Raw genomic sequence first — 55,749 nt, forward strand, 5'->3', positions numbered from 1 at the left:
CCCCCTGGCGCGCCGCCGCCCTCCGCCGCGTCGTCGACGCCTCGCTCGCCGCGTTCGGCGCCGTCGGCGCGCCCTCCACCTGGGTGCTCTCGAACCACGACGTCGTACGCCACCCCACCCGCCTCGCCCTCACCGTCGGCAACCTGCAGGGCCACGGCGTCGGCCCCCGCACCCCCGGCATCGGCGACCCCGCCACCGGGCTCCGCCGGGCCCGCGCCGCGACCGCGCTCATGCTCGCCCTCCCCGGCTCCGCGTACCTCTACCAGGGCGAGGAGCTCGGCCTGCCCGAAGCCATCGACCTCCCCGACGACGCCCGGCAGGACCCGACCTGGTTCCGCACGAACGGCGAACGCTACGGCCGCGACGGATGCCGCGTCCCCATCCCCTGGGAGGCCGGCTCGCCCTCCTACGGATTCGGACCGACGGATGCCTCCTGGCTCCCCCAACCCGCCGAGTGGGCCGACTACGCCCGCGACCGCCAACACGACGTACCCGGATCCACCCTCTCGATGTACCGCGCCGCCCTCCGCCTGCGCCGCGAGCACGCCCTCGCGAGCGGCACCCTCGAATGGGTCGAAACCCCCGGCGCCCCCGACGTCGTCGCCTTCACGAACGGGCCGCTCCTCGTCGTCGCGAACACCGGCGACACCACGGTCGCGCTCGACGAGGTCCTCCCCGACGAGCTCCGCACCGCAGCCGCAGCCCAGCCGCTCCTCGCCACGGGCGACGTCGCCCCTGGCATCCTGCCCGCAGACACCACCGTCTGGCTCGCCCGCTGAACACGCACCGATCCCTCGACGTGTCATCCGTCAGCGCCGCGTCGGATGACGAGTCGAGCGAAACAAACTCACAAATGGCCATGTAGATCGAAACGCTGTCAACGAACTCGATACAGATGACAACGAGATCGGTGTTTCACACAGAGCCCGGAAACGCAGAACGGCCCCCGAAGACGCAGAGCCCGGAAACGCAGAACGGCCCCAGCCGAAGCTGGGGCCGTTCTCATTCCGTGCGCCCGGAGGGACTCGAACCCCCAACCTTCTGATCCGTAGTCAGATGCTCTATCCATTGAGCTACGGGCGCATCAGATGCTGCCCACCGCACTCACTGCGATCAGGCAACCACGCCACTCTATCCCACGCCGCTCGCGATTGCGAATCGAGCGCCGTGCCGGACGAGGCATCCGCGGTCCGGCCCGGACCCGGGCCGACGCGGCCCGCGCCGCACGCCTCACCCCGCCCCGAGTTGCCCGACTTCCATGAAAGTCGGGCAACTCGGGAACCGGGCCCGAGAGCCGGGCTCGGAGCGCGAACGCACGAACGCGCGAACGTCGGCTACCCCTTGACCGCGCCGCCGAGCCCCGCGCCGCTCAGGAAGAGCCGCTGGAACACGAGGAACAGCACGATCGGGATGAGCGTCGAGATCGCGAGGGCCGCGAGGAACACGTCGAGCTCCGTCTGCGACTGCACCGCGGGCAGGCGCACCGACAGCGGCTGCACCGCCGGGTCGGGCAGCACGAGCAGCGGCCAGAGGAAGTCCTTCCACGCCGCGATCACGGCGAACACCGAGACCACGCCGAGGATCGGCTTCGACATCGGCAGCACGATCGACCAGAACACCCGGAACGGTCCCGCACCGTCCGTGCGCGCCGCCTCGAACACCTCGCGCGGCAACCCGTCGAAGAAACGCTTCACGAGCAGGATGTTGAACGCGTTCGCCGCGGCGGGCAGCCACACCGCCCAGTACGTGTTCAGCAGCGAGGTGTCGATGAGCGGCGGATGCAGCACCGTGAGGTAGAGCGGCACGAGCAGCACCACCGCCGGCACGAACAGGGTCGCAAGCACGAGCCCGTTCAGGATCGGCGCGTACTTCGGCCGCAGCACCGAGAGCGCGTAGCCCGCGGTCGTCGCGATGAGCAGCTGGAAGAACCAGGAGCCCGCCGCGACCCAGATCGTGTTCAGGAAGTACTGGTCGATGTGGATGTCGTTCCACGCCGTCTCGAGGTTCGCCCAGTCGATCCCGTTCGGCCAGAGCTCGAAGGGATGGCTGAGCGTGTCCTGCGTCGGCGTGACGGCCGCCTTCGCGAGCCAGAGCAGCGGCCCGAGCCCGGCGACGACGAGTCCGACGAAGAGCACCACGTGCACGCCGGCCATCGAGACGCGCACGCCCCGCTTCCGCCGGTCGTGCCCACTCAGGATGCCGCGGTCGGCGTCGCCGTCGGCACGGTCGCGGCGGCGCGTGCCGAGGCCGGCGAGCTTCTGCCGCAGGGCCACGGAGGGCTGGGCCGAGGAGGGGGCGGGGGCGGTCAATTCGTGCTCCAGCGGTCGGTGAGCTTGAAGTACAGCCAGCTGAGCAGCCCGAGGAACACGGCCAGCATCAGGCTGAGCGCGGTGGCCTCGCCGTAGGCGCCGCCGAGGCTGTTCTGGAAGGCGTAGCGGTAGATCAGCAGGAGCACCGTGAGGGTCGCGTTGTTCGGCCCGCCGCCGGTGAACAGGTACGGCTCGAGGAACACCTGCGCCGTGCCGATCACCTGCAGGATCAGCATGATGAAGAGGATGCCGCGCAGCTGCGGCAGCGTCACGTGCCAGATCTTGCGCCAGATGCCGGCGCCGTCGACCTCGGCCGCGTCGTAGAGCTCCGGCGGCACCGCGATGAGCGCGGCGAGGTAGATGATGATCGAGCCGCCGGCCGCGGCCCAGGTCGCCTCGATCACGAGGGAGGGCATGGCGGTCGCCTGGGATTGCAGCCAGGGCTGCGGCGGGATGCCGACCCAGCCGAGGATCGTGTTGAAGACGCCGTCGGGGCTCGCGTTGTAGAAGACCTTCCACAGCAGCACCGCGACGACGGGCGGCACCACGACGGGCAGGTACGCGAGGGCGCTGTACAGTCCCTTGCCGCGGCGCACCTCGCTCATCAGCACGGCCATGATGATCGGCAGCGGGAAGCCGAAGACGAGCGCGAGGCCCGCGAAGTAGAGCGTGTTGACGACCGCGGTGCCGAGGTTCGGGTCGGCGAGCACCCGGGCGAAGTTGTCGAGGCCGACCCACACCGGCTCGCTGATGAGGTTCGTCTTCTGGAAGCTCATGATCACCGAGCGGGCGATCGGCCCCCAGCTGAAGACCCCGAACACGATGAGCATGGGCGCGAGGAAGGCCAGGTTCCACAGGCCTCCCCCGCGCAGCCACGTGAGCGGGGTGCGACGGCGGCGGCGCGATGGGGTGCGCGCCGCCGCCTCGGGCGACGGATGCCCCGCGCCGGCCTCGGCCGGGGCATCCGTCTGATCGATCGCGGTGGTGCTCACTGGTCGAGCAGCGCCTGCGCGTCGGTGTCGAGCTGCGTGAGCAGCGCGTCGATGTCGGCGTTCCGGTCGGTGAGGACCGCCTGCACGACGTTGTCCATCAGGGCGTAGATCGGCTGGGTCTGGCCCTTGAACTCGCCGACCGGGCTCTGGTCGAAGATGCCCTCGGTGAAGCCGGTCATCTGGTCGAGCGGAACGTTGATGTAGTCCTTGATCCACTCGCGCGACTCGAGGTAGGTGTCCTGGTCGAGCACCGGCAGCACCGGGGTGCCGACGGCCTGGTCGCTCGCGGCCAGCGCCTTCGCGTCGGCGACCGCGGCATCCTGATTCATCAGCTTCTGCATGTAGTACCAGTCGATCCAGGTGACCGCGGCCTTCTTCGTGTCCTCGTCGATCGTGGGCGCCACGACCGCGATGTCGCCGCCGCCGAGCACGCCGCCGCCGTCCTCGAGCGGGATGACGGTGAGGCCGTACTTGCCCGAGTCCATGCCGTAGTCGCGCACGAGCGCCGTGTAGACGTCCGAGCCGCTCGTGTACATGCCGATGTTGCCGGCCGCGAACTCCTGGTTGATGCTGCCCCAGTCGAGGTCGAAGTTCGCGCCCATCGAGTTGTCTTCCCAGCGCAGGTCGTGCAGGTACTGCAGCGTCGCCTTCGTGGCCGGGTTGTTGATCGTCGAGGTGAAGGTGCCGTCGTCGTTCGCGGTCTGCAGCTGGGCGCCGCGCGAGTCGGCCTGCGCCGACAGCTGCCAGCCGCCGGTGCCGTTGCTCGTCATCGTCGCGTAGCCGGCCTTGCCGGTCTTCTCGGCGATGGTCTTCGCCGCGGCCCGCACCTCGTCCCAGGTGGTCGGCGGCTGGTCGGGGTCGAGGCCCGCCTGCTCGAACAGGTCCCGGTTGTACTGGAGGCCGTTGGCGTAGGCCTGGCGGGGGAAGCCGTAGATCTTGCCGTCGCTGCCGGTGACCTCCTCGAGGAGGATCGGGTTGAACTTGTCGGTGTAGCCGAGCTCGTCGATCTCCTTCGTGAGGTCCATCAGCTGGCCGTTCTCAAGCAGCGTCTTGGAGTCGGTGAAGGGCACGGTGAACACGTCGGGCAGGCTGCCGCCGGCGAGCTGGGCGGCGAAGGTCGGGGCGGTCCACTCGTACTCGACGCCGACGATGTCGATGTCGGGGTGCTCCTTCTCGAACTGCTTCTCCTGCTCGGCGAAGGCGTCGTAGGCCGCCTGGTCGGCGCCGGGCGGGAAGGTGGCGACGCGGAGCTCGAGCTTGCCGTCGCCGTCGCCGCCCCCGGAGGAGCAGGCGGCGAGGGCGCCGACCATGGCGAGCGCGGCGATGCCGGCCGCAACGGTGCGTGTTGACTTCATTGTCGGTCCTTTCGGTGCTGTGTGGTGCGGTGGATGGTGCGTGGGTCGTGCGGGTGGTGCGCTCGGTGATGCAGGCGGATGGAGCGGGTCAGGGCGCCGCCGGCACGGCCCGCGGCGCGGTGCGCAGCCAGGCGGTGGCGTCGGCGGCGAGCCGTCCCTCGTCGAGCGGGGCGCTCGCGAGGAGGATCGACTCGTGCGGCGGCAGCTCGATCGGAGCAGTGCCGAGGTTCGTGATGCTGAGGAATCCATCGCCGCGGCGGAAGGCGATCGCTTCGGGACCTGCGTCGACCCACTCGAGCGCGCCGGAGCGCAGCGCGGGTTCCGCACGACGGATGCCGAGGGCTCGGCGGTAGAGCGAGAGCATGGAGGCGGGGTCGGCCTCCTGCGCCTCCACGGTGAGGCCGGACCAGTCGGCCGGCTGCGGCAGCCACGGGGCCGCCGCGGCGCTCGCGGGGCTGAAGCCGTACGGCTCCGCGAGCCCGCGCCAGGGCAGCGGCACCCGGCAGCCGTCGCGGCCGGGGTCGATGCCGCCGGAGCGGAAGTGCATGGGGTCCTGCAGCACCGCGACGGGCAGCTCCGCCTCGGGCAGGCCGAGCTCGTCGCCCTGGTAGAGGTAGAGCGAACCGGGCAGCGCGGCGGTGAGGAGTGCGGCGGCGCGGGCGCGGCGGGTGCCGAGGGCGAGGTCGCTCGGCGTGCCGAAGCGCTTCTTGCGGAAGGCGAAGCTCGAGTCCTCGCGGCCGTAGCGGGTGACCGGGCGGGTGATGTCGTGGTTCGAGAGCACCCAGGTGCTCGGGGCGCCGACGGGGGCGTGCACCCGCAGCATGAGCTCGATCGAGGCGCGCAGCTCGGCGGCGCTCCACGGCCGGGTCATGAAGTCGAAGTTGAAGGCCGTGTGCATCTCGTCGGGGCGGAGGTAGGCGGCGAAGCGCTGGGCGTCGGGCAGCCAGATCTCGCCGACGAGCACGCGGGGGTCGTCGTAGCTCTCCGCGATGCGCCGCCAGGAGCGGTAGAGCTCGTGCAGCTCGTCGCGGTCGATGTGCGGGTGCTCGCCGGGGCCGGGCTCGGCGGGGTAGTCGGGCAGCTCGGGGTGCTTCATGAGCTGGGCGGCGGAGTCGATGCGGACGCCCGCGACACCGCGGTCGAACCAGAAGCGCAGGATCTCCTCGTGCTCGCGGCGCACGTCGGGGTGGTTCCAGTTGAGGTCGGGCTGCTCGGGCGTGAAGAGGTGCAGGTACCAGTCGCCGGGCGTGCCGTCGGGGTTCGTGGTGCGGGTCCACGGCTCGCCGGTGAACTCGGAGACCCAGTCGTTGGGCTTCTCGTCGCCCGCCGGGCCGCGTCCGGGGCGGAACCAGAACCGCTCGCGCTCGGGGCTGCCCGGCCCGGCGGCGAGGGCCTCCTGGAACCACACGTGCTCGTGCGAGACGTGGTTCGGGACGATGTCGATGATGGTGCGGATGCCTCGCGCCGCGGCGTCCTCGATGAGCTGCTCGGCGTCGGCGAGGGTGCCGAAGGCGGGGTGGATGTCGCGGTAGTCGGCGACGTCGTAGCCGCCGTCTGCGAGCGGCGAGGGGTACCAGGGGGTGAACCAGAGCGCGTCGACGCCGAGTTCGGCGAGGTAGTCGAGCCGGCTGCGGACGCCCTGCAGGTCGCCGATGCCATCGCCGTTCGAATCGGCGAAGCTGCGCACGTACACCTGGTAGATGACGGCGCTGCGCCACCAGTCGGCGTCGCCCGCGGGGGCGCCGGGGCCGGCCGTGGTGGCGGTGAGTGGCATGGTCACGCGGTGGTGCTCCTCGTCGTTCGGCGCGCCGTCGCGTCCGTGACGACGGCGTCTTGTCGGTCAACGTAATGAGAGCAACAGGATGATGCAACTATTCAACAAATCGACAAAATGTTTCGACGACTTGCGTGGAATTGCGTCAGCGGCTTGCGGCTGGAGCGCAAGCGGCATCCCCGTCCCAACCTTCCCGAGTTGCCCGACTCTCATGAAATTCGGGCAAGTCGACAGGGTGGGCGATCCGAGTTGCCCGACTCTCATGAAAATCGGGCAAGTCGAGATCAGGGGGCGGTGAGGGAGTCGACGGGGGCCGGGGCGGGGGCCGGGGCGGGGCCTGTCGAGCCGCGGACGACGAGCTCGGGCGCGAAGAGCACCTCGTCGCCGAGGGCGCGCTCGCTCGTCATCTGGCGGAGCAGCAGCTCGATCACCATCTTGCCCATCGCCTCGATCGGCTGCCGCACGGTCGTGAGCGGCGGCTCGGTGCAGTTCATCAGGGCGGAGTCGTCGTAGCCGATGACCGACACGTCCTCCGGCACCCGGAGCCCCGCCCGGCGCACCGCCCGCACGGCGCCGAGGGCGATCGGGTCGCTCGCGCAGACGATCGCGGTGACGCCGGCCTGCAGCAGCTTCGCCGCGGCCGCCTGCCCGGACTCGAGGGAGTACAGCGAGTGCACGATGAGCTCGTCGTCGAGGGCGAGGCCGTGACGTTCCGCCATCCGCCTGGCCGCGGCGAGCTTGCGTCGGGACGGCACGTGGTCGCGCGGCCCGAGCAGGATGCCGATGCGCCGGTGACCGAGCTGCACGAGGTGCCCGTAGCCCTGCTCGATCGACATGGCGTCGTCGCACGAGACGGTCGCGAAGCCGAGCCCGTCGACGGGCGCGTTCAGGAGCACCGTGGGCAGCTTCAGCTCGACGAGCCGCTCGTAGTGCTCGTGGGAGGCATCCGCCTGCGAGTACGCACCACCGGCGAACACGACGCCCGAGACCTGCTGGTGCAGGAGCAGCTCGACGTAGTCCGACTCCGAGACCCCGCCCGCGCTCTGGATGCAGAGCACCGGGGTGAAGCCGTTCTGCGCGAGCCCGCCGCCGATCGACTCGGCGAGCGCGGGGAAGATCGGGTTCTGCAGCTCGGGCATGACGAGGCCGACGAGCCGGGCGCGCTCGCCGCGGAGCTTCGTCGGCCGCTCGTAGCCGAGCACGTCGAGCGCGGTGAGCACCGCGTCGCGCGTGGAGGCGGAGACGCCGGGCTTGCCGTTCAGCACACGGCTCACCGTGGCCTCGCTGACCCCGACCTTGCGTGCGACATCCGCCAGCCGTCTCGACATGCGAGCAATCGTATGCGAACTCCGCGCAAGAACTCGACCATCCTGGCGGGCATCCCGGCGCGTAGGCTGACGGCATGGGCAAGCTGGTCTACGGCGCCTCGTTGCGCGAGTTCGACATCGACGACCGGACCCTCGCCCACCTGCGGGTGGCGGTCCTGAACAAGCTGCGGCGCTCGGAGTCGTTCGCACTCACCTGGGAGCACGGAGTCGACCGCGGCTCGGGGCGAACCACGGTCTGGCTGAACGAGTCGATCCCGGTGCAGTTCGTGTTCAGCGGCAATCGGCCGCCGAAGCTCAACCGGCTGTGGATCGAGCAGCTGCTGCTTTCGGCGAACAGCGCCGGCGGCCTGCAGCACGTGCCGGAACCCGACGAGTCGGAGCCGTTCGAGTCCGAATAGCGCGACCCGGATCGCACGACGGCGCGCGACCGCGCGCGGCGGATCAGTCGCCGGACTTCGCCTCGTCGACGCTGTGCTCGACCTCCTGCACGTCGACGCCGACGTGCACGGGCTGGTCCGGGTCGGTGGGGATGGGGTCGGTGTCGAGGTGCTCCGGCACGAGCTCGATCCCGCCGGTGCTGTTCGCCGAGCGCATCAGCTCCTCGATCCAGCGCATGCTGAGGTCGGGGCGCTCGGGTTCGTCGAAGACGAAGCGCAGCGGGATCGACGGATGCATCCACAGCGTGCTCCGGCCCCGCTCCTGCTCCTCGGCGTGCTGCCAGGAGAAGGTGAAGCTCTCGTTGCGGCGCAGCTTCGTCGTGATCGCGACCTTGAGGTGCGCGAGCGCGCGGTCCTCGATGCCGATCGGCGTGCCGGAGTCGCCGTAGTAGAGCGTGCCCATGCCCCGATAGTACGCCGATCCGACCGGCAGGAAGACGACCGGGGACGCCCTGTCAATCCCCTGCCGGGCCGCGGGCGACGGGAGCTACCGTGGGCCCGAACCGGGAACGAAGGGAGCACCCACATGCCTGGACGACGGAACGCCTCGCTGAAGGACCCGGAGCTCTACGAGAAGCTCCGCGACGACGGCGCATCCAAGGAGAAGGCCGCGCGCATCTCGAACGCCGCGGCGAACGAGGGCCGGAGCGCCATCGGACGCAAGGGCGGTTCGCACGGCGACTACGAGGACTGGACGGTCCCCGAGCTGAAGAAGCGCGCCAAGGAGCTCGGCCTCTCCGGCTATAGCGGCAAGCGCAAGGCCGAGCTCGTGCGGGCGCTGCGGAACCACTGAGCCGCGGAACCACTGAGCCACCCCGCTCACGGCCGCGCCGGTGGCGGCTGAGCCGCGCCGCGGCATCCGGCGACCGAGCCCCTGCTCAGCCGCCCTCGCGGCGCACGCCCGCCGGGTCGAGATCGGGGCGGAGCCCGCGCCACCTGGCGTGGCGCACGACGCCCGTGCGCGTCCACGCCCCGAACTCGATCTCCCCGACGAGCTCCGGGCGCACCCAGACGGCGTCGGCCGCGTCGGCCGCCGGCACGTCGAGGAGCGGCGAACGGTCGACGGCGAGCGCATCGAGCCGCTCCAGCAGCCGATCGAGCTCCCGCTCGCGGAAGCCGCTGCCGACCCGGCCGACGTACTCGAGCCCGCGCTCGCCCGGCACGCCGAGGAGGAGCGAACGGATCCGCCCGGTGCGCGTGCCGACGCCGCGCCGGTAGCCGCCGATGACGACCTCCTGCGTGCGCGCGAGCTTCAGCTTCAGCCAGTCGTCGCTGCGCTCCCCCGAGCGGTACGGCGAGTCCCAGCGTTTCGCCATCGCGCCCTCGAGGCCGAGCCGTTCGGCCTCGGCGAGCGCGTCCGCGAGCGGCATCCCGGCGAGCGCGGGGACCTCGACCGGGACGCGGGCGGTCCCCGGCCGCAGGAGCCGTTCGAGCCGCTCGCGACGTCGCCGGTACGGTTCGTCGACCGTCGGCGAGCCGGCGAGTTCGAGCACGTCGAAGAGCAGCAGGCGCACCGGGATGCGCGGCGCGGTCTTCGCGATCTCGCGCGGGTCGGCGAGGTTCATCCGGTGCTGCAGCAGCCCGAAGTCGGGCCGGCCGTCCTCGTCGAGGGCGACGATCTCGCCGTCGACGACGGCGTCGGCGCGGAGGGCGCCCGCGAGTCCGGCGAGCTCCGGGTAGACGTCGGTGACGTCGCGACCGGTGCGGCTCGCGAGCCGGGTCGCGCCGTCCTCGGCCCGGGCGAGCACGCGGATGCCGTCCCACTTCCACTCGATCGCCCGGTCGTCTCCCACGAGTCCGGGCGCCCCGGCCACGGCGAGCATCGGCGCGTACGGGATGCGCGGCGGGCGGGCGGCGCGCGGCGCGGCCGGGGCGAGCGGCCCGGCCGGGGCGAGCGGCGACGCGGATGCCTCCAGCGGAGCCGGGGTCTCGGATGCCTCCAGCGGAGCCGGGATTCCGGATGCCTCGGGCGCCGCGGCCGGGGCCGGCTGCCGCGGCCCGGCGCGCTGGTCCTTCATCCGGTGCAGCAGCCAGCTGCTCTTCTCCCCCTCGCCGTCGGTGCGGATGAGCGCGAGCCGCACCCGGCCGAGCGGCCCGCCGACGCTCCCGTCGAGGGTGAAGATGAGCTCGTCGTCGCGCCACTTCTCGAGCTCGTACACACCCGAGTCCCACACCGTCATCGACCCGGCGCCGTACTCGCCCGCCGGGATCGTGCCCTCGAAGGCGAGGTACTCGATCGGGTGGTCCTCGGTCTGCACGGCGAGATGGTTCACCCCGGTCGTCTCGGGCACGCCCTTCGGCACCGCCCAGCTCCGCAGCACGCCATCGCGCTCGAGCCGCAGGTCGAAGTGCAGCCGGCGGGCGTGGTGCTCCTGGATCGTGAACCGCCGGCCCGCGGCATCCGCCCCGCCCGAGGCGTCCGCCCCGCCCGCGGCATCCGCCCCCGCCCCCGCGATGCGCTCGCGGGCCTCGGGGATGGGCTCGGGCGTCGCCCCGGCCGTGCGCTTGGCCCGGTACGCGTCGAGCGCGTCGCCGCCGGATGCCGCGGCGGACCGTCCGAGCGGCGCCATCGGGTCGCCCGACGCCGCGACCCGCGCGAGCACCTCGTGGAACTCGAGCTGCCCGAGCCCCGGCGCCTCGAGCTCGGCCCAGTCGCGCGGCGCCGCCACGGTCGGCCGTGCGCGGCCCCGGAGCGAGTACGGCGCGATCGTCGTCTTCTTGCCGTTGTTCTGGCTCCAGTCGATGAGCACCTTGCCGGTGCGGAGCGTCTTGCGCATGCTCGACACGACGAGCTCCGGATGGTCGGCCTCGAGCGCCCGGGCGAGCTCGTGGGCGACCGCCGACACCTGCTCCGAGCTCTGCGCGCCGTCGAGGCCGGCGTAGAGGTGCAGCCCCTTGCTGCCGCTCGTGACCGGGACCGCCTCGAGCCCCATGCCGCCGATCAGGTCGCGGACGAGCCGCGCCACCTCGGCGCACTCGGCGAGGCCGACGCCGTCGCCCGGGTCGAGGTCGAAGACCATCCGGTCCGGGTTCGCGGCGGAGCCGTCCGGCGCGAAACGCCACTGCGGCACGTGCAGCTCGAGCGCGGCCTGCTGCGCCAGCCAGACGAGGCTGGCCCGGTCGCCGGCGATCGGGTACGTCTTCGGCCCCTCGGAGTGCTGGATGACCCCGCGGCGCAGCCACTCGGGCGCGTGCTCGGCGAGGTTCTTCTCGAAGAACGGCGTCTGCGGATCGGCCGCGGTGCCGACGCCGTGCACCCAGCGCTTGCGGGTGACGGGACGCCCGGCGACGTGCGGCACCATGACCGGGGCGATCTCGGCGTAGTACGAGATCACCTCCCCCTTGGTGGTGCCCGTCTCGGGGTACATGACCTTGTCGAGGTTCGTCAGCCGCAGCCGGCGACCGTCGACCTCGACGAGGTGGCGCTCCGCTTCCGCCATGCCCCCATCCTGCCCGCTGGCGCCCGTCGGGGCGAGGGCGGCGGGGCAAGGGGGTTCCGGTGGGGCGGCCCTGGGTGTTCACTGGGGGGATGCGAGCCGTCTGGAAGGGCGCGGTCACGTTCGGTCTGGTGAACGTGCCCGTGAAGCTGTACAGCGCGACCGAGGACCACGACGTGAGCCTGCACCAGGTGCACGCCGAGGACGGCGGCCGCATCAGATACCAGCGCAAGTGCGAGGTGTGCGGCAAGGTCGTCGCCTACCAGGACATCGACAAGGCGTACGACGACGGCGAACGCACCGTCGTCGTCACCGACGCCGATCTGAAGGCGCTGCCGGCCGAGCGCAGCCGCGAGATCGAGGTCGTCGAGTTCGTGCCGAGCGCGCAGATCGACCCGATCATGTTCGACCGCTCGTACTACCTCGAGCCCGACTCCGCGTCGAGCAAGGCGTACGTGCTGCTGCGGGAGACGCTGGAGTCCACAGACCGGACCGCGATCGTGCGTCTCGCGCTGCGGCAGAAGACCCGGCTCGCGGCGCTCCGCGTGCACGACGACGTGCTCGTCGTGCAGACGCTGCTCTGGGCCGACGAGGTGCGCGAGGCCGCGTTCCCGGCGCTCGACGAGCCGGTGAAGATCAGCGACACGGAGCTCGCCCTCTCGAAGCAGCTCGTCGAGAGCCTCGTCTCCGACTTCGATCCGACGCAGTACGTCGACGAGTACCAGCAGGAGCTGCGCACGCTCATCGCCGCGAAGCTCGAGCAGGGCGACGCCCTCGACACGGCGGCCACCTTCGGCGAGGAGCCGGAGGAGGAGGGCGCCGAGGTCATCGACCTGATGGAGGCGCTGCGGCGCTCGCTCGCGGCGAAGCGCGGCGACGGCGCGGATGCCTCGGACGAGGCGGATGCCGGAGACGGGGCCGAGGGGTCGGACGAGGCGGATGCCGCGGACGACGGCACGGCGAAGCGGAAGACCGCCGCGAAGGCCGCGCCGAAGAAGCCGGGCGCGGCGAAGGCCGGGGCGAAGAAGGCGCCCGCGAAGAAGCCGGCCGCCAAGAAGCGCGCCTCCTAGCCGGAGGTCGCGGGGCGGTGAACGCAGAACGTTCACACCTGAACACAAGTTCCAGATGTCCGACGAACGGATGACTTGCTCCACATCGGATACCCGATGAGGCTGGGCAGGACGGCCGACGAACGGACTGAACCAGCAAGATGCAATTGGACCTGAAGCTCCTCGCAGCTCCCGTGCTGACCGTCTCCGTGATGTTCGGGCTGACGGGATGCTTCTCGGATGCTCAGAGCCGAGCACAGATCGACTTGGTCGAAGCATTCGTCGATCAACCGGTCGATCCCGACTGGCCCTACCTGGATGCGGTTGACGTCACCGCGTCGACGTGCACAGGCAACGTCGCCTGTCAGCAGGCGGTTCAGAGCGAGTACGTCACCATACTCAAGTTCGCGGACCTCGACGACGCCTCCGACTATGCGGCCGCGCTCGGCGGAGATGGTGTGCAGATCGACCCGCTCGTCATTGCCTTTCACGACGATTCCCTCACAACCGAGCAGCGGCTGGCGATCATCCAGAGCGTTTCCGGAATCAACGCGAGCAGCCCCGACTGATCCGCTCGGGCTCACGCTCCAGGGCGGCATGCGCGCCCTGGGAGAGCGCGGCTACGCCGCCGCCTCCCAGCGCGGCCGCGGCACCGAGTCCACCAGCAGCCGCGTGTACGGATGCTCCGGATCGCGCAGCAGCCGATCGGTCGGGCCCTGCTCGACGATCTCGCCGCGTCGCATCACGACCGCCCGCTCGCACACCCGCCGGACGACGCCCAGGTCGTGGCTGATGAACAGCACGGTGAGCCCGCGCTCCTCGCGGAGGCGTGCGACGAGATCGAGCACCTGCGCCTGCACCGACACGTCGAGCGCGCTCGTCGCCTCGTCCATGACGAGCAGGTCGGGCTCGATCGCGAGCGCGCGGGCGATCGCGACCCGCTGGCGCTGCCCGCCGGAGAGGGTCTTCGGGCGGGCGCGGGCGTGCCGCTCGCCGAGGCCGACGGCGTCGAGCAGTTCGCGCGCCCGCACCTCGGCGGCCGCGCGGCCCAGCCCGGTGTGCAGACGCAGCACGTCCTGGATGGCCCGGCCCGCGGGGATGCGCGGATCGAGGGACAGATAGGGGTCCTGGAACACCATCTGCACGCTCTTCGCGTGCGCGAGCCGTTCCTCGCGGCTGCGCGGCGTGGCGGTGCGCTCGCGGCCCGCGATGCGGAGCTCGCCGCGGTCGGCCCGCTCGAGCCCCACGATCATGCGGGCGAGGGTCGACTTGCCCGAGCCGGACTCGCCGACGACGCCGAGCGCGCCGCCGCGCGGGATCGCGAGCTCCGCGCCGACGACCGCGTGCACGGGCGGGCGGCCGCGGAGCTGGTACGTCTTCGCGAGGCCGTGCACCTCCAGCATCGGCTCGGCACGGTCGGCGGGCGAGGCGCCGGCGGGCGTGACAGCGGCTGACGGGGCATCCACGGGCGAGGCATCCGCCGCCGAGGCATCCGCCTCGCCGTTCGCGCCGCGCACCGCGATGCTCGGCGTCGCCAGGATGAGCCGCTTCGTGTACTCCGCCTCCGGCTCGGTGAAGACGCGGCGGGCGCCGCCGGCCTCCTCCACCCGGCCCGCGCTCATCACGACGACGCGGTCGCAGAGCGACGCGGCGAGGTTCAGGTCGTGGGTGATGAACAGCATCCCCATCCCGCGCCGCTCGCGGAGCTCGACGAGGACCCGCACGATCTCCGCCTGGGTCGTCACGTCGAGCGCCGTGGTCGGCTCGTCGCAGATGAGCAGCTTCGGCGAGCTTGTGAGCGCACCGGCGATCATCACGCGCTGCAGCATGCCCCCGGAGAACTCGTGCGGGTACTGCCCGAAGTGCTCCTCGGGGCGGGGCAGCTGCACGTCGGCGAGGAGCTCGATCGCCCGCGCCCGCGCCTCGGCGGCGGACTTGCCCTCGCAGCGCCGCAGGGTCTCCGTCATGTGGTCGCCGATCGTGCGCATCGGGTTGATGCCCGCGCGCGGATCCTGGAAGATCATCGCGGCCGAGTGCCGGCGCAGGTCCAGGATGTCGCGGGCCGGAGCCCCGATCACCTCACGCCCGTCGAGGCGGACGTGCCCGCCGAGACGGGAGCGGTCCGGCACGAGGCCGAGCACGGTGCGCGCCGTCAGCGACTTGCCCGAGCCGGACTCTCCGACGAGCCCGACGGTCTCGCCCGCGGCGACCTGCAGCGAGATGCCGTCGAGCAGGCGCGTCCCGTCGTGGAGCTCGAGCGTCAGCCCGTCGATGTCGAGCAGCTGGCTCATGCGGGAACCCCTCCCCCGATGCGGTCGGAGAGCTCTTCTCCGATGATGTTCACGGCGACGACGACGAGCACGACGGCGACGGCCGGCACGATCGCCGGGAGGAAGTACCCGCCCGCGACGCCGGACTGCGCCTCGTTGATCATGGCGCCCCAGTCGGGCGTCGGCGGCTGCACCCCGAGTCCGAGGAACGAGAGGCCGGCGAGCTCGGCGAGCACGTAGCCGAAGTTCAGCGTCGACTGCGCGCCGACGATCGGCGTGACGTTCGGCAGCACCCGGCGCAGCGCGATCCACGCACCGCCGAAGCCCTGCACCCGATACGCCGAGACGTAGGGGCGGGTGCGCTCCGCCTTCACGAGCGCGCGGGTCAGCCGGGCGACGAACGGCGCGTAGGCGATGCTCATCGCGATCACCGGCGCCACGAGCCCTTTCCCGAACAGCGCGACCGCCATGATCGCGAGGAGCAGCGAGGGGAAGGCGAACAGCACGTCGAAGACCCGGCCGAGCACCGCGTCGATCCAGCCGCTGCGCCAGCCGGCGAGGAGGCCGAGCAGCATGCCGATGATCGTCGAGCCGATGACGACGAGGAGCGGGCCGAGGAGGGCCGTGCGCGCACCGTAGACGAGCCGGCTCAGCAGGTCGCGGCCGAGGCCGTCGGTGCCGAGCCAGTGCGCGGCGCTCGGCCCGGCGTTCACGGCGGTGAAGTCGACCGCGTCGGGCGGGTACGGCGCGACGAACGGGGCGAAGACGGCGGCGAGCGTCATCACCGCGACGACGCCGCACGCGATGCCGAAGACGAGGCGGGTGCGGTGGGCGCGGGGTGCGCGGAGCACCTTGACGGCGAGAGTGGGGGTCGGGGTCGTCATCTGGCACTGGCTCCTGCGGCGGACCGGGGATCGATCCAGGGTTCGGCGAGGTCGACGATGGCGTTCACGACGACGAAGGCGGTGACGACGAGCATGACGATGGCCTGCACCACCGGGAAGTCGAGGCGGTCGACGGACTGCACGAGCAGCGAGCCGATGCCGGCGAGGCCGAAGGCCGCCTCGACGATCGTCGAGGCGACGAGGAGGCCCGCGACGAGCACGCCGCTGACGGTGAGGATCGGCCCGAGCGCGTTGCGGAAGACGTGCCGCCGGATGACGGTGGCGCGCTTCAGCCCGCGGCTCGTCGCGACCTCGACGTGCTCGCGGCCGAGCTGCTCGACCATCGAGGAGCGGGTGACCTTGCCGACGAGCACGACGAACACGATCGCGAGCGCGATCGAGGGCAGCACCAGGTGATAGACCATGTCGCCGAAGCCCTGCCCGGAGCCGAAGGTCGGGAACCAGCCGAGCTGCACCGCGAAGACCGCGATGAGCACGATCGAACCGACGAAGGAGGGGATGGCGCTCAGCACCGTCAGGCCGATCAGCGTCAGCCGGTCGAGCGGGCGTCCCTTGTTCAGCGCAGCGACGACGCCTGCGGAGAGGCCCACGATCGCGATCAGGAGGCCCGACATGACGACGAGCATCAGGGTCACGGGCAGCCGCTCGCCGATCACCGTCGAGACGTCCTGGCGGTACTGCAGCGATCGGCCGAAGTCGCCCGTGAGCGCGCCGCCCAGCCAGTTCAGGTACTGCTGCCACGGCGGCAGGTCGAGCCCGAACTGGGCGGTGACCTGCGCGATCGCCTCCGGGCTCGGCTTGCGGCCGCGGAGGAGGAACCGCACCGGGTCGCCCGGCACGAGGAAGCGCGAGAAGAAGACGAGCAGCGAGGCGAGGAAGAGGGTGAGCGCGAGCCCGCCGAGCTTGCCGGCGACCCGGCGGACGCCCGCCGCCGACCATCGGCCCCGCCGCGGGGTCCCGGCCGCCGCCTCGCGGGCGGCGACCGAGACCGTGCTGCTATCGAGCGCCAATGGTGGCCGCCCACGGGTAGTAGAGGAAGGCGATCGAGGGCGCGACGCCCGTGATGCGCTCACCCACGAAGACCGGCATGGGGCCGGCGAAGAGCGGCAGCCACGGCAGTTCCTCGTTCGCGATGTGCTGCAGCTCGCTCGTGAGCTTCGCGCGCTCCTCGGCGTCCATCGTGCCGACCGCCTGGGTCGCGAGCTCGTCGAACTCGGGGTTCGACCAGTTGCCGTAGTTGCTGAACTCGCCGGTGCGGAGCACGCCGTACATCTCCAGGGGGTCCGGGCTCGAGAGGTACCAGACGGTATAGAAGAGGTCGACGCCCTCGCGCGCGCTCGGGTCGGAGAATAGGGCCGTGTACGCGTTCGGCGTCACCGTCCGGATCTCGGCCTCGAGGCCGATCGACTGCGCCGCGGCGGCCGTGGCCTGCGAGACCACGTTGAAGTCGTTGCCGATCGGCGCCGTGACGAAGACGATCTTCTCGCCCGCGACGCCGGCCTCCTCCACGAGGGCCTTCGCCTGCTCGAGGTCCTTCGGGTACTCCTCGAGCCCGGTGAACGCCTCGTCGCGCGTGGCCTCGGACGCCGCTCCCCAGACGGACTCCTGCGTGAGGGCGTTCGACACCTCGCCGTAGCCCTTCGCCGCGGCATCCAGGATGCCCTGCCGGTCGAGCGCGAACATGAGCGCCTTGCGCACCCGGAGGTCGCCGAGCGGCCCCTCGAGGTTCGAGACGATGAGGTTCGAGGTCGCGGTGCTGAGGCCGAAGTACACGTCGCCGGCGCCGGAGGCCTGCAGCTGCGGGATGCCGTCGACGGGGAGCATCCAGCTGCCGTCGACGTCGCCCGACTTCAGCGCGTTGATGCGGGCGGTGGCGTCGTTCATGAAGACGAAGCGCACCTCGCCCGACTTCGCCCGGAGCGACTCGTCCCAGTAGTCGTCGAAGCGGGTGAGCGTGATCGACTCGCCCGACTTCCACTCGCTGAGCTCGAACGGCCCGGTGCAGTTCACGAGCCCGGTCGAGTTGCCGTAGTCGGCGCCGTCGGCGGCGAGCGTCGCCGCGGACTCGACCACGCCGGCCGACCCGCCCATGCCGAGGTTGAACTGGGAGTCGGGGATCGTGGTGGTCACCGTCACCTGGCGGTCGCCGGTCTGCTCGATCGACGCCACGTTCTGGTAGACGGAGTACCAGGAGGAGCCCACCGCCGGGTCGAGGTGGCGGCGCATCGAGGCGACGACGTCGGCGGCGGTGAGCGGGGTGCCGTCGTGGAAGACGACCCCCTCCCGGATCGTGTAGACCCAGGTCGTCGGGCTCGTCTGCTCGTACGACTCGGCGAGCCCCGGGCTCAGCGTGTAGTCGGGGTTCAGCCGCAGCAGCGATTCGCAGACGTTCGACAGCACCATGTTGTCGGCGTAGTCGAACGCGTAGGCGTAGTCGAGCGAGTAGGGCTCGGCGTAGTTCGCCCAGGTGAACGAGTCGATGTCGCCGGACGGCTCCGGCGTCTGCGCGGTGAGCTCCCAGTCGGGGGCGGTGGGCGTCTCCGCGGCGGGGCTGCAGGCGCTGAGCGCGAGCGCGGCGGCCGCGGCGCCGGCCGTGAGCGCGACGATGCGCCGGCCGGTGCGGGGTCGGAGGACTGGCACGCCGGAAGTGAGCGCGACGATGCGCCGGCCGGTGCGGGGTCGGAGGACTGGCATGGGGGCTCCTCTGGTCGTGGGTGCTGGACGGTGGGTGCTGGTCGTGGGTGCTGGTCGTGGATGCTGGTCGGGGCGGTGGATGCCGGGCGGTGCTCGTTCGCTGCCGGAAGCCGCCGCGGCTCAGTCCGCGTCGAGGGCGACGAAGACGCGCTCGCCCTCGATCCAGGTCGAGCGGACGGCGGCGCGATGGAGCTCCTCCGGCGGGAGGCCGAAGGGGTCGGGGGCGATGACCACGAGGTTCGCGAGGTATCCCTCGCGCACGTGGCCCGTGTCGTGGTCGCGGTGGTTCACCCAGGCGCTGCCCGAGGTGTACGCGGCGAGCGCGGTCTCGAGCGCGAGCCGCTGGTGCGCGCCGCCGAGCGGCTCGGCGTCGAGGCCGGGGGCGACGCGGGTGACGGCGATGTGCACGGCGGCGAGCGGGTCGGCCGAGGAGACCGGCCAGTCGCTGCCGCCGGCGAGGCGCGCGCCGTCGCGCACGAGGTCGCCGAAGGGGTACTGGCGCGCCTCGGCGCCGTCCTGCAGGAACGGCAGGGTGAGCTCGTCGATCTGGTCCTCGTGGGTGGCCCAGAGCATCTGCAGGTTCGCGACGGCATCCAGCTCGGCGAAGCGCGCGGTGTCGCCCTCGTCGATCACCTGGAGGTGCGCGAGGTGGTGGCGGCCGTCGCTCGGGCCGTTCGCGGCCCTGGCCGTCTCGACCGCGTCGAGCGCCTCGCGCACGGCGCGGTCGCCGAGGGCGTGGAAGTGCACCTGCATCCCCTCGGCGTCGAGCCGGGCGACGGCGTCGCGCAGCAGCTCCGGGTCGATGAAGGAGAGGCCGCGGTTGTCGGTGTCGTGCCCGTGGTGGTCGCGGTAGGGGGCGAGCATCGCGGCGGTCTGGTTCTCGGCGACGCCGTCGACCATCATCTTCACGGTGCCGAGCGAGAGCCGGTGCTCCGCGCCGAGGGCGGCGATCTCGTCGCGGAGGGCGAGGATGCCGTCGATCTGCTCGAGCCCGGCGTCGCGGCGCCACCACTGGGAGCCGACGACGTGCACCTTGAGCTCGCCCTCGTCGAGCGCGCGCCGGTAGGCGACGACGGGGTCGTGCACGGCGCCGCCCTGGCCGACCATCGCGTCCTGCCAGCCGGTCACGCCGAGCGCGAGCAGCTCCTGCTGGGCGCGGAGCAGGCCGCGGTAGGCGAGCTCCTCGCTCGTGGCCGGGCGCACCTCGGCGAAGAGCTCCATGGCGCCCTCGTGGAAGGTGCCGGCGGGCGACCCGTCGGCCTCGCGTTCGATGCGGCCGTCGGCCGGGTCGGGGGTGGTCGCGTCGAGGCCGGCCGCGCGGATGGCGGCGGTGTTCGCCCAGGCGCTGTGGTGGTCGCGGCTCATGAGGAGCACGGGGCGGTCGGCGACGACGGCGTCGAGGAGGCCGCGCGCGGGCGCCCCGCCGGGGTAGTGGTCCATGGACCAGCCGCCGCCGAGGATCCACGGCTCCTCGGGGTTCGCCGCGGCGTAGTCGGCGACGATCGCGAGGGCCTCCTCGGCGTTCGCGCCGGCGCTGAGCTCGCACTGGAGCAGCTCGACCCCGCCGCCGACGGGGTGGATGTGCGCGTCCTGGAAGCCCGGGGCGAGGAGCGCTCCGTCGAGCTCGACGACACGGGTGCCGGGTCCGCGGAGCGCGGCGGCGTCGGCGTCGGGGACGACCGCGGTGATGCGGCCGCCGGCGACGGCGACCGTGTGGTCTCGGAGGGGGGACCCGGTTCCGGTGAACACGGACCCGCCGGTGAACAGGACGTCGGCAGTCACGTCGCCTCGCTTCCTCATCGAACGGACGAGGCGAGCGTAGCCACAGCGCAACACTGATGTCAACAGTGTTGACAGAACCGTTGCGCGGCTTGCTACGCTTCCCGAGCCGAGCGAGGTGCACGCCGCACGATCCGCGCGGCGCGAGCGGCGTGGCAGCATGGGAAGCCACGTGGAGCGAAGGAGCCCGATGACGACAGCGACCGGTGCTCGCGGCGGCCCGTCCGCGCGCGGCAAGGCGAGACTCGACCACGACACGATCGTCGCGGCGGGGCTCGAGCTCGCCGCCGAGACCGGGGGCATCACCCTGTCCGTGCGGGAGCTCGGCGCCAGACTCGGCGCCGACCCCACGGCGATCTACCGGCACTTCCGCAACAAGGAGGAGCTGATGCAGGCGCTCCTCGACGCGCTCAACGCGCGCTCCGTCGCCACGGTCACGGCGCCGCGCGAGGACTGGCGCGCCCGGCTGCGGCAGCTCTCCGGTGCGACGCTCGAACTGTTCAGCGCCCACCCGGCGATCGCCGCGGAGGCCGTCGTGCTCACCACCCACGGCCGGGGCGAACTCGACGCGGTCGAGCTCATGCTCGACGCCTTCGCGCAGGCCGGGCTCGCCGACGAGGAGCTCGTGCGCCACTACGCGCTGCTGGCCTCGCACGTGCTCTCGACGGCGTCGGGCATCGCCCGGAGCCGCAGCGAACGGGGCGCGAACGCCGACGGGACGAGCCCGTGGTTCGACGGCCCGGTGCTCGCGGACCCGCGGAGCCACCCGCGGGTCGCCGAGTTCGGGCCGCGGCTCGTCGAGCTCGAGGACCGGGACCTCTTCCAGCACGGCGTCGAGGTCATCATCGCCTCGGCGGAGCGGGCGGCCGCGGGGCGCTGAGCCGACGAGGCCCCGCCGCACCCCGGGAAACGGCGGAGCGCGCGGCATCCGGGGAGGGATGCCGCGCGCTCTCGGATGGAGGCGGGCGCCGTCAGGCGGCGCAGGCCTTCGTGACCTCGGAGGCGGCGGTCTGGATGGCCGTCTGCTGCGCAGCGAGCGCGTCGGCGTCCTGCGTGCCGTCGGCCGGGATGGTCGCGGCGTAGTCCGCGGCATCGCCCAGCGCGCTCTTCAGGCCCTCGAGCGCGTCTTCGACCTTGGTGTCGTCGCCGGCCTGCTCGTCGAGCGCGTCGACCCGGTCCTCGAGGCCCTCGAGGTAGGTCTTCGTCGCGGCGCCGTCGGTCGCGGTGGCGAGCGTGTTCTGCGCGCCGTTCGAGACGTTGCGGACCTCGCTGCGGATGGTGTCGCAGCCGCTCGGCGCCGCCGAGGCGTCGCCCGAGCCGGACGTGGCGCAGCCCGAGAGCAGCAGTGCACCCGCGAACACGAGTGCCGTCGTCGTCATGAATCGTTGCATTGTGTGCAACCTCCCCTGTTCTGTTGTGACCACGGGAGTCTACGCCGCACCGCCGACGCCGGCGTGCCAGCCCCAGTCCGGGTGCCGTTCCGGCGGGCGGGCCGGGGCGCCCGGGACGCGTCGGGGCGTCGCGCCTGGATGCGCCGGGCCGATCAGGCCGTCGCGAGCCCGATCCAGAGGGCCGCGACGCCGAGCAGCGGCGGACCGAGCTGGATGAGCGCGGCCCGCGCCTTCGACGGGCTCGACAGCAGCAGCACGAGCCCGGCGGCGACCATCATGCCCGCACCGGCGAACACGAGCGTCGCCCCGACGGCGGGGGCGCCGGCGAGGAACGCGACGACGCCGGCGAACACCGCGATCGCGAGGAAGAGGTTGTAGAAGCCCTGGTTGAACGCGAGGGCGCGGGTGAGCTGCGCCTCCTCGTCGCTACGGATGCCGAAGGTGGCCCGGGCGCGCGGCCCCGTCCAGACGAGCGACTCGAGGACCCAGATGTAGACGTGGATCAGCCCGCCGATCGCGGCGAGCACGAGCCCCGCGGCGATCATGCCGCCGCCTCCGCGACGCGCTGCAGGTGCAGGAGCGGGAACGGGCGGCCCTCGCCGTCGAGCTCGGAGCGGCCGACCTCGACGAAGCCTCGGCCGAGGTAGAAGCGCCGGGCGACGGGATTCTGCTCGTTCACGTCGACGCGGAGCTCGCCGCCGTCGGCGCCGACGTCTTCCAGGAGGAGCGTGCCGATGCCCTGGCCGTGGAGCGCCGGGTCGACGAAGAGCATGTGGATCTCGCCGTCGTCCTGCGCGATGAAGCCCGCGACGACGCCCTCGGCCTCCCCGTCGCCGAGGACCGCGACCCGCAGGTCGCCGAGCTGGGGCAGGTAGCCCGCGACGACCTCCTCGTACCAGTCGATGTCGGCGGGCGCGAGGAAGTGATGGGTCGCCTCCACGCTCGCGCGCCAGAGCTCGAGCAGGCGCGGATGGTCGCTCGGCGCGGCGGATCGGATCGAGGATGCCATGCAAGCACGATACGCGACGCCGCCGACGGCGTCTCCCGTTCACCCGAGTGCGCGAGGATGGCTGCATGTCCGTGTCCGCCGGCGATCCCCTGCTGCAGTCGATCGAGATCGTGACGCCCGCGGGCGATCCCGCCGGCGAGGCGTGGGAGTCGCACGCGCACGAGCGGCACGAGCTGCTCTCCTCGATCACCGGCGTCGTCACGGTCGAGACGGGCGCCCGGGTACACGTGCTGCCGCGCGGCTCCGCGATCTGGATCCCCGCCGACTGCGCGCACGCGGTGCGCGCCTCGGCGGGCAACACGATGCGGTGCACCTGGTTCGCGGCCGCCGCCCTGCCGGACGCGCTCGCCCGGCCGGCGGTGCTCAGCACCTCCCGCCTCCTCGACGACGTGCTGGTGCACCTCGACGAGGACCTCGCCCCCGAGCGCCGGCGCCGGGCGGAGGCCTTCGCCCTCGATCTGCTCTCGCTCGCCGCCCGGCCCGAGGAGGGGCTCCCCCAGCCGGCGAGCCCCTGGCTCCGCGAGGTGACCGCCGCGCTCGCGGCGAACCCCGCCGACGACCGCTCGGTCGAGGAGTGGGCCGCGGTCGCGGCGGTGAGCGTGCGCACCTTCACCCGGCACTTCCGGGCCGAGACGGGACTGCCGTTCTCCGGCTGGCGGACGCGACTGCGGGTGCGCTCGGCGATGGCCCAGCTCGCCGCGGGCACGGGGGTCGCCGCGGTCGCCCGGCGGGTGGGCTTCGAGTCGCCCTCGGCGTTCGCGACGGCGTTCCGCCGGGAGACGGGTTCCTCCCCGTCCGCGTTCGCCGCCGGCTCACGGCCGGCCTGAGCCCGCCGGGCCATCCGGGCGCGTTCCGGCCGGGGCATCCTGCGTTCCGGCCGGGGCATCCGGCGTTTCGGCCCCATTTGACCGATCTGCGAAGAGATTCGACGCTTCAGCGCAGATCATCGCGCGCATCGGCCGGGCCAGGCTCCGATAATTAGGTAACCCTTTCCTAACTTCTTCCCCCGAGGAGACCTCCGTGACCCTGGCCGGATCCACCACCGCCCGACGCGCCATCGCCCTCGCGGCCGCCGCCGCCGCGACCGCTCTGCTCGCCGCCTGCAGCGGCGGCGCCGACGCCACCACCGGGTCCGGCGCCGACACCGTCACCGTCGCCTCCGCGTACGGCGACGTCGAGGTCCCCACCGACCCGCAGCGCGTCGCGGCCGTCTCCTACGACACCCCGTGGCAGCTCATGTCGCTCGACGTGCAGCCGATCGCCACCATCGACTACTCGCAGTGGGCCGACAGCTACACGCCCGAGCAGCTCGACTTCATCGCCGACGCCGAGGCCATCGGCACCTTCGGCGAGATCAACTTCGAGGCCCTCACCGCCGCGGCCCCCGACCTCATCATCGGCGACGCCTACGAGGTCGACGAGGCCACCTTCGCGAGGCTCGAGGACATCGCCCCGACGGTCATCGTCGGCGGCGACGCCGACCGCGGCGACTGGACCGCCATCACGAAGTCCGCCGCGGCCGCCGTGAACCGCCTCGACGTCTGGGAGGCCGACCGCGCCGCCTACGAGGCGCTCCGCGACCGCACGATCGAGGAGTACCGGGACGTCATCGACGGCAACGTCTGGATCAACTTCTCGCTCGGCAACGACGCCGGCCAGTTCTCGGTGCAGCTGCCGAGCGGCTCGAACGGCAACCTCGTCGTGAACGAGATGGGCATGGCGTACGGCCCCGGCGCCGCCTCCCTCACCGACGCCGCGGGCTACGCCTCCCTCGGGCTCGAGCAGCTGCCGACGGTCTTCGCCGGCGTCACCGCCGCGATCACCTTCGCGCAGCCCGACGGCACCCCCTACGAGCCGATCCAGGCGATCATGGACACCGAGCTCTTCCGGAGCCTCGACGTCGCGAAGAACGACCGCGTCTTCACGCTGAGCACGAGCGTCACCGACTACGACACCGCGCAGGACTGGATCGCCGAGCTCACCACGAACGTGCTCGAACCGCTCGCCGGATGACCACCGCCGTCGTCGCGGGCCGCGCGGAGAGGCTGCGGCCCGCGCTCGTCGTCCCGGCCGGGATCGCCGTCATCGCGCTGCTCGCGATGCTGGGGCTCTCGGCCGGGACGCCGTGGATCGCCCCCGCCGACGCGCTGCGCCTGCTCGTGGAGCCGGACGGCTCGCAGGCGTCGATCATCCTGCACACCCTGCGGCTGCCCCGGGTGCTCCTCGCGGTCGCGGCCGGCGCGGCGCTCGCCGTCGCCGGGGTCGTGATGCAGGCGCTCACCCGCAACCCGCTCGCCGACCCCGGCATCCTCGGCGTGAACGCCGGCGCCGCCTTCGCCGTGGCCTTCGCCGTCGTCGTGCTCGACCTGCAGGCCTTCGGCGCGACGCTCGGCTTCGCCTTCGTCGGCGCCGCGATCGCCGGGCTCCTCGTCGCCCTCCTCGGCGGCGCCGGGAGGAGCTCCTCGATCGCCCGGCTCGCACTCGCGGGCGTCGCCGTGGGCGCCGTGCTGAGCGGCTTCACCCAGGCCCTCAGCCTCCTCGACCCCGCCGACTACGCGGCCATCCGGATCTGGGAGGCGGGATCGCTCGCCGCCCGCGACGTGCCCACCGCGCTCGGCGCCCTCGCGGTCATCGCGGTCGGCCTCGCCCTCGCGCTCGCCGCCGGCCCCGGACTCAACCTGCTCGTGCTCGGCGAGGAAGCGGCGCACGGCCTCGGCGCCCGGGTGGCGCGGGTGCGCACGCAGGGGCTCGTCGCGATCGTGCTGCTCTGCGGCACCGCGACCGCCGCGATCGGCCCCGTCGCCTTCGTCGGCCTGCTCGTGCCGCACGCCGTCCGCGCCCTCACCGGCGCCGACCAGATCCGCGCCCTCTGGTACAGCGCGATCGCCGGCCCGGCCCTCCTCCTCGCCGCCGACCTCGTCGCGCGGCTCGCCGTCGCGCCCCGCGAGCTGCCCCTCGGCGTCGTCACGGCGATCCTCGGCGCGCCCGTGCTCGTCCTCGTCGTCCAGCGCCGCCGACGGGTCGGCGCATGAGCGGCGCCCCCGCGGTCGCGTCGCCGCGCACCCCGCGCACCCCGCGCGCACCCCGCCCCGTGGTCGCCGCGCCACGGGCCCTGCGCCGCCGCCGCGCGCTCGCCTGGACCGCGGCGAGCGCGATCGTGCTGCTCGCCGCGCTCGGCACCCTCACCCTCGGCGAGGCCGGCATCGCCCCCGGCGATGCGCTCGCCGCCCTCGTCGGGCTCGGCGAGCCGGGCGACGTGCGCGTCGTGCAGGGCTGGCGGCTCCCGCGCGCGGTGCTCGGCGCCGCCATCGGCATCCTGCTCGCCTGGTCGGGGGCGCTGTTCCAGATCGTCACCCGGAACCCGCTCGGCAGCCCCGACGTGCTCGGCTTCTCGACCGGGGCGATGACGGGCGTGCTGTTCGTGATGGCGAGCGGCTCGGCCGGGGTCGCCGCACTCACGGGCAGCGCCTTCGCGGGCGGCCTCGTCGCCGCAGTGCTCGTCTTCGCGCTCAGCGCCCGGAGCGGCGCCAGGGGCTACGCGATCGTCGTGACGGGCATCGCGGTCACCGCGGTGCTCGGGGCGGTCAACACCATCCTCATCATCCGCTTCGACGACTTCGTCGCCCGCTCGGCCGCCCTCTGGGCGACCGGTTCGCTGAACGGCGTCGACGGCGCCTGGGTGGCGCCCGCGCTCGCGGCGGTCGCGCTCGGCGGGATCCTCCTCGCCTGGCTCGCCCCCGCCCTGCAGGCGCACGAGTTCGGCGAGGAGCGGGCCGCGACGCTCGGCGCCCGCCCCCTCGCCACCCGCTGGGCGGCGATGGTGCTCGGCATCGCGCTCCTCGCCGTCGCCACGGCGGTCACCGGCCCCATCGCGTTCGTCGCGCTCGCCGCGCCGCAGCTCGCCCGCGTCGTCTGGCGGTCCGGCACCGTGCCGCTCGCGGCATCCGGCGCCGTCGGCGCGGCCCTGCTCTCCGCGAGCGACCTGCTCTCGGCGCGCCTGTTCGCCCCCGCCGTGCTGCCGACGGGGCTCATCACCCTCTGCATCGGCGGCGTCTACCTCGCCTGGATGCTGACCCGATCGAAGGGACGATCATGACCGCCACGCGCGACACCGACAGGACGCGGCCGGACTCGCGCGGCGGCGAGCTGCGGCTCGACGGGGTTTCCGTCGCCTACGGGCGCGGGCCGGCGATCGTCGACCGCCTCGACCTCGCCGTCGCGCCGGGCTCCTTCGTCGCGATCGTCGGGCCGAACGGCTGCGGCAAGTCCACCCTGCTGCGGACGATCGCGAAGCTCCTCGCGCCGAGCTCAGGGAGCATCCTGCTCGACGGGCGGGCACTCGGCGAGCGCGGTCCGCGGGAGCTCGCGCGCGAGCTCGGCCTGCTGCCGCAGTCGAATACGGCGCCCGAGGGGATGCGGGTGGGCGACCTCGTCGCGCGCGGGCGGTACCCGCACCGGGCGGCGTTCGCGAAATGGTCGGGCGGCGACGAGTCGGCGGTGTCCGCCGCCATGGCCGCGACGGGCGTCGCCGAGCTCGCCGACCGCGACGTCGACACCCTGTCGGGCGGACAGCGGCAGCGGGTGTGGCTGGCGATGGCGCTCGCCCAGGACACGGGCACGCTGCTGCTCGACGAACCGACCACGTATCTCGACCTCGCGCACCAGATCGACATGCTCGAACTGTTCCGGCGGGTGAACCGGGAGCAGGGCCGCACGATCGTCGCGGTGCTGCACGAGCTGAACCACGCCGCGCGCTACGCCGACCGCGTGGTCGCGATGCGGGACGGCCGCGTCGTCGTCGACGGCGCGCCCGGCGAGGTGCTCACCGAGGCCGCCGTGGAGCAGGTGTTCGGACTGCCCTGCCGGGTGATCGAGGACCCGGAGACGGGCACCCCGCTCGTCGTGCCGCGGGCCCGGGTCGGCGTCGCCGCCGAGCGGGCCGACTGACCCCCACCGCGGATCAGGTGAACTCGGGGCTGTACATCCACTTCACCGTCTTCACGAAGGGCAGCGTCGTGGTGGAGACGACGCCGGGGACGGCGCGGAGCTGCATCACGAGCTCCTGCAGGTGCTCGGTGTCCCGCGCCATGAGCTCGGCGAGCAGGTCGAACTCGCCGGTCACCGTGACGAGGTAGTAGACCTCGGGGATCTCGGCGACGGCGTCGCTCACGGCGGCGACCCGGTGGTCGGTGCGGATGGCGATCGTGGCCGACTGGGTGTAGCCGTGCGTCTCGGGGTGGGTGATCGCGGTGATCGTCACGATCCGCTCGTCGAGCAGCCGGTTGATCCGCGAGCGCACGGAGGCGTGCGAGAGCCCGACCTCGCGCGCCATCTCGGAGAGCGACCGCCGCCCGTCCTCCTGGAGGAGGCGGACCAGTTCCCGGTCGACCTCGTCGAGCTTCGCCGGCTTGAGGCCGTGGAGTCGGGCACCGCGCATCGAATTCCTCCCGTCGATGAGTCCATTAGACCAGCTTCGATGCCTCAGGACCCGCTCTGCCTTCAATTTGATTGCAGATTCCTTGCTTCACCTATAAAGTGCGATTCAATCCCCTATTGCGAAGAAGAATCTGGAGGACCACGGTGGGAATCACCATCATCCGAGCCGGCCAGCTCATCGACGGCCGAGGCGGGGTGACGCACGAGGCGACCGTGGTGGTCGACGGCGACACCATCCGCGAGGTCGGCCCGAGCCGCGAGATCGAGGCCCCCGCCGGGGCCGAGGTGATCGACGCGAGCGCCTACACCGTCATGCCCGGGCTCATCGACTGCCACACCCACCTCGGCGGCACCTCGAGCGTCGACTACCGCACCTGGGTCGTCGAGGACGACATCCGCCAGGCGATCGTCTCGACGAAGCAGATGCGCGAGCTCATGGACTTCGGCGTGACGACCATCCGCGACATCTCCCGCAACGGCATCCGCCTGAAGTGGGTCGTCGAGAACCGGGTGATCGAGGGCCCGCGGATCGTCGCCTGCGGCCCCGGCATCTCCCGCACCGGCGGGCACGGCGACGCGCACAACCTCTCCGTCGACTTCGTGCAGCGCAGCCACCCGTGGGGCATCATCGCCGACGGCCCGGAGGAGCTCCGCAAGACGGTGCGCACCCTCAGCCGGATGGGCTCCGACGCGATCAAGATCTGGGCCACCGGCGGCGGCATGTGGGACAAGGAGCTCGAGACCGACCAGCACTTCGACCTCGAGGAGCTGCGCGCGGTCGTCCGCGAGGCCGACCACCTGCGCATCCCCGTGCTCGCCCATGCCGAGTCGATGGAGGCCGCGAAGGACGCGATCCGCGCCGGCGTCGCGACGATCGAGCACGGCGAGGACCTCGACGACGAATGCCGCGCCATGATGGTCGAGCAGGGCATCATCCACGTGCCGACCCTGCAGCTGTTCACCGGTCCGTGGTTCGACGCCTACCCGCCGCCCCCGCGCGAGGGGCTCGACCGATTCCCGGGCGACACCCCGGTGCAGCAGGAGAAGAACCGCGTGATCGACAACTTCACCCGCTCCCGGGAGGCCGGCGTCACCATCGCCGTCGGCAGCGACAGCTTCTCGAGCATCGACGTGCCGTTCGGCGCCTCGACGCTCGCCGAGGTGCACGCGATGGTGGACGCGGGGATGCCTCCCCTCGACGCCCTCACCGCGGCGACCTTCAACGGCGCCACGGCGCTCCGCGTCGCCGACCGCACCGGCTCGATCGCCCCGGGCCTCGCCGCCGACCTGCTCGTCGTCGACGGCGACCCGACCACCGACATCCGCCACCTCGCGCAGGAGCGGATGCTCTACATCCGCCGCGGCGAGCAGGTCTGGTTCGACGACCTGACCCCGCGCGCGGCCCGCTCCCGCCGGCCGGCCCTCGCCGGCTGACCTCCCGTCGGGCCGGCCGCGCAGCACCGGCCGGCCCGGCATCCCCCGCTCGACCCGCCCCGGGTCCGATTCCCCATCCCGACTCCCCCGACCCCTGAGAGAGAACACCGATGTCCGCTCCCACCCCGGCCGAACCCCAGGCCCGCACGCGCCGCCTCGCGCGCTCCCACCTCGGCACCGCCGACCTCGTCTTCTTCGTCGTCGCGGCCGCCGCGCCGCTCACCGTCGTCGCGGGCGTCGTGCCGCTCGCCATCCGCACCGGCGGGCTGTCCGCCGCGTACGGCTACCTGATCCCCGGTGCGATCCTCATCCTCTTCGCCATCGGCTTCACCGCGATGAGCCCGCGCGTGCGCAACGCCGGCGCCTTCTACTCGTACATCTCGATGGGCCTCGGCCGCCCGGTCGGCGTCGCCGGCAGCTACGTCGCCGTCATCGCCTACAACGCGATGTCGATCTGCCTGCTGGCCGGCTTCGCCGTCTACGCGCAGGGCACGATCCGCTCGCTCACCGGCGCGGACGTGCCGTGGCCGCTCCTCGCCGCGATCGGCCTGGCCGCGATCATCGCGCTCGGCTACTTCAAGGTGACGCTCGGCGCCCGTGTGCTCGGCGTCGCCCTCGCGCTCGAGGTCGTCGTGCTCGTCATCTACGAGATCGCCGTCTTCTCCACGGGCGGCCGGAACGGCTTCGAGACCACGATGTTCGACCCCGGCGTCATGCTCGACCCCGGCTTCGGCGCGATGCTCGTGCTCACCGCGGGCGGCTTCATCGGCTTCGAGGCGACCGCGATCTACGCGGAGGAGGTGCGCGACCCGAAGCGCACCGTGCCGCGCGCCACGTACATCGCGATCGCCTTCCTCGCCGTGTTCTACACGATCTCCGTGTGGTGCGTCTTCGTCGCGTTCGGCACCGAGGACGCCCTCGCCTTCGCGCAGAGCGACGACGTCGCGGCCATGACCTTCGCCTCGATCTCGCAGTACGTGGGCGTCTGGCTCTCCGACGCGGGGCAGGTGCTGCTCGTCACGAGCGCCTTCGCCGCCGCCCTCGCCTTCCACAACGCCGCCGCCCGCTACCACTTCACGATGGCGCGCGAGGGGCTCCTGCCCCGGCCGCTCGCCGCGGTCAGCCGGAAGCACGGCTCCCCCGTCGGCGGCGTGCTCCTGCAGGGCGCGATCTCGGCGATCGTGCTCGCCTTCGCCGCGATCGTCGGCGCCGACCCCTACCTCGTGGTGTTCCTCTGGTCGGCCGCCCCGGGCGTCATCGGCATCCTGCTGCTCGAGGCGGTCACCGCCGTCGCGATCGTCGCGTACTTCCGTCGGAACCGCACCGAGCACAGCCCGTGGCGGGTGTTCGTCGCGCCCGCGGCCGGCGCGATCGGCCTGTTCGCGCTCGTCTGGCTCTGCGTCTCGCAGCTCGACCTGCTCACCGCGGCCGAGCCGATCGTGAACGTGCTGCTGATGGCCCCGCTCGTCGTCGGCGCGATCGCGGGCGTCGTGCAGGCGGTGCTGCTGCGCCGTCGGCGTCCGGAGCGCTACGCGCAGCTCAGCACGGCCGACGTCGAGGAGCTCGACCGGGCGTCCGAGCCCGCCTGAGCGGGCGTTCGCGCCGGGCTCCTCACCCGCGGAGCGGCTCGCCCGCGAGCAGCCGCTCCAGCACGGAGCCCGGCGGGACGGCGTCGTACTTGTAACTCAGCTTCTGGAGCGGCGCGGCGTCGAGGATGCGCCGCGCCGTCTCCGCTCGCCAGGGCTGCATCATCTCGAGCTGCAGCAGGTGCGCCGAGGCGGCGGAGAGGGCGGGCACGGCGTCCCACTGGCCGCGCGCCTCGGGCACGAGCGCCTGGATCACCTCGAAGATCCGGTGGTACAGGAAGTAGTCGGGCAGCTCGTCCGTCGTCTCCCACCACGCGTCGAGCGCGAGCCGCTGCAGCACGAGCACGACGGCGCCCGGCTGCGCGGCGATGAACCAGTTCGCGATCTGCCGCCGCGCCCAGCGCGGGAGCACCACCCCGGCGCGGAGCAGCCGGTGCAGCTCCGGGTCGAGCGGCCGGTCGACCCAGGCGGTCGCGTCCACCCAGATGCCGCCGTGCTCGGCGAGCACGCGGGTGCGCACGTAGTCGGAGAAGTGCGCGGGCCGCGCCGCCTCCAGCAGGCTCGCGACGCGCTCGGGGATCTCGATCAGTTCGCGGGCGGAGGTCCCGTCGAGCACGCGGGCCTGCGGAGACGTCCGGTGCAGCTGCGCGAGGCACGCCCGCACGAGCGGCGGCGCCTCGGCGAGCGGCCGATTCCAGAAGGTGAAGACGCGATCGGAGGGCACCGGCCGCGCCGGCCCGGTCCGCGCATCCCGGCGGGCCGTCCAGCGCGCCGACGGCGGCGGGACTTCCGGCAGCCCGGCGGCGAGCCGCAGCTCTCCGAGCCGCGGCTGCAGCAGTTGGACGAGCCGCAGCGAGGTGCGCAGCGAGGCCGCGAGGTCGATGGTCCCCTCGAAGCGGGCCGAGCGTTCGAGCTGGGCGCGGAGCCCCGCCATCACCCGGTCGAGCTCGGGGGTGCCGCCGGCGCCGCTCATGCTCCGAGGGTACCGAGCGGCGCCGGTTCCGGGCAGTGGGCGCGGCGCGGCCGCTCAGGTTCGCGGCGCGCTCTGGCGGAGCCCCTCCGCGTCGGTCGCGTAGTGGAAGCGCACCCGGGTGCCGAGCCAGACGGTGCGGGACGTCTCGACGAGCTCGCCGCCCGAGCGGCCCACCGCCCAGTCGACGAAGACCTTCGCGTCGATGCCCGCGGCGAGTAGCACCGATTCCGCCGAGGTGACTGAGCGCACCTCGAGGAAGTGGTCCTGGTGGTCGACGACGATCCCGGCGGTCTGCAGCGTCTTCGACACGGATGCCTCGAACAGCTCCCGCCCGGCGAGCGCCTCGGCGCCCCGGCCGACGAGCCAGGAGTCGGTGAGCCCGATGGGGTCGCCGTTCACGGTGTGCACGCGCTTCAGGTGCAGCCGCGGCAGCCGGCGCTCCTCGGCGGAGAGTTCGTGCGAGAGCTCGTACGGCTCCGGCTCGGGCGCCTCCACCGCGAGGAGGAGCGATTGCGCGTCGTCGCCGGCCGCGCGGAAGCGGTCGCGCCACGGCTGGGTGAGGCCGAAGTCGTGCTGCACGACCCGGGGCCGGTCGGCGACGAAGGTGCCGGTGCCCTGCCGCCGCTCGACGTAGCCCTCGTCGGCGAGCGCGGAGAGGGCCTGGCGCACGGTGATGCGGCTCACCCCGTAGATCTGGGCGATCTCGTTCTCGGTCGGCAGCCGGTCCCCGACGGCGAGGCCCTGGTCGATGGCGGAGCGCAGGTCGCGTTCGACCTGCGCCCACGCCGGCAGGGGCGAGCGCCGGTCGACGGGCACCGCCATCGACTCCAGCGGGTGGATGGTTGGTCCCACCGTCATGCCTCCCCCGATCTCCCCGTGCAGGTCATCATAAGGTTAGTACCATAGGTGCGCCCAGCCGGGGAGCCGGCCCTCACGCGGTGACCGGATGCCCGTCGAGCTTGATGTGGCTCGCGTCCATGTTCACGGCGCCGCCGCGGAACGGCGGGCGGCCCCAGCGGGCGGCGACGGCCTCGGCGAACACCGTGCCGGCGACGGCCCCGGCGAGCTCGAACAGCGCACCGGCGCGGTCGTTCCGGGCGGCCGGCGCGGCGAGCGTCACCGCGAGCGGCGTCTGCCCGGTGCTCTCGAGGGCGGTGGCGAGCCGGGCGAAGCGCTCGGCGCCGTCGGCGCCCACGAGCTGCAGCGCGAGGTGCGGCTGCGGGCCGAGGAAGTAGTCGACGTGCCCGCTCTCCTCGAGCGGCACCGTGCGCACCACGACGCCCGTGGCCTCGATGAGCTTCAGCATCCAGAAGTCCGCGGCCCCGCGGAGCTCGGGGAGCGAGAGCACCGAGATGCCGCTCGGCGCCTCGGCGGGCGAGCCGGCGAGCGCGGACTCGACCGGTTCCCGCTGCGCATCGATGAGCGCGGCCAGCTCGGCCGCGGCGCCCGCCGTGTCGACGCCGCAGACGGCGGCGACGCCGAGGCCGAGCATGAGGTGGCCGGCGCACGGCACGGTCTCCTCGAGGCCGAGGTTCGGCACGAGCTGCACCTCGTCGGCCGCCTCCGCGAGCGGGGAGTCGGGGTTCGAGGTGACGGCGACGGTGCGGAGCCCGGCTGCCGTGGCGAGACGCAGCGCGCGCACGGTCGCCCCGGAGGTCCCGGAGTGCGAGATGCCGACGACGGTGCGCACCCCGGCGGGCACACGGCCCGTCCAGGTCAGGTCGCCCGAGGAGGCGGCCAGGTGGCCGAAGGCCGTCGCGAGCAGCGCCGAGGAGAGCGAGTCGCCGGAGCCGACGAAGAGCGCCGCCTCGGGGGCCGCGCCGATCGCGGGGCGCACGTCCTCGACGGCGCGGAGCGCGGAGGTGACGCGGTCGAAGTGGGCGGTGGTGGTCATGTCAGTGGTCCTGTTCGATCGTGATCTGGGTGAATGGGTCGGTGAGCGGCTCGGCGAGGAGGGCGTCGTGCCCCCAGTCGGCCAGCGCGAGCCGGGCGACGCTCGCGCCGAACGCCGCGGCGGTCGGGAGCTCGTGCCCGGCGGCGAGCGCCGCGACGATGGCGGCCGCCGAGGCATCCCCGGCCCCCGTCGTCTCCACGACGCGCACCGCGCGGTCGCGCACGGAGCTCGCCGGGCCGCCCGCGGCGTCGAGCACGAGCATGCCCTCGGCGTCGAGCCGGGCGACGACGGAGCGGCCGAGCTCGTCGCGGATCCGCCGGGCGGCGACGCGCACGTCGGGGTCGACGAGGCGGAGCTGCACCCGGCTCGGCAGGATCACCGATCCGGGCGGGGACACCCGCTCGAGGTAGCCGAGCCCGGACTCGCCGAGCCGGAGCTGGTGCGGGTCGACGCCGACGAGGACGCCGGGGGCGAGCCCGGCCGGGTCCTCGGGGGAGCTGTCGAGCAGCGCGTCGACCGCGCCGAGCCCCGTCGCCCGGGGCAGCGGGGTCTCCTCGTCCGGTTCGCCGGCCGTCTCGAGCTCGACCCCGCCCGGCGGCCGGGTCGGCAGGATGCGCCGGCCCTCCGCCGAGTTCAGGATCCACAGCCGCGGCACCTCCGGCACCGCCCGGCAGGCGCCGGTCCCGATGCCGAGCTCCGCGAAGAGCCGGCCGAACCGGGGCTCGTCGTCGGGCAGGTTCGCGCAGAGCTCCACCGACGTCCCGGCGACGAGCCGGGCGCCGAGGGCGGCGAACAGCCCGGGCCCGCCGAGCCGGTCGAACCGCGCCCCCTCCCCCGCGACCACCTGGTGGTCGACGGTGAGCCCGGCGCGCACGCCGACGACGACGCCCATCAGAACGTCTGGACCGCGTACTGCACGGTGCGGTCGCGCGGGCCGTCGAGCTCGAGCAGGTAGACGCCCTGGCTGTGGCCGATGCCGAGCTCGCCGCCGATGATCGGCAGCTGCAGCGACTGCACGCCGAAGACGCAGCGCACGTGGGCGGCGGCGTCCTGCGGGCCGTCGTGCAGGTGCACGAACGGGCGGTCGACGGGGATCTGCTCCTCGATGAAGAGGCGGATGTCCTGCAGCGTCGTGCCGTCCACCCCCGAGTTGAAGATGAAGGTGCAGGTCGTGTGCGGGAGGAAGACGTGCAGCAGGCCGTCGCCGGTCGCCGACGCGGCCGCCTCGCGCAGCTGCGCGGTGACGTCGACGTAGTTGACGGGGTTCGGGTACCCCTCGGCCGGCTTCGTGTTGACGGGGAAGCTGGTCCAGGTGGTGGTCATAGCGGTGCCTTTCGTGGTGGTGGTTCAGCCGGAGAGCTCGCCGACGCGGAAGCCGTCGGCGCTCATCGTTCCGGTCTCGATGAGGAACCCGGCGCCGCCTCCGGCGGTCCGGGTGGTCCGGGTGTCGAGCACGCCGACGCCGTCGACCTCGACCAGGAGCCGCTCCGCGCGGCACTCGGCGCGCACGAGGTACGGCCGGTCGGTCTCGACGGGGAACGGCGTCTCGGCGAGCACGCGGCGCTCGCCGTCGTGCTGCTCGATCGCGCGGAGGACGCCGTCGGCGAAGACGACGGCGGTGAAGCGGCGGTGTCCGCGCGCCCGCAGCACGAGGCCGGCGGCGTCGTGCAGCGAGAAGCGCAGCGTCGACTCGATCGCGTAGTCGACCCACTCCCGGGTGCCGGTGGTGACGACGCCGAACGGCCCGGGGTGCGAGACCGAGAAGGTGCTCGCGAAGTCGGCCTCGAAGTTCTTGGCCGAGCTCACCCAGGGCGCGAGCCCGGCGGGCGTCGTGTCCCAGATCGAGCTCAGCAGCAGCCCGGACTGGGCGAAGCCGTCGGGTGCGCCGGCCCAGTCAACCTCGTGCACGAGCAGTCGCGGGGCCGCGCCGTCGTCGCGCCGCGCCGACACGACGAGGCGGAACGGCACGGCGGTGCCGTGGGCGGGGACGCGCCAGGCCAGCTGGGTCGCTCCCGCGTCGAGCCGCTGCCAGGGCCCGTGCTCGGCGTGGACGTCGTCGCCGTCGGCGAAGAGCGCGCCGAGCCGCACGAGCGTGCCGGCATCCGCCCGGCCGCCGTCCGCCGCGGCGACCGCGTCCGCGGCCTCCGCGTCCGGCGCAGCGGCGCCGTCGCTCACGACGGCCGAGACGAGGTGGCCGGGGTAGAGCGTCGGGCTCGCGAGCGTCGAGAAGTTGCCGATCGCGTCGCGCGGGTCGAGGAAGACCGGGGTCGAGGCGACCGCGGTCCGCCCCGCCGCGGCGTCGATGCGGACGGCGCCGCCCCCGACGGACGCGAGGTGGGCCGCCGCGGAGTCCGCGCCGAGGTACGGGCAGGGCTCGAAGCCGTGCACCGCGCCCGGCAGCGCGAAGTCGAAGCGGGGGCGGCGGGCGGGCGCCGCCGCACCGGGGCCGAGGCGGAGCCCGCGGGCGGCGTCGGCGATCCGGCGGGTCTCGCGGGCGGCATCCGTCACGCACTCGCCGCCGTCGGCGCTCACGACGAGCGCGCGGTCGGCGACCGGCCCGCGCAGGTCGGCGGCGTCGTCGAAGGCGGCGAGGCCGAGACGGACGCCGGTCAGGCAGCCGACGGTGCCCGCGTTGCTGTCGGTGTCGAAGCCGACGGAGGAGGCGATCGCCACCACCCGTCGGAAGTCGTCGCCGCCGAGCCGCAGCGCGGCGAGCGACATCGCCGTGTTCGCGAGGGAGTGGCAGGGACCGGGATGCACCGCGTAGCCGTGCACGCGGTCGACCCAGTCGCGGGCCTCCCGCCAGTCGTCGCCCGGCGCGACGTGCTCGAGCACCTCGTCGATCACGCCGAGGAGCCGCGGGTCGGCGACGAAGCCGCGGCCGAGCTCCACGAGCGCGTCGAGCTCGCGCGTCTCGAAGGCCGCCGCGCGCATCGCCGCGAAGAAGGCCGCGCAGTCGAGGGCGACGCCGTCGTGGCTGACGCTCGCGGCGGCCCGGGTCATCCGCACCGCCAGCTCCGGATCGCCCGGCGCCATCAGCGCGAACGCGTCCGAGAAGATCTGCGCACCGATCTGCTCCGCGAGCGTGCGCCCGTTGCGCGCGATCGAGCCGCTCTCGGGCGCGCGCAGTCCGCGCACGAGGTTCAGGTAGGCGGTGTGCTCGGTCGAGCGGCCGTAGCCGCCCCACCAGAGGATGGTGCGGTCCTCGACGATGGCGTTCAGCCAGCCGTCGCCGACGTCGGCCGCGCTCGGCTCGGCGCCGCCCGCGTCCTCCACCGCCCGCCCGAAGGCGAAGGTGCCCGAGATGTCGTCGTCGGCGACGATGAGCGGCAGGCCGAGCTCCTCGTTCACGTAGCGCTCGACGAGGCCGAACCGCTCGGCGATGTCGCCGTAGGGCCAGCCCTCGACCGGCCGGCCGAGGTAGACGCCGACGAGCTTGCCGAGCACCCCGGCGTAGACGCGGGCCTCGTAGTCGCGATCCAGCTCCACGGTCATCCCTTCACCGCCCCGGCCGCCATGCCGTCGACGACGTAGCGCTGGAGGGCGATGAACACCGCGAGGACGGGGACGATGAGGATCAGCGCGCCGGCCATCATCGTGCCGATGTCGGTCGAGAACGTGCCGTTCATCGTGAGGAAGCCGAGCGTGAGCGTCTGCGACGTCGGGTTCTGCAGGAACGTCGAGGAGATGAGGAACTCGTTCCAGGCGTTCAGCCCGACGATCACGCCGACCGTGATGAGGCCCGGTCGCACGAGCGGCAGCAGCACCCGGGTGACGAGCTGGAAGGTGCTGACGCCGTCCATGAGCGCCGCCTCCTCGAGCTCGGCCGGGACGTTCAGGAAGAAGGTGCGCATCATGAACGTCGCGAACGGCATGTTGACGGCCGCGAGGATGACGCCGACGACCGCCGGGTTGTCGGTGAGGTCGAGCGAGGCCACGACGGAGTAGAGCGGGAAGATGAACAGCTGGATCGGCACCGTCATCGCCATCGTGAAGTAGACCATGATGGCCGGCCAGCGTCGCACCTTCTGCCCCGCGAGCACGTAGCCGGCGAGGCTCGAGCAGATCAGCACGACGAGCACGGTGGTGCCGGTGAGCAGGATGCTGTTCAGGAAGCCGGGGCCGAAGCCGCCGTAGGTCCACGCGGTGACGAAGTTCTCGAGGCCCACCTGGGCGGGCAGCCCGAAGGGGCTCTCGAGCACCTCGGCGTTCGACTTGAAGCTGTTGATGAGCACGAGGAGGAGCGGCACGAGGGCGATCACGCCGAAGACGGCGAGCACGAGGTGCCCCGTGAGGTGCTTCAGCGGTCTGGTCATCGCATGAGCTCCGCCCTGCTGAGCCTCGTGTAGACCACCGAGGCGATGAGCCCGAAGAAGCTCATGATGATGCCGACGGCCGCGGCCTTGCCGAACTCGAACGAGGAGAAGGCGAACGCGTAGGCGTACGTGCCCATCACCTCGCTCGAGTGCGCGGGCCCGCCCTGCGTCAGCAGGAACACGTAGTCGAAGGCGAGGAAGGAGAAGATGACCGTCATGACGCCCATGAGCATGAGCGTCGGCCGGATGCTCGGCAGGTACACGTGCCGGAACACGCCCCAGCCGTTCGCCCCGTCGACGACGGCCGCCTCGACCTGGTCGAGCGGGGTCTGCCGCATCGCGCCGAGGTAGACGACGGTCAGGAAGCCCCAGTAGTGCCACATGTCGACCGCGGCGGCCGCGTAGAGCGAGGTCTGCATCGAGGCGGTCGGCGAGGGGATGCCGAGCGCGCCGAAGACGCCGCCGTTCGGGTTGTAGATGATCGTCTGCCAGATGAGCGCGTTGACGACGGGCGCCAGCACGTAGGGCATGAGGAAGATCACCTGGTAGAAGGTGCGCATGCGCTTGCGCCGGAGGAGCAGCGCCGCGGTGAGGAGGCCGACGATGGCGGGCAGCGTGAGGAAGAGCACGAGCCACGTGATGTTGTTCGTCAGCGAGGTCGCGAAGACCGGGTCGGCGAGGATCTCGCGGAAGTTGTCGATGCCGACGAACGAGAAGTCGAAGCCGATCCCGCTCCAGTCGGTGAACGCGAAGAGCAGGGTCAGGATGCCCGGGACGACGACGACCACGATCGACAGCACGAGGGCGGGCGCGACGAGGGCGTAGTTGATCGCCGTGCGCTTGCGGAGGTGGGCGTTGCGGTTCCGGCCGGCGGCGGGCCGGTCGGGGCGGCCGGGCCGGGCCGCCACCGGCGGGGGCGCGAGGTTCGCAGTCATGTCGTTCGCTCCTTGGGGCGGGTGCGCCGCGCGTCGCCGTGCGGCGCACCCTTCCGTCGGTGGGTCAGTTCGCCGGCTCGGGGAGCGGCGGGACGAGTCCCTTGTCGAGCTCGCCGGTGAAGGTGCTCTCGACCTGGTCGAGGAACTGCTCGGTCGTCTGGGTGCCGAGCCAGACGCCGTCGACATCGGTGAAGAGCGTCGCGGTCGCGGGCGGGAAGAAGGTGCCGGCGAAGAAGCCGTAGTTTCCCGCGTTCACGCCGTCGATGGTCTGGCGCATCGCCTCGACGAAGGGCTTGGAGAGCCCGTCGTAGTCGGCGGGGTCGAGCGGGAAGTCCTTCAGCGGGACCGCCCAGTAGCCGGGCCAGTCCCGGTTCATCTCCTTCGTGAAGTCCTCGGACATCATGTAGTCGATGACCTCTGCGGCGCCGTCGGGGTTCTTCGAGGCGGCGTTGATCGAGAGCGAGGCGGTCGTGCCGAGCGTGAAGTACGGCGACGGCAGCTCCGGGTTGATGGTCGGGAACGGCATGAAGCCGAGGTCGTCGGTGTTGCCCGCCTCGTCGTTGAAGTAGTTCGAGGCGAACTGGAACGCGAGGCTCGGCCCGATGAAGAACGGCGACTTCTCGGCGCTCAGCAGCTGCATCGACTGGTCGAAGTTCAGCGTCGCGTAGTCGTCGCCGCCGAGGTAGCCGTCCTGGTAGAACTCGGCCGAGGCGGTGACCGCGTCGGCGATGCGCGGATCGGTCCACGGCACCTCGCCCTGCAGCGCCTGGTAGACGGTCTTGCCGCCGGCGACCTGGGAGAGGAAGAGGGAGATGTAGTTCTGGTTGACCGGCTTCCAGCCCTGGTTGCCCGTGACCGAGGGGTAGAGGCCCGCGGCGTCGGCGGCGTCGAGCACGCCGACGAACTCCTCGTACGTCGTCGGCACGTCGACGCCGAGCGAGTCGAGCACCTTCGTGTTGTAGAAGACGCCGATGTCCTCGATCGAGTTCGGCAGCGAGTAGAGCTTGCCGTCGACCGTGCCCGAGTCGTAGATGGGCTCGAGGATGCGGTCCTGCCAGCCGTACTTCTCGGCGTAGGGCGTCATGTCGGCGAGCTTGCCCTCCTGGGCGTAGGCCGCGGCGAACGCCGGCCCCGAGCCGTAGACGATGTCGGGTCCCTTGTTCGCGGTGAGGGCGACCTGGACGTTCTTGTCGACCGCGTTGTTGAAGGTGACCTGCAGTTCGTACTCGTCCTGCGAGGCGTTGAAGCCCTCGACCAGCACGTCCTTCATGACCTGCTGCTGCTGGGGCGGGGCGCCCCAGAACCACAGTTCGAGCTTCTGGCGGCCGCCGGCTGCATCGCCGGAGCAGCCCGCCAGCGCGAGGGCGGCGACGACGGCCATACCGGCCGCTGCCACGAGCGTCTTCCTCGTCATTGGGGGATCCTCCCGTTCGGGTGGTGCGCTCCACTGCGCACCATTGGTCAGGTGGTATTGACTCTATAACCTTGATACCAATGCGTCAACGGCGCACCGCTCGACGGCGCCCCCTGCTCAGCGGCCGAGCCACCTGCCGGTGCCGCGCTCGGCGGCCTCGGCATCCATCGCCGCGAGCTCGACGAGCCCCGCGAGGGCGAGCTCGGACGCCGCCGCATGCCCCGCGCCCGCCACGAACGGCCGGTCGGCGATGACATTGTCGGCGACGGAGCACACCGAACCCCCGCGCTTGCCGAAGAGGGCGGGCAGGGTGACGATCGCGGCCGACTCGCGATCGCCGTTCAGCACCCCGGCCCGCGCCCAGGTCTCCAGGATGTCGAGGTGCCAGGGCTGGAAGTAGCCGCCGACCGAGGGCCGGCCCACGCCGCAGAAGTCGCTGTCGCTCGAGCGGGTGACCCCCACGTGGTACGGCAGCCCGAGCGCCGCAGCGGCGCGGGACATCGCGACGACCACCTCGTAGGAGGCGACCGCCGGGTAGGAGGCGGGGATGTACGCCCGGGTCATCCCCTCGTCGCGGACCACGCCGGAGGAGACGACGAGATCGCCCGGCGCGACGGAGGGATGGATGCCGCCGGAACCGCCGACCCGCACGAAGGTGTCGGCCGCCGTGAACTCGAGGAGCTCGTGCAGGATGAGCTCCGCCTCCGGCGAGCCGCTGCCGCCCGAGACGAGCGTCACCGGCACGCCGCGGTGCGTCCCGCTCCAGGTCGTGAACATACCCGAGCGCCCGATCAGCTCGGCGTCGTCGAGCCGGGCCGCCAGCTGCGTCGCGGGATCGTCGTCGTAGGCGCACAGCGGGTCGCGCACCATCAGCAGCACGTAGCGCGCCACCTTCGCCGGGTCGAGCTGCGAGAGCGCGGGCCGGCCGTCGACGAGGAGCCCGCGCTTGGGCAGGTTCCCCGCGAAGCGGTAGTCGTCGTAGAGGGCCGAGGGGTCCCAGTTCGTCATCGTGCAGGGCCTTTCCGATTGGGGGATGGGAGGAGAGGATGGCGGGATGGCGCGGTCAGTCGAGCCCGGCCGGGGCGAGCGCCGCGGCCGAGCGGCGCACGCGCTCGCGCAGCGCCTCGTCGACGATCGGTGCACCGGCAGCGGCGACCACGACCGAGGCGGCGGCCGACGCGAGCCGGGCCGCCGCGACGGGGTCGCCCGTCGCCGTCCAGGCGCTCAGGAAGGCGCCCGTGTAGCTGTTGCCCCCGCCCGTCGGGTCGACGGCCGCGACCGGCACGGCGGGCACGCGGACGACGGCGTCGCCCTGGATGACGAGCGAGCCGTCCTCGCCGAGCCGGAGCAGCACGAGCGGGGCGAGCGCCCGAAGCCCGTCGACCGCCTCGGCGAGCGCGGCGGCGCCGAACAGCTCGAGGGCCTCGGTCCGGTTGATCGAGACGGCGTCGACGAGCGCGGCCCGCTCGCGCACGGCGTCGAGCCGCTCGGCTCGGGTGCACGCCGCCGAGAGCTCCCAGAGGAGCGGCACCGCGGCATCCGCGCGGTACCGCTCGATCGCGGCCCAGTAGGGCGCCTCGTCGTCGTGGAACAGGTAGACGCCGTCGAGCGCCTCCGCCGGCACGAGGACGTGCTCGGGCAGCGGGGTGTGCGCGTCGAAGTGCTCGAGCCCGAAGCGGGGCGTCTCGACGCGCTCGCCGTCCCGGGCGTAGTCGATGCGGGTGCGCGGACCGTGCTCGCCGATCACGAAGAGCCCGTCGGCGATCCCGCGCGCGGCGCACCACTCGCGCAGCATCGGGAGGTCGCCCGAGCCCGTGCCGGAGACGAGCAGGCTGCGGCCCGCGGACTCGGCGGCGAGGCTCGCCCCGACGGCGGCGTACGCGCCGGCACCGCCGATCTCGGTGTGCGGCGCACGGCCGGGCTGGTGCACCTCGTCGACGACGATGTGCGACAGGATCGCGATCTGCTTCATTGCACCCTCCCGGCGCGGGGGAACGGGTTCCGCTCGCGCCATCCTGGTTATATTGTTATGTTCACAATACCCATATCACCGTACCCGGTTCGGCCCGCGAGGGCCACCGTGGCGCCGCAGGACGCGGCGGACCGCATCGCCCGGCTGGGCGACGGAGAGGAGCATTCGATGAAGAAGGTCCTGATCGACACGGACCCCGGCATGGACGACGCGCTCGCCATCGCCCTCGCGTTCAAGCACGAGGCGCTCGACGTCGTCGCCCTCACGGCCGTCACCGGCAACCTGCCCTCCGACCGCACCGCGGCGAACGCCCTGCGCGTGCTCGACCTCCTCGGCGCCCCCGAGCTGCCGGTCGCCCAGGGCCCGCTCCAGCCGTCCGCCGGCGAGTACCCCGCGGACCCCTTCTCGCACGGCAGCGACGGCCTCGCCGAGTCGCACCTCCCGGCCTCGGCGCGCACGCTCGACCCCCGCTCCGCGGCCCAGCTCATCGTCGACACCGCCGCCGCGCACCCCGGCGAGCTCACCGTCTGCGCCCTCGGCCCGCTCACGAACCTCGCGGCCGCGCTCGAGATCGACCCCGAGCTGCCCGGCAAGATCGCCCGGCTCGTCATCATCGGCGGCTCCTTCGGCGAGACCCCGTATGCGTGGACGCAGGCGACCGGCGACAACCCGGTCAGCGAGTGGAACGTCTTCGTCGACCCCGAGGCCGCGAGCACCGTGTTCCGGGCCGGCTTCGAGCTCCTCGCGATCGGCCTCGACGTGGCCACCCACGCCGACATCAACTTCCGCCCCGCCGACCTCGACCGCCTCCGCGCGAGCGATCGGCCCGAGGCCGAGCTCGCGGTGCGGGTCGTCGACTTCGTGAACGGGCGCGGCTACCAGTCGTACTGCTCCCTCATCGACAGCGCCGCGATCGCCGCCGCGATCGACCCGAGCCTCGCGACCGTGGTGTCCCTCCGCTGCGACGTCGCCACCGAGGGGCGGCTCACCCGCGGCATGACGGTCGTCGACCGGCGCGCGCATCACCAGTGGACCGATCTGCCGCTCATCGACGTCGCGAGCGACTTCGACTACGCGCGCTTCCTCGACCTCGTCACCGACGCGCTGGTCGCCTGATGCCGGGCGCGCTGCCGTTCTGCGAGCTGCACCTGCACATCGAGGGCACGTTCGAGCCGGAGACGATCTTCGCCCTCGCCGCCGAGCAGGGCCGCACGCTGCCGTACGACGGCCCCGCCGAGCTCGCCGCGCGGTACGAGTTCGCGAACCTCCCGTCGTTCCTCGAGCTCTATTACGAGAACATGGGCGTGCTCCGCAGCGAACGGGACTTCGAGGCGCTCGCCGGGGCGTACTTCGCCAGGGCGCACCGCGCGGGCGTCGCGCACGTCGAGCTCTTCGTCGACCCGCAGGCGCACACCGCGCGCGGCGTCGCCGAGCGCACCGTGCTCGCCGGGCTGCACCGGGCGATCGAGGCGGCCGGCGAGCGCTTCGGCATCTCCGCGGGGATCATCGCCTGCGTGCTGCGCGATCGGCCGGTCGACGAGGCCGAGCGGATGCTCGACGCGGTGCTCGAAGCGGCGGCGGGCACGGGCGCGCCGCTCCTCGGCCTCGGGCTCGACTCGGCCGAGCTCGGCTTCCCGCCGCATCGCTTCGCCCGGGTGTTCGAGCGCGCGGCCGACGCCGGCCTGCACCGGGTGGCCCACGCGGGCGAGGAGGGGCCCGCCGACTACGTGCGCGAGGCGCTCGACGTGCTCGGCGCGGAGCGGATCGACCACGGCATCCGCGTGCTCGACGACCCGGCGCTCGTCGAACGGCTCGCCCGCGAGCGCATCCCGCTCACCGTCTGCCCGCTCTCGAACGTGCGGCTCCGCGTCGTCGACCGCATCGAGGAGCTGCCGTTCCGCGAGCTCCTCGACGCCGGCCTGCTCGTGACCGTGAACTCCGACGACCCCGCCTACTTCGGCGGCTACCTCGACGACAACCTCGCGGCCCTTCGTTCGGCGTTCGGGCTCGACGAGGCGGAGCTCGCCGGGCTCGCCCGGAACTCGATCGAGGCGTCCTTCGCGTCCGCGGCGCGGAAGGCCGAGCTCCTGGCCCGCCTCCGCTGAGCGGCTGGTGCCGGGGGCCAGCGGGGCGCTCAGCGCAGCGGCGCGCTCAGCGCAGCGGCGCGCTCAGCCCCTCGGTGCCTCGGTCTCCGCATCGAGCCCGGCGACGCGCGGCGTCGCCCGGCCGCGGATGAAGATCAGCAGCACGAACGCCCCGGCGATGAGCAGGATCGTCGCCGGGCCGGTGAGCGCGATCAGGGGGCTCTCCGCACCGCCGGCCTTGTCGACCCCGCCCGTCGCGAGGAACGTCGTCGGATCCGTCAGCCCGTGCAGCACGACCGCCCAGACGAGGCTGCCGGTGACCCGCATCGACAGGTACATCAGGATGCCAAACGCGAACGCGTAGAGGATCGTGAACCCGACCGCCTCGATCCCCTGACCGGTGAGCACGTTGACCGAGTGCATCAGCGCGAAGAGGAGCGCCGCCACCACGGCGACCGTCCACTCGGAGTGGCCGCCCTTGCGCATCAGCGTCACGACGAAGCCGCGGGTGACGAGCTCCTCGGAGAGGCCGATGAAGAGCCCCGCGACGAACGTCATCACGATGACGCCCACCGAGTAGGCGCCGTAGTCGGTGCCGAAGAGGCGCAGCAGGATCGGGATGAGCACGAGCACCGGCGCGAACCACATCCACCAGCGGCCGCGCACCGGCTGCCGGCCGAACAGCGGCTTCAGCCAGCCGAGCGACCAGGCGAAGACGAGCAGCACGATCGAGCCGAGGATGACGGGCAGCGCGAGCCCGGCGAACACGCTGCCCGGCGTCGCGAAGACATCCGAGTCGAGGAGCGGCCGGATGATGGGGAGCAGGACGAAGGGCAGCAGCTCGTACAGCGCGAGGTACACGACGACGACGATGAGCGCCTTCCACCAGCCGCCGCGGTTCCAGAAGGCGCGCCAGCCGCGCTCGCGGGCGGGCGGCGCGGGGACGGCGTCGGGGGCGGCGGGTTCGGGGGCGGCGGCGTCGGTCACGGGGCGTCCTCTCGACAGGGGTCCCCGATCGCCTCGCGCTGGCAGCGCGACGGGTCGAGGTCAGTTCAGAAGCTAGCGGAGCGGATGGCCCGCACGGAAGCACGGCGCGCCAGCGACCCGCGCGCCCGAGCTCGAAGGGGCTGGAGATGGCGGATGTCGGCGGCCCTCGGTACGGTCGCGACATGACCTCGACCGCGCTCTCCGCTCTCGCCGAGCACTTCGGCGACCGACTCGTCGTCCCCGGCGACCCCGCATACGACGAGGCGCGCGCGCCCTGGAACCGGGCGGTCGAGCAGCGGCCGGCCGCCGTGGCGACCCCGAACGACGTCGACGAGCTCCGCGCCCTGCTCGAAGCGGCCCGCGCCGACGGGCTGCAGCTCGCCGTGCAGCCGGGCGGCCACGGCGCCTCGGGGTCGCTCGAGGGCGCCGTGCTCGTGCGCACCTCGGCCTTCGACACGATCGAGGTCGACGCCGAACGCCGGGTCGCCCGGGTCGGCGCCGGCGTCGGCTGGGGGCGTCTGCTCGAGGCGCTCGCGGGCACCGGGCTCGTGGCGCTCTCGGGCTCGAACCGGGTCGTGCACACCGTGCCGTTCCTCCTCGCCGGCGGGCACTCCTGGTTCAGCCGCGCGCACGGGCAGGGCTCCGCCTCGCTCATCGCCGTCGAACTGCTCACCGCCGACGGCGAGCACCGCTGGGTGCGCGACGCCGACGACCCCGAGCTGCTCTGGGCGTCGCGCGGCGCGGGCGGCGCGTTCGGCGTGGTGACCGCGGTCGAGATCGAGCTGTACCCGGCGCGGGAGCTCGTCGGCGGACGCCTCGCCTTCGACGGCGCCGACCTCGCGCCCGTGCTCCACGCCGCGCTCGCGGCGCAGGCGGCGGCGCCGCGCGAGGTCGCGCTGCATGCCGGCGCCATGCGGCTGCCCGACGTCGAGGCGGTGCCGGCCGAGCTCCGCGGCCGCACCATCGTGACCGTGCAGGCCGTCTCGACCGACGGCGCCGAGGTGCTGGAGGCGGTGCTCGCCCCCATCCGCGCCGCCGGCGCGGTGCAGCTCGACACGATCGCCCCCATCGGCATCGAGCAGCTCGCGGTCGTCGCCGACGAGCCGACCGAGCCGAGCGGCGGCTACGGCTGGGGCCGCTTCGCGGACCTCGACGCCGCGGGGCTCGACGCGCTCCTCGAGACGTGGCAGTCGCCGGCAGCGCAGGCGATCATGCTCATCGAGTTCCGCGGGCTCGGCGGCGCGCTCGCCGAGGCCCCCGAGCGTCCGGCGATCGCGGGCGCCGTGCCGCACGCCCACGTCGTGAGCGCACGCGCGGTCGCCGTCCCGGGCATCGAGCCGGCCGTGCAGGCGGGCTTCACGGCGATCGCGGCAGCGCTCGGCGACCGGGTGACCGACCGCACCTTCGCGACGTTCCTCGAGGGCGAGCCGAGCTATCTGGGCGCCTTCGACCGGGCCGACGTCGAGCGCGCCGACGCCGTGCGGCACCGGGTCGACCCGGACGGCCGCTTCCGCGGCAACCGCGTCTTCGCCTGAGCGGCTCCGCGGGGCTCGAGTCACGCCCGCCGCGGTGCCCAGCCGTCGTTCGGGCCGCCCGCCCGCCCGCGGGGCAGCCCGTCGCGCGGGGCCACGCCGTGCTCGTAGGCGTAGATGACGGCGTGCACCCGGTCGCGGAGCCCGAGCTTGCCGAGCACCGCCCGCACGTGCGTCTTCACCGTGTTGCGGGTGAGGTGCAGCTTCGCGCCGATCTCGTCGTTCGAGCGACCGGCGACGATGAGCCCGAAGATCTCCCGCTCGCGCGCCGTCAGCGGCGCGAGCGCGTCCGGGTCGGCGACGGGCGCCTGACGCAGCAGTCCGATCACCTTCTCCGCGACCCCCGGTGCGAGCGCGGCGCTGCCGTCGGCGACGTCGAGCACCGCCTGCCGCAGGGCGGCCGGCCGGATGTCCTTCGTGACGTAGCCGCACGCCCCCGCCCGGATCGCGGCGACGACGAGCTCGTCGGCGTCGAAGGTGGTGAGCACGAGCACCCGCGTCGCCGGGGCCAGCCGGGTGATCTCCGCGGTCGCCCGCACCCCGTCGAGGCGGGGCATCCGCAGGTCCATCAGCACCACGTCGATGCGGTGGGCGCGCACGAGCTCGACGGCGGCCGCACCGTCGCCGACGTCGAAGGCGACCTCGATCGCGGGGTCGACCTCGAGCAGCGCGCGGAGCGCCCCCCGCAGCATCGCCTGGTCCTCCGCGAGCAGCACCCGCACCGGCCTCATCGTCTCCCCCGCACCGGGAGCATCGCCTCGAGCCGCCATCCGCCCTCCTCCGTCACCTCGAACACCCCGTCCGCGGCGAGCACCCGCTCCCGCACCCCCGACAGCCCCGAACCGGACCCGCGCGCCCGGCGCGGCCCGCTCCCGCCGTCGTCCTGCACCACCACGCGCACCCGGTCCGCCGTCCAGCGCAGCTGCACCCGCACCGCGAGCGGCGGCTCCACGTGCCGCAGCGCGTTCGTGATCGCCTCCTGCACGAGCCGGACGAGGGCGAGCTCGGCGCGGAGCGAGAGCGCCCCGCGCTCGCCCTCCTCGACGAGCTCGACGGTGTGCAGGGAGGTCGAGGCCGCGGCGACCATCGTCGGCAGCGCGTCGATCGAGAGCGGCAGCTCCGGGGCGGCCGCCGGGTCGGCGTCGAGCACCGACAGCATCGCCCGCAGACCGTCGAGGGCGTCGCGGCCCGACTCGGCGATCTCGAGGAGCTCGGTCTCGGCGCCCGGGTCCGGCGTGGCAAGCGCCGCCGCCTCTGCCCGCGCGATCATGACCGTGAGCGAGTGCGCGATGACGTCGTGGAGATCCCCGCGGATGCCCGCCCGCTCCGCCCGCCGCGCCTCGTCGATGCTCGCCGCCTGCGCGGAGGCCGCCCGCTCGCGCCGCCGGGTGGCCGCGATCGCCGCGACCCAGACCCCGGCGACGGCGCCGGCGAGGAGCAGGCCCTCCGCGGTGCGCATCCACGCCGGGTCCGCTTCGGCCGAGCGCCAGATCGCGACGAGCTCGGCGAGGGCGACCCCGGCGAGGCCGACCGCGAGCGCGACGATCCGACGGGTGCGGCCGCCGAGCTCCGCCTGACGCCAGAGCACGAGGAGGAAGCACGCCGCCGAGGGCACGAGGCTCGGCGACCAGCCGGGCATCGGCAGCAGCACGAGCACGAGCATGCCCGCCGACGCGAGGCCGAAGCCCGCGTCCGGGAACCGTGCGGCGAGCACGACCGAGAGGTGCAGCGCGACGACCACGGCGCTCGTCGCCCAGACGAGCCACGCCCCGCCGCCCGCGAACCCGATGAGCACGATCACCACGACCGACGCCGGGGCGAGCACGAGGTGGCCCGCCAGGGCGGCGCGCCGCCAGCCCCGGCCGGGCGCTGCGGCGGGGTGGGCGGCGGGAGCGGGGTCGGGATGCATGCTGCCGCAACGATCCCACGAACGACGGACCCCCGCCTCATCCCGCGGGGTGATGTCGGTCCCTCCGGCGATGCATACCGTTCCAGGCATGCATCAGCTCCTCCCCCGCCGTTCCGCGCCGCATCGCGGCACCTCCGTCCCCCGCCGCCTCGCCCGCGCCGCGGCGGTCACCACGCTCCTGCTCGCCGCAGGTGCCGCCGGTGCCGCCGCGCCCGCCGCGCTCGCCGCGAGCGAGCCGCCCGCGGCATCCGCCCCGCCCTCCGCCGCCCAGCTCGTCGAGGACTACCGCGCCGTGTACGGGACGCCGGGCGTCGCCGCCGCCGTCATCACGAGCGGCGGGGTCGAGCGGGTGACGAGCGGGCGCGACGGCGACGGGCGCGAGGTGACGGCGAGCACCCCGTTCCGGATCGCCTCGATCAGCAAGTCGATGACCGCGGCCGCGGTGATGCTGCTCGTCGAGCGCGGCGAGTTCGGCCTCGACGACCCGGTCGCCGAACTGCTGCCCGAGTTCCGGCTCGACGACCCGCGCGCGGGCGAGGTCACCGTGCGCCAGCTCCTCACGCACCGCTCCGGGCTCTCGATCCGCACGAACGACGAGTACGCCCTGCCGCCCGCCGGCACCGCCGCCGAGGCCGTCGCGCGGCTCGCCGACCGGCATCTCGCCTGGGATCCGGGCTCGCAGTTCGAGTACCACAACACGAACTACGCGATCGCCGCGCGCCTCGTGGAGCTCGTGTCGGGGCAGCCGTTCGAGGCGTTCCTCGCCGAGGAGCTGTTCGCCCCGCTCGGGATGGACGGCACCCTCGCGACGGAGGGCTGCTCCGAGGAGGTCGCCGGGGTGCCCGACGGGCACGAGGTCGCGCTCGGCTTCGCGGTCGACGTGCCCGAGATGCCGGGCCTCTGCGCCGGCAACGGCGGCGTGATCTCGACCCTCGACGACCTCGTGCGGTGGATGCGGTTCAACACCGGCGCGACGGCGGGGCCGCTCACCGCCGACTCGCTCGACACCCTGCACCGGGCGACCGCCGCGAGCGACGGCTACGCGCTCGGCTGGCAGGACCGGCGGAGCCCCTCCGGCGTGCCGCTCGTCGGCCACGGCGGCACCCTCGCGACCTGGACGGGCGACGTGGTGTTCGTCCCGGGTGACGGCACCGCCGTGGTCGTGCTGACGAATGCGGCCGGCTCCCCCGGGGAGCTCTCGGCGAACCTCCTCGCCGGGGTGATGGGCGACCCGATCCTGCCGATCGAGAACCCGTTCACCGTGCTGAACGCGGTGCTGCTCGCCCTCACGGTCGTCATCGGCATCCTGCTGATCCTCGCGATCGTCCGCGCACCCCGCTGGGCCCGGCGCCGCGTGTTCGCGAAGCGCCCCCTCGTGGTGCTGCGGATGCTGCCGATCGCGGCGCTCGTCGTCGCCGGGGCGCTCCTCCCGATGCTGATGAACGCGAACACGGGGCTCATCACGAACTGGGTGGTGACGGTGTGGCTGCTGCCGATGGCGGCGATCCTCGGGATCGTGTGCGTCGGACTCGGTCTCGCCGCGCTCGTCTGCCGCATCGCGGGCTACGCCAGGGCGCGCCGCCGGGCGGCGGCCCCGCTCGCGTAGCCCACCCGCCCGCACCGGCCCGCCCGGCGCGCGCCCGAGGGGGTCGTATTCCGACAGCACCCCAGTTCCGAGACGGAGCGGATGGCGGAAATCGACCCTCTCGGGTGTGGAAGCTGGGCGGGTGCGGGCGGGCCGCGGCTCAGCGGAGCACGCGGTCCCGCCCGGCGAGGTAGCCGAAGACGATCGTGAGGCAGACGAGCCCGGCGAGCACGAGGAGCGGCGGGGTCCACGATCCCGTGACGTCGTGCATGAGCCCCACGGCGATCGGCCCGGCGGCGGCGAGGGTGTAGCCGACCGACTGCGCCATGCCCGACAGCGACGCGGCCTGCGCATGATGGCTCGTGCGCAGTCCGAAGGAGCTCAGCGCGATGACGATGCTCGAACCGCCCGCGACGCCGGCGACGATCGCCCACACCGCGGCGAGCGCCGGGGCGAGCAGCACGCCGAGCACCGAGCAGAGGAACAGGGCGGAGCTGCCCGCCGCGAGCCAGCGCTGGTCGCGCAGCCGCGGGATGAGTGCGGAGGCGGCGAGGCTGCCCGCGATGCCGGCGCCGTTCAGCAGCAGCTGGTGGAGCCCCGCGGAGGCCCGGTCGATGCCGGCCGAGGCTTCGATCGAGGGCAGCCAGGTGATGAGCACGTAGAAGCCGAGCGACTGCAGCCCCATGAACGCCGTCACCTGCCAGCCGATCGCCGAGCGCCACGGCGAGCGCAGCCCGGTGAGGTCCGGGTGCTCGGCGTCGGCGAGCTCCTGCGCCGAGAGGTGCGTGGTGCGCCGGAACTGCGGCAGCATCACGGCGATCGCGATGATCGCGAGCCCGGCCCACATGCCGAGCGGCAGCCGCCAGCCGAGGGCCGAGGCGCCCGCGACGGGCACGGCGACGCCCGCGGCGAGCGCCGCGAAGGCGGCCTGCACGGCCGAGTAGGTGCCGGTGACCTGCCCGATCCGTTTCGGGAAGTCGCGCTTCACGACGGCGGGCAGCACGACGTTCAGCACCGCGATCGCGACGCCGAGGAGGGCGGTGCCGATCCAGAGCAGCGGGAGGCCCGGGAGCGAGCGGACGACGAGTCCCGCGGCGAGCGCGGCCAGGGCGATGCCGAGGGAGCGCTCGAGGCCGATGCGGCTCGCGATCGCCGGCGCGATGGGCGAGACGATCGCGAAGGCGACGAGCGGCAGGCTGATGAGCACGGATGCCTCGAGCGACGCGAGCCCGAGATCCTGCTGCAGTTCGCCGAGCACCGGGCCGACCGTGGTGATGCCGGCCCGCAGGTTGGCCGCGACGAGGAGGAGCCCGGCGAGGACGAGGGCGGGGCTGAGCGCGCGGGCGCCGCGGCTCACCGGGCGACCTCGGCGCCGCTCGTCCGACGCCCGGGGAACCCGGTCTGCTCGTGCGCGAGCCGGACCATCCGTTCGGCGGCCTCGGCCGCGGCGTCGGGATCGCGGGCGACGATCGCCTCGACGAGCTCGGCGTGCGCGTCGTCGACGTGCCCGTACGCGGCGCGCTGGGCGGCGAGGTCGACCTCGGGACCGCTGAGCGGCGCGAGCGCCTGCTCGTTGCCGCCGACCCCGCGGTAGAGCTCGGCGAGGAGCGCGTTGCCCGAGGCATCCTGCACCGCACGGTGGAAGCGCACGTCGGCGGCCGCGTACTCGGGCGCCGTCTCGGCGGCGGTGCGCGCGGCGAGCGCGGCGAGGATCGCCTCGCGCGCGGCGTCGTCGGCGCGGATCGCGGCGAGCCGCGCACCCTCGCGCTCGAGGAGGAGCCGCACCTCGGCGACGTCCTCGGCCCGGTCGTGGTCGAGGCGGCGGGCGAGCGCCGGGGCGACGTCGCTCGCCGCGACGACGAAGGTGCCGTACCCGGCGCGGGCGCCGAGGAGCCCGGCGTGCACGAGCGAGCGGATGGCCTCGCGCAGGCTGTTGCGGCTCACCTCGAACTCGGCGGCGAGCTCGGCCTCGGTGGGCAGGAGCTCGCCGACGGCGTACTCGCCCTCGGCGATGCGGCGGCGGAGCTCGTCGGCGAGTTGGGCGGACAGGGGGATGTTGGGGGTGATTCCGGGCACCGATCCAGCCTAGCCGCAATAGAGCCAAATGTCGGACAAAGGATGTCGCGCTCCCGCCGAGCCGGCGCGGCCGGGCGCCGCGGCACGGCGCCGCACCGCGGCGCGCCTCGGCACGACCCTCCGGCGGCGCCGCGGCGCTACGGCAGCACGATGTCGAACGCCGTGTCGCCCTTCGAGAGCACCCCGAGCAGCTGCGACAGCACCCCCGTGTCGCCGACGGCGTCGATCCCGGGCGAATCGAGGTCGCCGCCCGCGAGGGCGATCAGCCGCGGCTTCGTGAGCGACAGCCGCAGCACCCCGTCGTCGGCGGGCTCGCGCTCCACGTAGACGAACACCCCGTTCCGCAGCGTCAGCCGGAAGCTCCGGTCGAGGTCGGTGAGCACGAGGTCGAAGGCGAGGTCGAGGTCCCACGCCCGCGGGCCGTCGACCGTGATCGCGACGGCGTCGAAGAGCTGCTCCGGCGTGAGCTGGGCGAGGATCGCAGGCGCGTTCGTCGTGGTCGGCGTGCCGAAGTTGCCCTCGCGCAGCTCGGTCGCCCCCGAGAGGAAGAAGTTCCGCCACGTGCCGTTCTCCGCACCGTAGCCGAGCTGCTCGAGCGTGTCGGCGTAGAGCTCCTTGGCGGCCGCGTTGTCCGGCTCCGCGAACACGGCGTGGTCGCAGAGCGTCGCAGCCCAGCGGAGGTCGCCGTCGGCGAACGCCTGCCGGGCGAGCTCGAGCACCCGGTCGATCCCGCCGATCGCGGCCACGTAGCGCTCCGCCTGCGCCTGCGGCGGGTGCGGCCAGAGCCGCGCCGGGTTGCCGTCGAACCAGCCCATGTACCGCTGGTAGATCGCCTTCACGTTGTGACTCACCGAGCCGTAGTACCCCCGGGTGTGCCAGGCGTTCTCGAGTGCGGGCGGCAGCTGGATGGCCTCCGCGATCTCGGCGCCCTGCATGCCCTGGTTCAGCATCCGGAGGGTCTGGTCGTGCAGGTAGCCGTAGAGGTCGCGCTGCAGGCCGAGAAACTCGACGATCCGCTCGCTCCCCCACGTCGGCCAGTGGTGGGACGCGAAGACGACGTCGGTGCGGTCGCCGTAGCGCTCGATCGCCTCGGTGAGGTACCGCGACCAGACGTGCGGGTCGCGCACGAGCGCCCCGCGCAGCGTGAGCAGGTTGTGCAGGGTGTGCGTCGCGTTCTCCGCCATGCAGAGCGCCCGGTAGCGCGGGAAGTAGAAGTGCATCTCGCTCGGGGCCTCGGTGCCCGGCGCCATCTGGAACTCGATCTCGAGCCCGTCGATCGTGTGCCGCTCGCCCGTCGTCGTGACGTCGATCGTGGGCGCGATGATGGTCGCGTCGCCGGTCGAGGTGGTCTGGCCGAGCCCCGCGCCGACGGCGCCGCGCGGACCGCGGGCGAGCGCCGCACCGTACATGTAGCCGGCGCGCCGGCCCATCGCCGGTCCCGCGTAGACGTTCTCGGCGACCGCGTGGCCGACGAGCCCCTCCGGCGCGATGATCTGCACCTCGCCGGCATCGACCTGGGCCTGGTCGACGATGCCCTGCACGCCGCCGAAGTGGTCGATGTGGGAGTGCGTGAAGATCACGGCGGTGATCGGCCGCTCGCCCCGATGCGCCCGGTAGAGCGCCATGGCGGCGGCAGCCGTCTCCGTGGAGATGAGCGGGTCGATGACGATGACGCCCGTGTCGCCCTCGACGAAGGACATCACCGAGAGGTCGAGGCCGCGCGCCTGGTAGAGCCCGGGCACGACCTCGAACAACCCGTGCTTCGCGACCAGCCGGCTCTGCCGCCAGAGGCTCGGGTTCACGGTGTCGGGCGCCTCCCCCTCGAGGAAGTCGTAGCTGGAGGCATCCCAGACCACCGTGCCGTCCGCGTCCCGGATGACCGGATCGTCGAGCGTGCCGAGGAAGCCGCGCTCGACGGCCTCGAAGTCGGCGGTGTCGGCGAACGGCAGTCGCGCGGCCAGCTCCCGCTGCTGCGCGACGATGGCCTCGCTCGGGTCCTTCTGCGGCATGGTCTCCCCCTCCGGGGGCGCCGGGCGGCGGATCCCCCCGCTCCCGACCCTGCCGGACATCCGGGCCACGGGCAAGAGGGAATCCGCCGGGTGATGCGGCCGTCGGTGGTCGGTGGCATCATCGCGCCCATGGAGCGGGACGAACGCGACGAGGACGTCATCGACTGGCTGCTGCACGCCGACCCGGCGATCCGCTGGCAGGTGCAGCGCGATCTGCTCGACTCGCCGCCCGACCTCGTCGCCGCCGAGCGGGCGCTCGCGACGCGCGAGGGCATCGCCGCGCGCATCCTCGAGCTGCAGGACGAGCACGGCTACTGGGGCGGCTTCACGTACGGGCCGGAGCGCGAGCGCGACAGCGTCATGTGGACGCTGCACGTGCTGCTGCGGTTCGGCGTCGACCCGGACGCCCCGGAGGTGCGCACCGCGATCGAGCGGGTGCGCGCGGGGGTGCGCTGGCCCGAGGAGGACGGCGGGCGCTCCTTCTTCGCGGGCGAGGTCGAGGAGTGCGTGAACGGCGGGGTGCTCGCGTACGCCGCGTACTTCGGGGTGCTCGACGAGGCATCCGATCGACTCGTCGACCGCCTGCTCGGCGAGCGGCTCAGCGACGGCGGCTGGAACTGCGACCCCGTCGAGGAGTCGGTGCGCTCCTCCTTCGACAGCACGCTGTGCGTGCTCGAGGGGCTGCGCGGGTACCAGCGGGCGACGGGGTCGACGGATGCCTCGATCGCCGACGCCGTGCGCACGGGCGAGGAGTACCTGCTCGAGCGGAACCTCTTCCGCCGCAGGTCGACGGGCGAGCTCGCGAACCCGCAGTACGCGACGTTCGCCTTCCCGATGTACTGGTTCTACGACGTCCTGCGGGCGCTCGAGCACTTCCG

The 55,749-nt window shown here is 73.2% G+C and carries 51 protein-coding genes and 1 tRNA gene (1 of these 52 only partly in view); 18 read left to right on the top strand and 34 right to left on the bottom strand.

The features are described from left to right. A partial coding sequence (locus ROT00_RS11215; protein ID WP_404774884.1) for an alpha-amylase family glycosyl hydrolase occupies positions 1-779 on the top strand: 779 nt, incomplete at its 5' end. 231 nt (positions 780-1,010) lie between these two features. Here the strand turns inward: ROT00_RS11215 and ROT00_RS11220 are convergent. From ROT00_RS11220 to ROT00_RS11245, 6 genes are all read right to left on the bottom strand, one after another. Then, positions 1,011-1,083, bottom strand: a tRNA-Arg gene (locus tag ROT00_RS11220). A gap of 251 nt (positions 1,084-1,334) precedes the next feature. Further along, positions 1,335-2,267, bottom strand: a complete 933-nt coding sequence (locus tag ROT00_RS11225) for a carbohydrate ABC transporter permease (protein WP_404775208.1) — start codon at positions 2,265-2,267, stop codon at positions 1,335-1,337. A 38-nt stretch (positions 2,268-2,305) separates the two neighbouring features. Continuing rightward, entirely contained in the window at positions 2,306-3,301 is a 996-nt protein-coding gene (locus ROT00_RS11230; RefSeq protein ID WP_404774886.1) for a carbohydrate ABC transporter permease, read from the bottom strand. Next, complete coding sequence (locus ROT00_RS11235; protein WP_404774888.1) at positions 3,298-4,656, bottom strand: ABC transporter substrate-binding protein; 1,359 nt, start codon at positions 4,654-4,656, stop codon at positions 3,298-3,300. Before ROT00_RS11235 ends, ROT00_RS11230 begins: the two co-directional genes overlap by 4 nt. 88 nt (positions 4,657-4,744) lie before the next feature. Beyond that, on the bottom strand, positions 4,745-6,430 hold the full coding sequence (locus ROT00_RS11240) for a glycoside hydrolase family 13 protein (protein WP_404775210.1): 1,686 nt from the start codon (positions 6,428-6,430) through the stop codon (positions 4,745-4,747). Between the two features lie 284 nt (positions 6,431-6,714). Beyond that, positions 6,715-7,758 carry a LacI family DNA-binding transcriptional regulator gene (locus tag ROT00_RS11245; protein WP_404774889.1) on the bottom strand — a complete coding sequence of 348 codons (1,044 nt, stop codon included), beginning with the start codon at positions 7,756-7,758 and terminating at the stop codon, positions 6,715-6,717. 74 nt (positions 7,759-7,832) lie between these two features. On the opposite strand from ROT00_RS11245, the gene ROT00_RS11250 reads away from it, so the two are divergent. Then, on the top strand, positions 7,833-8,156 hold the full coding sequence (locus ROT00_RS11250; RefSeq protein WP_404774890.1) for a DUF7882 family protein: 324 nt from the start codon (positions 7,833-7,835) through the stop codon (positions 8,154-8,156). A 43-nt stretch (positions 8,157-8,199) separates the two neighbouring features. On the opposite strand, the gene ROT00_RS11255 is transcribed toward ROT00_RS11250, so the two are convergent. Further along, on the bottom strand, positions 8,200-8,598 hold the full coding sequence (locus ROT00_RS11255; protein WP_404774892.1) for a DUF7882 family protein: 399 nt from the start codon (positions 8,596-8,598) through the stop codon (positions 8,200-8,202). Positions 8,599-8,721: 123 nt separating this feature from the next. Here ROT00_RS11255 and ROT00_RS11260 point away from each other — a divergent pair, with 123 nt between their 5' ends. Beyond that, positions 8,722-8,988 (top strand): DUF7218 family protein, encoded by a 267-nt coding sequence (locus tag ROT00_RS11260; RefSeq protein ID WP_404774894.1) that lies wholly within the window; start codon positions 8,722-8,724, stop codon positions 8,986-8,988. Between the two features lie 85 nt (positions 8,989-9,073). On the opposite strand, the gene ROT00_RS11265 is transcribed toward ROT00_RS11260, so the two are convergent. Then, positions 9,074-11,635 (bottom strand): ATP-dependent DNA ligase, encoded by a 2,562-nt coding sequence (locus ROT00_RS11265; protein ID WP_404774895.1) that lies wholly within the window; start codon positions 11,633-11,635, stop codon positions 9,074-9,076. Between the two features lie 89 nt (positions 11,636-11,724). On the opposite strand from ROT00_RS11265, the gene ku reads away from it, so the two are divergent. Next, positions 11,725-12,702: a non-homologous end joining protein Ku gene (gene ku, locus ROT00_RS11270; RefSeq protein ID WP_404774897.1), complete on the top strand. Its 978-nt coding sequence runs from the start codon at positions 11,725-11,727 to the stop codon at positions 12,700-12,702. Positions 12,703-12,842: 140 nt separating this feature from the next. Then, the gene (locus ROT00_RS11275; RefSeq protein ID WP_404774898.1) at positions 12,843-13,250 is read left to right on the top strand and encodes a hypothetical protein; all 408 of its coding nucleotides are present in this window, start codon (positions 12,843-12,845) and stop codon (positions 13,248-13,250) included. Between the two features lie 51 nt (positions 13,251-13,301). Here ROT00_RS11275 and ROT00_RS11280 read toward each other — a convergent pair whose 3' ends face one another. The 5 genes from ROT00_RS11280 to ROT00_RS11300 all read right to left on the bottom strand — a co-directional run bounded on the left by ROT00_RS11280 (position 13,302) and on the right by ROT00_RS11300 (position 20,350). Further along, complete coding sequence (locus ROT00_RS11280; RefSeq protein WP_404774900.1) at positions 13,302-14,972, bottom strand: dipeptide ABC transporter ATP-binding protein; 1,671 nt, start codon at positions 14,970-14,972, stop codon at positions 13,302-13,304. After that, complete coding sequence (locus ROT00_RS11285; RefSeq protein WP_404774902.1) at positions 14,969-15,835, bottom strand: ABC transporter permease; 867 nt, start codon at positions 15,833-15,835, stop codon at positions 14,969-14,971. Before ROT00_RS11285 ends, ROT00_RS11280 begins: the two co-directional genes overlap by 4 nt. Then, positions 15,832-16,866 carry an ABC transporter permease gene (locus tag ROT00_RS11290; RefSeq protein WP_404774904.1) on the bottom strand — a complete coding sequence of 345 codons (1,035 nt, stop codon included), beginning with the start codon at positions 16,864-16,866 and terminating at the stop codon, positions 15,832-15,834. Before ROT00_RS11290 ends, ROT00_RS11285 begins: the two co-directional genes overlap by 4 nt. Continuing rightward, positions 16,853-18,550, bottom strand: coding sequence for an ABC transporter substrate-binding protein (locus ROT00_RS11295; protein WP_404774906.1), 1,698 nt, complete (start codon positions 18,548-18,550; stop codon positions 16,853-16,855). The genes ROT00_RS11290 and ROT00_RS11295 overlap by 14 nt, the downstream gene beginning before the upstream one ends. Before the next feature lie 120 nt (positions 18,551-18,670). Further along, on the bottom strand, positions 18,671-20,350 hold the full coding sequence (locus tag ROT00_RS11300) for an amidohydrolase (RefSeq protein WP_472974910.1): 1,680 nt from the start codon (positions 20,348-20,350) through the stop codon (positions 18,671-18,673). 169 nt (positions 20,351-20,519) lie between these two features. Here ROT00_RS11300 and ROT00_RS11305 point away from each other — a divergent pair, with 169 nt between their 5' ends. Continuing rightward, positions 20,520-21,209 carry a TetR/AcrR family transcriptional regulator gene (locus tag ROT00_RS11305; RefSeq protein ID WP_404774910.1) on the top strand — a complete coding sequence of 230 codons (690 nt, stop codon included), beginning with the start codon at positions 20,520-20,522 and terminating at the stop codon, positions 21,207-21,209. A gap of 91 nt (positions 21,210-21,300) precedes the next feature. Here ROT00_RS11305 and ROT00_RS11310 read toward each other — a convergent pair whose 3' ends face one another. The 3 genes from ROT00_RS11310 to ROT00_RS11320 form a co-directional block, all read right to left on the bottom strand. Next, positions 21,301-21,708 carry a hypothetical protein gene (locus tag ROT00_RS11310; RefSeq protein ID WP_404774912.1) on the bottom strand — a complete coding sequence of 136 codons (408 nt, stop codon included), beginning with the start codon at positions 21,706-21,708 and terminating at the stop codon, positions 21,301-21,303. Between the two features lie 164 nt (positions 21,709-21,872). Next, positions 21,873-22,265 (bottom strand): DUF1304 domain-containing protein, encoded by a 393-nt coding sequence (locus ROT00_RS11315; RefSeq protein WP_404774913.1) that lies wholly within the window; start codon positions 22,263-22,265, stop codon positions 21,873-21,875. After that, positions 22,262-22,729 (bottom strand): GNAT family N-acetyltransferase, encoded by a 468-nt coding sequence (locus tag ROT00_RS11320; RefSeq protein WP_404774914.1) that lies wholly within the window; start codon positions 22,727-22,729, stop codon positions 22,262-22,264. Before ROT00_RS11320 ends, ROT00_RS11315 begins: the two co-directional genes overlap by 4 nt. Positions 22,730-22,794: 65 nt before the next feature. On the opposite strand from ROT00_RS11320, the gene ROT00_RS11325 reads away from it, so the two are divergent. From ROT00_RS11325 to ROT00_RS11345, 5 genes are all read left to right on the top strand, one after another. Further along, positions 22,795-23,556, top strand: coding sequence for a helix-turn-helix domain-containing protein (locus ROT00_RS11325; protein WP_404774916.1), 762 nt, complete (start codon positions 22,795-22,797; stop codon positions 23,554-23,556). Positions 23,557-23,749: 193 nt separating this feature from the next. Further along, positions 23,750-24,742, top strand: a complete 993-nt coding sequence (locus ROT00_RS11330; RefSeq protein WP_404774918.1) for an ABC transporter substrate-binding protein — start codon at positions 23,750-23,752, stop codon at positions 24,740-24,742. Further along, positions 24,739-25,761, top strand: coding sequence for a FecCD family ABC transporter permease (locus ROT00_RS11335; protein WP_404774920.1), 1,023 nt, complete (start codon positions 24,739-24,741; stop codon positions 25,759-25,761). Before ROT00_RS11330 ends, ROT00_RS11335 begins: the two co-directional genes overlap by 4 nt. Beyond that, positions 25,758-26,825 carry a FecCD family ABC transporter permease gene (locus ROT00_RS11340; RefSeq protein WP_404774922.1) on the top strand — a complete coding sequence of 356 codons (1,068 nt, stop codon included), beginning with the start codon at positions 25,758-25,760 and terminating at the stop codon, positions 26,823-26,825. The genes ROT00_RS11335 and ROT00_RS11340 overlap by 4 nt, the downstream gene beginning before the upstream one ends. Then, a complete protein-coding gene (locus ROT00_RS11345) occupies positions 26,822-27,676 on the top strand; it encodes an ABC transporter ATP-binding protein (RefSeq protein ID WP_404774924.1) in 855 nt (284 codons plus the stop codon). The genes ROT00_RS11340 and ROT00_RS11345 overlap by 4 nt, the downstream gene beginning before the upstream one ends. Positions 27,677-27,689: 13 nt before the next feature. Here ROT00_RS11345 and ROT00_RS11350 read toward each other — a convergent pair whose 3' ends face one another. Beyond that, positions 27,690-28,166 (bottom strand): Lrp/AsnC family transcriptional regulator, encoded by a 477-nt coding sequence (locus ROT00_RS11350; protein ID WP_404774926.1) that lies wholly within the window; start codon positions 28,164-28,166, stop codon positions 27,690-27,692. A 143-nt stretch (positions 28,167-28,309) separates the two neighbouring features. Between ROT00_RS11350 and ROT00_RS11355 the strand changes: the two genes are divergently transcribed. Next, entirely contained in the window at positions 28,310-29,599 is a 1,290-nt protein-coding gene (locus ROT00_RS11355; protein WP_404774927.1) for a metal-dependent hydrolase family protein, read from the top strand. A 110-nt stretch (positions 29,600-29,709) separates the two neighbouring features. Continuing rightward, on the top strand, positions 29,710-31,188 hold the full coding sequence (locus ROT00_RS11360) for an APC family permease (protein WP_404774929.1): 1,479 nt from the start codon (positions 29,710-29,712) through the stop codon (positions 31,186-31,188). Positions 31,189-31,210: 22 nt separating this feature from the next. On the opposite strand, the gene ROT00_RS11365 is transcribed toward ROT00_RS11360, so the two are convergent. The 11 genes from ROT00_RS11365 to ROT00_RS11415 form a co-directional block, all read right to left on the bottom strand. Continuing rightward, positions 31,211-32,158: a capsular polysaccharide synthesis protein gene (locus ROT00_RS11365; protein ID WP_404774931.1), complete on the bottom strand. Its 948-nt coding sequence runs from the start codon at positions 32,156-32,158 to the stop codon at positions 31,211-31,213. 54 nt (positions 32,159-32,212) lie between these two features. Next, positions 32,213-33,016, bottom strand: a complete 804-nt coding sequence (locus tag ROT00_RS11370; RefSeq protein ID WP_404774933.1) for a GntR family transcriptional regulator — start codon at positions 33,014-33,016, stop codon at positions 32,213-32,215. A 73-nt stretch (positions 33,017-33,089) separates the two neighbouring features. Beyond that, entirely contained in the window at positions 33,090-34,052 is a 963-nt protein-coding gene (locus ROT00_RS11375; RefSeq protein ID WP_230765791.1) for an SIS domain-containing protein, read from the bottom strand. A 1-nt stretch (position 34,053) separates the two neighbouring features. Further along, the gene (locus ROT00_RS11380) at positions 34,054-34,944 is read right to left on the bottom strand and encodes a PfkB family carbohydrate kinase (protein ID WP_404774935.1); all 891 of its coding nucleotides are present in this window, start codon (positions 34,942-34,944) and stop codon (positions 34,054-34,056) included. Then, the gene (locus ROT00_RS11385; RefSeq protein WP_404774936.1) at positions 34,944-35,375 is read right to left on the bottom strand and encodes a secondary thiamine-phosphate synthase enzyme YjbQ; all 432 of its coding nucleotides are present in this window, start codon (positions 35,373-35,375) and stop codon (positions 34,944-34,946) included. The genes ROT00_RS11380 and ROT00_RS11385 overlap by 1 nt, the downstream gene beginning before the upstream one ends. Positions 35,376-35,399: 24 nt before the next feature. Continuing rightward, entirely contained in the window at positions 35,400-37,547 is a 2,148-nt protein-coding gene (locus tag ROT00_RS11390) for an ADP-ribosylglycohydrolase family protein (RefSeq protein ID WP_404774937.1), read from the bottom strand. Then, positions 37,544-38,368, bottom strand: a complete 825-nt coding sequence (locus ROT00_RS11395) for a carbohydrate ABC transporter permease (RefSeq protein WP_404774939.1) — start codon at positions 38,366-38,368, stop codon at positions 37,544-37,546. Before ROT00_RS11395 ends, ROT00_RS11390 begins: the two co-directional genes overlap by 4 nt. Next, positions 38,365-39,303, bottom strand: a complete 939-nt coding sequence (locus ROT00_RS11400; protein WP_404774941.1) for a carbohydrate ABC transporter permease — start codon at positions 39,301-39,303, stop codon at positions 38,365-38,367. The genes ROT00_RS11395 and ROT00_RS11400 overlap by 4 nt, the downstream gene beginning before the upstream one ends. Before the next feature lie 64 nt (positions 39,304-39,367). Next, positions 39,368-40,717, bottom strand: a complete 1,350-nt coding sequence (locus tag ROT00_RS11405) for an ABC transporter substrate-binding protein (protein ID WP_404774943.1) — start codon at positions 40,715-40,717, stop codon at positions 39,368-39,370. A gap of 117 nt (positions 40,718-40,834) precedes the next feature. Then, on the bottom strand, positions 40,835-41,725 hold the full coding sequence (locus ROT00_RS11410) for a nucleoside phosphorylase (protein WP_404774945.1): 891 nt from the start codon (positions 41,723-41,725) through the stop codon (positions 40,835-40,837). Between the two features lie 55 nt (positions 41,726-41,780). Beyond that, positions 41,781-42,689 (bottom strand): carbohydrate kinase family protein, encoded by a 909-nt coding sequence (locus ROT00_RS11415; RefSeq protein WP_404774947.1) that lies wholly within the window; start codon positions 42,687-42,689, stop codon positions 41,781-41,783. A 168-nt stretch (positions 42,690-42,857) separates the two neighbouring features. On the opposite strand from ROT00_RS11415, the gene ROT00_RS11420 reads away from it, so the two are divergent. Together ROT00_RS11420 and ROT00_RS11425 are read left to right on the top strand one after the other, a co-directional pair. Further along, the gene (locus tag ROT00_RS11420; protein WP_404774949.1) at positions 42,858-43,805 is read left to right on the top strand and encodes a nucleoside hydrolase; all 948 of its coding nucleotides are present in this window, start codon (positions 42,858-42,860) and stop codon (positions 43,803-43,805) included. Continuing rightward, entirely contained in the window at positions 43,805-44,794 is a 990-nt protein-coding gene (locus tag ROT00_RS11425) for an adenosine deaminase (RefSeq protein WP_404774951.1), read from the top strand. The genes ROT00_RS11420 and ROT00_RS11425 overlap by 1 nt, the downstream gene beginning before the upstream one ends. 63 nt (positions 44,795-44,857) lie before the next feature. On the opposite strand, the gene ROT00_RS11430 is transcribed toward ROT00_RS11425, so the two are convergent. Continuing rightward, entirely contained in the window at positions 44,858-45,760 is a 903-nt protein-coding gene (locus tag ROT00_RS11430; RefSeq protein ID WP_404774952.1) for a CPBP family intramembrane glutamic endopeptidase, read from the bottom strand. Between the two features lie 182 nt (positions 45,761-45,942). Here ROT00_RS11430 and ROT00_RS11435 point away from each other — a divergent pair, with 182 nt between their 5' ends. After that, positions 45,943-47,295, top strand: a complete 1,353-nt coding sequence (locus tag ROT00_RS11435; protein WP_404774954.1) for an FAD-binding oxidoreductase — start codon at positions 45,943-45,945, stop codon at positions 47,293-47,295. Between the two features lie 20 nt (positions 47,296-47,315). Here the strand turns inward: ROT00_RS11435 and ROT00_RS11440 are convergent, their stop codons facing one another. Continuing rightward, positions 47,316-48,023, bottom strand: coding sequence for a response regulator (locus ROT00_RS11440; RefSeq protein WP_404774956.1), 708 nt, complete (start codon positions 48,021-48,023; stop codon positions 47,316-47,318). After that, positions 48,020-49,201 carry a sensor histidine kinase gene (locus ROT00_RS11445; RefSeq protein WP_404774958.1) on the bottom strand — a complete coding sequence of 394 codons (1,182 nt, stop codon included), beginning with the start codon at positions 49,199-49,201 and terminating at the stop codon, positions 48,020-48,022. Before ROT00_RS11445 ends, ROT00_RS11440 begins: the two co-directional genes overlap by 4 nt. Before the next feature lie 88 nt (positions 49,202-49,289). On the opposite strand from ROT00_RS11445, the gene ROT00_RS11450 reads away from it, so the two are divergent. Then, positions 49,290-50,807: a serine hydrolase domain-containing protein gene (locus ROT00_RS11450; protein ID WP_404774960.1), complete on the top strand. Its 1,518-nt coding sequence runs from the start codon at positions 49,290-49,292 to the stop codon at positions 50,805-50,807. A 139-nt stretch (positions 50,808-50,946) separates the two neighbouring features. Here ROT00_RS11450 and ROT00_RS11455 read toward each other — a convergent pair whose 3' ends face one another. The 3 genes from ROT00_RS11455 to ROT00_RS11465 all read right to left on the bottom strand — a co-directional run bounded on the left by ROT00_RS11455 (position 50,947) and on the right by ROT00_RS11465 (position 54,871). Continuing rightward, entirely contained in the window at positions 50,947-52,143 is a 1,197-nt protein-coding gene (locus ROT00_RS11455; RefSeq protein ID WP_404774962.1) for a CynX/NimT family MFS transporter, read from the bottom strand. Continuing rightward, the gene (locus ROT00_RS11460; protein ID WP_404774964.1) at positions 52,140-52,862 is read right to left on the bottom strand and encodes a FadR/GntR family transcriptional regulator; all 723 of its coding nucleotides are present in this window, start codon (positions 52,860-52,862) and stop codon (positions 52,140-52,142) included. The genes ROT00_RS11455 and ROT00_RS11460 overlap by 4 nt, the downstream gene beginning before the upstream one ends. A 137-nt stretch (positions 52,863-52,999) precedes the next feature. Beyond that, on the bottom strand, positions 53,000-54,871 hold the full coding sequence (locus tag ROT00_RS11465; RefSeq protein WP_404774966.1) for an alkyl/aryl-sulfatase: 1,872 nt from the start codon (positions 54,869-54,871) through the stop codon (positions 53,000-53,002). 129 nt (positions 54,872-55,000) lie between these two features. On the opposite strand from ROT00_RS11465, the gene ROT00_RS11470 reads away from it, so the two are divergent. Further along, positions 55,001-55,749, top strand: the 5' portion of a protein-coding gene (locus ROT00_RS11470) for a hypothetical protein (protein ID WP_404774968.1). 217 nt of this gene lie beyond the right edge of the window; the window shows 749 of its 966 coding nt (coding positions 1-749); its start codon is at positions 55,001-55,003; its stop codon lies off the right edge, out of view.

Source organism: Agromyces mediolanus, assembly GCF_044917495.1.
Classification (GTDB): Bacteria; Actinomycetota; Actinomycetes; order Actinomycetales; family Microbacteriaceae; genus Agromyces; species Agromyces mediolanus_B.

Bases quoted from the DNA above. Each gene is read 5' to 3' on its own strand.
- ROT00_RS11310 (WP_404774912.1), bottom strand. From the start codon at position 21,708: ATGACGACGACGGCACTCGTGTTCGCGGGTGCACTGCTGCTCTCGGGC.
- ROT00_RS11405 (WP_404774943.1), bottom strand. From the start codon at position 40,717: ATGACGAGGAAGACGCTCGTGGCAGCGGCCGGTATGGCCGTCGTCGCC.
- ROT00_RS11240 (WP_404775210.1), bottom strand. From the start codon at position 6,430: ATGCCACTCACCGCCACCACGGCCGGCCCCGGCGCCCCCGCGGGCGAC.
- ROT00_RS11415 (WP_404774947.1), bottom strand. From the start codon at position 42,689: ATGAAGCAGATCGCGATCCTGTCGCACATCGTCGTCGACGAGGTGCAC.
- ROT00_RS11440 (WP_404774956.1), bottom strand. From the start codon at position 48,023: ATGAGGCCGGTGCGGGTGCTGCTCGCGGAGGACCAGGCGATGCTGCGG.
- ROT00_RS11450 (WP_404774960.1), top strand. From the start codon at position 49,290: ATGCATCAGCTCCTCCCCCGCCGTTCCGCGCCGCATCGCGGCACCTCC.
- ROT00_RS11260 (WP_404774894.1), top strand. From the start codon at position 8,722: ATGCCTGGACGACGGAACGCCTCGCTGAAGGACCCGGAGCTCTACGAG.
- ROT00_RS11235 (WP_404774888.1), bottom strand. From the start codon at position 4,656: ATGAAGTCAACACGCACCGTTGCGGCCGGCATCGCCGCGCTCGCCATG.
- ROT00_RS11390 (WP_404774937.1), bottom strand. From the start codon at position 37,547: ATGACCGTGGAGCTGGATCGCGACTACGAGGCCCGCGTCTACGCCGGG.
- ROT00_RS11420 (WP_404774949.1), top strand. From the start codon at position 42,858: ATGAAGAAGGTCCTGATCGACACGGACCCCGGCATGGACGACGCGCTC.
- ROT00_RS11335 (WP_404774920.1), top strand. From the start codon at position 24,739: ATGACCACCGCCGTCGTCGCGGGCCGCGCGGAGAGGCTGCGGCCCGCG.
- ROT00_RS11380 (WP_404774935.1), bottom strand. From the start codon at position 34,944: ATGGGCGTCGTCGTCGGCGTGCGCGCCGGGCTCACCGTCGACCACCAG.
- ROT00_RS11445 (WP_404774958.1), bottom strand. From the start codon at position 49,201: ATGCATCCCGACCCCGCTCCCGCCGCCCACCCCGCCGCAGCGCCCGGC.
- ROT00_RS11365 (WP_404774931.1), bottom strand. From the start codon at position 32,158: ATGAGCGGCGCCGGCGGCACCCCCGAGCTCGACCGGGTGATGGCGGGG.
- ROT00_RS11275 (WP_404774898.1), top strand. From the start codon at position 12,843: ATGCAATTGGACCTGAAGCTCCTCGCAGCTCCCGTGCTGACCGTCTCC.
- ROT00_RS11265 (WP_404774895.1), bottom strand. From the start codon at position 11,635: ATGGCGGAAGCGGAGCGCCACCTCGTCGAGGTCGACGGTCGCCGGCTG.
- ROT00_RS11375 (WP_230765791.1), bottom strand. From the start codon at position 34,052: ATGACCACCACCGCCCACTTCGACCGCGTCACCTCCGCGCTCCGCGCC.
- ROT00_RS11285 (WP_404774902.1), bottom strand. From the start codon at position 15,835: ATGACGACCCCGACCCCCACTCTCGCCGTCAAGGTGCTCCGCGCACCC.
- ROT00_RS11250 (WP_404774890.1), top strand. From the start codon at position 7,833: ATGGGCAAGCTGGTCTACGGCGCCTCGTTGCGCGAGTTCGACATCGAC.
- ROT00_RS11345 (WP_404774924.1), top strand. From the start codon at position 26,822: ATGACCGCCACGCGCGACACCGACAGGACGCGGCCGGACTCGCGCGGC.
- ku (WP_404774897.1), top strand. From the start codon at position 11,725: ATGCGAGCCGTCTGGAAGGGCGCGGTCACGTTCGGTCTGGTGAACGTG.
- ROT00_RS11370 (WP_404774933.1), bottom strand. From the start codon at position 33,016: ATGACGGTGGGACCAACCATCCACCCGCTGGAGTCGATGGCGGTGCCC.
- ROT00_RS11400 (WP_404774941.1), bottom strand. From the start codon at position 39,303: ATGACTGCGAACCTCGCGCCCCCGCCGGTGGCGGCCCGGCCCGGCCGC.
- ROT00_RS11435 (WP_404774954.1), top strand. From the start codon at position 45,943: ATGACCTCGACCGCGCTCTCCGCTCTCGCCGAGCACTTCGGCGACCGA.
- ROT00_RS11360 (WP_404774929.1), top strand. From the start codon at position 29,710: ATGTCCGCTCCCACCCCGGCCGAACCCCAGGCCCGCACGCGCCGCCTC.
- ROT00_RS11340 (WP_404774922.1), top strand. From the start codon at position 25,758: ATGAGCGGCGCCCCCGCGGTCGCGTCGCCGCGCACCCCGCGCACCCCG.
- ROT00_RS11425 (WP_404774951.1), top strand. From the start codon at position 43,805: ATGCCGGGCGCGCTGCCGTTCTGCGAGCTGCACCTGCACATCGAGGGC.
- ROT00_RS11300 (WP_472974910.1), bottom strand. From the start codon at position 20,350: ATGAGGAAGCGAGGCGACGTGACTGCCGACGTCCTGTTCACCGGCGGG.
- ROT00_RS11395 (WP_404774939.1), bottom strand. From the start codon at position 38,368: ATGACCAGACCGCTGAAGCACCTCACGGGGCACCTCGTGCTCGCCGTC.
- ROT00_RS11410 (WP_404774945.1), bottom strand. From the start codon at position 41,725: ATGACGAACTGGGACCCCTCGGCCCTCTACGACGACTACCGCTTCGCG.
- ROT00_RS11350 (WP_404774926.1), bottom strand. From the start codon at position 28,166: ATGCGCGGTGCCCGACTCCACGGCCTCAAGCCGGCGAAGCTCGACGAG.
- ROT00_RS11465 (WP_404774966.1), bottom strand. From the start codon at position 54,871: ATGCCGCAGAAGGACCCGAGCGAGGCCATCGTCGCGCAGCAGCGGGAG.
- ROT00_RS11325 (WP_404774916.1), top strand. From the start codon at position 22,795: ATGTCCGTGTCCGCCGGCGATCCCCTGCTGCAGTCGATCGAGATCGTG.
- ROT00_RS11305 (WP_404774910.1), top strand. From the start codon at position 20,520: ATGACGACAGCGACCGGTGCTCGCGGCGGCCCGTCCGCGCGCGGCAAG.
- ROT00_RS11245 (WP_404774889.1), bottom strand. From the start codon at position 7,758: ATGTCGAGACGGCTGGCGGATGTCGCACGCAAGGTCGGGGTCAGCGAG.
- ROT00_RS11320 (WP_404774914.1), bottom strand. From the start codon at position 22,729: ATGGCATCCTCGATCCGATCCGCCGCGCCGAGCGACCATCCGCGCCTG.
- ROT00_RS11255 (WP_404774892.1), bottom strand. From the start codon at position 8,598: ATGGGCACGCTCTACTACGGCGACTCCGGCACGCCGATCGGCATCGAG.
- ROT00_RS11280 (WP_404774900.1), bottom strand. From the start codon at position 14,972: ATGAGCCAGCTGCTCGACATCGACGGGCTGACGCTCGAGCTCCACGAC.
- ROT00_RS11295 (WP_404774906.1), bottom strand. From the start codon at position 18,550: ATGCCAGTCCTCCGACCCCGCACCGGCCGGCGCATCGTCGCGCTCACT.
- ROT00_RS11315 (WP_404774913.1), bottom strand. From the start codon at position 22,265: ATGATCGCCGCGGGGCTCGTGCTCGCCGCGATCGGCGGGCTGATCCAC.
- ROT00_RS11385 (WP_404774936.1), bottom strand. From the start codon at position 35,375: ATGACCACCACCTGGACCAGCTTCCCCGTCAACACGAAGCCGGCCGAG.